The following is a 55420-nucleotide window of genomic DNA, read 5'->3' as shown; positions in this document are numbered from 1 at the left end:
TCGTCGCGCTGATCCTCGGCACGGACCAGCTCGCCGAGGCCGACGCCGCGGCGGCGCGCACGATCCGTGCCGACCGGTGGGTTCGCCGCTCGCACCGCTGGGCGGGCGTTCCTGCCGGCCGCGTGCTCAGCGTTGTGCCGCGGGCCGTCGCCCGGGGCCACGTCGAGCGCGTCATCAAGCACGAGCCGGACCTCCTCGCCGGAGCGAAGGCCCGGATCGCCACGTTCGCCGCGCTGGACTGCGGTACCGCGAACATCCCGGACGCCCCGGCCGGGCAGCGGCCCGCCGAGGAGGAAGCGGAGGAGCTCGCCGGACCGGCCGAGACGGTCACCGTCGAGCGCGCCGACCAGGCGCCGCCGGCCGCGACCCTTGAGCAGCACGCCGCCGACGCCCTCGCTCTGGTTGCCCCGGAATACGCTGCCCTGCCGGCGGCACCGGAGCAGCCCGCCAAGAGCCTGCCGGGGTACACCGCGGACGGTTTCAACGTGCCGTACGAGGAACCGGTCGGGCAGAACGCCGACGGCGACCAGGCCGGACAGGACGGGCAGGACGACCAGCTCGACCCGGCCGACGCCGAGGGCGACGAGCCCAACCCGGACGGGCAGGACGACCAGCTCGACCAGGACGGCGACGAGCCCGACCCGGCCCAGCAGGATGCGCAGGACGACGTCGAGGGCGAGCAGCCCGAGGCCGAGGAGAGCGACGCCGCGCCGATCGAAACGGAGCAGGGGAGCGCGCCGGCGTCCGCCGCGTTCGTTCCTGCCCAGGCGGCCCGGCAGGTCGTGACCGCCCAGGTCCCGCAGACCAGCACCACCGAGACCGGCAACCCCGACGGCGAGGCGGACGAGCCCGAGGTCGTCGAACAGGAATCGCCCGAGGCCAGTGAGATTCAGGCTGGAACGGGCAGTCAGGCCGCGTTCGACGCGCTGACGGCAGGCCGCGAGGCGGCCAACCGGGAGCGTGCCGAGGCTGCGAAGGCTGACCGGCGGGCCCTGGCCCTGAGCTGGTACATCGCCGAGCGGACGGGTCGGGCTGGAACGAAGGTCAAGTTCGCGCTGGACCACGGGACCTCCGAGAAGCGCCTCCGTGCTGCCATCGCCGAGCACCCCATCAGGTCGTTCACCGCCGAGGAGCTCCAGCTCAACCCGGACGGTGATGCCGCTCCGCCTGCCCAGGCGGGTCGGCCGTAACGGTCGGCCCGCTACCTCCCACGCGGCGGCCGGTCACCCCCTCGAATCACTCGGGGGTGGCCGGCCGCCGTCGTTCCCGCGCGCGAACAGCGCGGTTTGCACGACAAGCCAAAGGCCCCGCCCCATCACCTCTCACAGATCCCGGGCGGGGCCGTGACCAGCAGAAACCTCCCTGGAAGGGGTGCCAGTCATGGCCCACGCTACCCCCCCTGTCCCGCCGATCACCTCCAAGGACCGCACCCAGGCCGCCGCTGCGGCTGACCGCCGGCTGACCGTGCAGACCGGCAAGAGCGGCGGTGCGCGGTGAGCCTGTTCGACCGCAGCCCCAAGCCCGTCCAGTCCGGCCAGCAGCGCCGAGCCAAGGCCAACCGCCGGGCCAGCCGAGACGGCGAGCAGGCGTTCACCCGCCGCGAGCAGGCCCGTGACCGCGCCGTCTACGGCACCACCCCCGCTCCCCGCGCCTGGTGGCGCTCCTCCTGACCGACCTCGGGCCCGGCCTCTGGCCGGGCCCACTACCTGATTGGGAAGCACATGCACATGTCTCCCCTGCTTGGCTGGCTGATCAGTCTCGGATACCCGGCTTCGGCCTGCGGTGCGGCACTGGCTCTGCGGCGTCTGCGCCGTGGGGAGGGTGAGCGCTGATGGCCCCGCAGACCGCCCCGACGTCGCCGCAGCCCTACCCGCCGAACGCGGGAAACGCGCAGGTCAGCCCTGATGGCCCGGGTTACTGGATGGCCCCGGTCGGCCTGCGCGCCCCGGCCGCCGACCCGTACGCCGCGCCGTGGGACACCCCGGCGCCGCCGTACCCGATGTACGACCCGTACGCCGCCCCGGAGATCAAGGACCGTCGGCCGCTCATCGACTGGGAGCGCGTCCGCCGTGCCCGCCGGGCGATCCGGCCCGGGTACGTCGCCACCGTCGCCGGCCTCGCTTCGTTCTCCGGCGCGAGCGTCGGATGGCGTCACGTGCTGGCGAAGTGCACCACCGAGGAGGGCGCGCACCTCGCCGCCGTCCACATCGCCGACAGCGGCCCCGGCCTGGGCCTGTCGTTCATGGCCGCCCTGGTCCTGGGCGCTGCCGTGGCCGGCGGTCGCCTGCGCCGGGCCGTCCGGCTCGCCGCCGCGGTCGGCCTCGCCGCCGTCGTCACCGGAACTCTCACCTACGGACCCACGTTCGCGCAGGTCACCGCCCTGATTGCTGGAGGTAAGTAACCATGTCCGCCCCCATCTTCGAGCCCTCCCACACCGTCACCATCGCCGGGTCCGGCGCCGGTCTCGCCCTCCTGGTGGCGTCGCTGGCCTGGGTCGGCCTGCGTGAGGAGGGCGCCCCGCTCCTCGGTTTCGGCGGCGGCAAGTACCACTTCCACGCCGGTGTGCGGAAGGTCTGGGGTGCCACCCGGCACCACCGCGTCTTCCCGCTCTGGTACGCGCTGGCCGCCGGTCTCCTCGCCTCCGGCTCCGCCGGCGGCCTGTTGGGCTGGCTGACCAGCTACACCACCGGGTCCGGCAACTGGCTCGGCTCCTACGCCAGCGACGCCGCCACCGGCCTGTCCGGGACCGCCAAGATCCACAGCGCCGGGCACCTCAGCCCGCAGGGCGCATGGATCGCGATCATCCTGATCGGCCTCATGCTCCTGATCGCCTGGTTCGGCGCGACCTGGGAGGTTCGCGCGTTCGTCGCCATCGGCGTCATCGCCGGAACCACCTGGGGCCTGGCCACCGTCGGCGGGTTCCTCAGCGACCACACCCTCACCCCGCTGGCGAACTGGGTCGGTTCCGTCCTGATCGGCTGATCCGTCCGGCCCCGGTCGTCCATCTCCGGTGTGATCACCGCCTCTGCTGGCGGAAGGTCACCGGAGTTGGGCCTCCGAGGCCGAACGGCCCCAGCATGACCGGCCCTGACCAGCGACAACACCGAGGAGGACACTGTGGCGACCGACACCACGACCCCCGCCGACATCACCGCCGGCGCCGCCGACGACCCGGCGCAGCGCGGCGCAGTCGCCCGGCACGCCGCCCGGCTGCGCCTGGGCGCCCGTTACACCCGCCAGGGCCTCGCCCACTGGGCGGGAGCGCACGGCATCAGCGAGGAGGAGATCCGGCGCATTCTCGTGAACGCCCAGCTCACGCGGTACAGGGAGGCGCGCACCACCGCCCGGAACGCATTGGAGGCGACCACCCGCCACATGGTCCGCATTGAGCGGCGCGGCTCTACCGAGGGCCTGACGCTGGGCCAGCGTGCCCACTTCTCCCAGGTGCGTGCCAAGCGGGCCACCCACGAGGCGACCCACCGCGCCCTTGAGTCCGCCGAGTTCTCCCCGATCCAGCCGACCATGGGCACGATCGCCCGGCGCCGCGTGCGGGTCGCCACGTGGCGCGTCGGGGTGCTGGTTGCCGGGGGCGCCGGCTCGGTCGTCCTCTCCGTGCAGGCGGGCGCCCAGGGCCTCGGATGGGCCGCCGTCGGCCTGCTCGCCGCCGCCGTCCGGTGCTGGGTGCGAGGCGCGCACCCGGCGCCGGCGCTGGAGGAGCGCCCCGTCCCGGCCGAGCTGATGATCCCGGAGCTCGACCTCCCGCCCGTCGTCCCGGCGGCATCGCCGCAGGTCGCGCCTGGCCAACCGGTCGCGCAGGGCGAGCCCGCCGGCCCGGGTGAGCCGTTCCCGATCGTCTACGCCGCCAGTGAGGCCGACGCCCAGCGGTGCATCCATGCCGCGCTGCTCGCCGAGGGCGTCCCCGTCGCCGACGTGTCCGAAGTGGAGCGCCGCCCGTACGGCTGGGCCGCCACTGTGCGCGTCTCCAACGGGACTCCCGAGGCCGTGGTCAAGGCCGCGGACAACCTGGAGACGAAGTTCGACGTAGCCCAGGGCGCTGTGATCGTCCGTCCGATGAAGAAGCGCCGGGCTTCCGCCCGCGTGTCGATTCTCCAGTCCGACCCGTTCGCCAGCATGCCGCCCGCGCCGCCGCGCGCCCCGCTCTCGCTGTCCATCACCGACCTTCACCACCTGGGCGCGGCGATGGAGGGCGGCGCCCTTGAGCTGGCCATTTACGGCGTGATGGGCGAGATCATCGCGCGCAGCCGGGGCGGCAAGTCCACGATCATGCGCGCCATGGTGGACGTGACGACGGCCTGTTTCGACGCCGTGACGATCTTCCTGGACGGCTCCTCGAACGGGGCCGGCAAGCAGCGCGAGGCCATCGCGCTGCACTCCACCGACCCGGCCACCGTGGAGGCCGCCCTCCTGTGGCTGTACCTCGCGGCCAAGGCGCGCGGCCTGATCCGCCGGGCGCTGGGCATGGGCGACGTGTGGCAGGTCAGTGCGGAGTACCCGGCCATCGTCGCGTTCGTGGACGAGTTCCCCCAACTTTCGCCCATCTCAAAGGAGTTGGTCCGCCTTCTCCAGCTGATCGGCATCAAGGAAGCCGTGTATGTGGTCTTTGCTGCGCAGGGTGCGACCAGCGAATACCTGGGCGCGGCCATCGCCGAACAGCCGGCGCTCAAGATCCTGGGGCCGTGCCAGGGCAAGGACACGACCGCTGCGCTTGGCGGCGGCGCCATCGCGGACGGATGGCTCCCGCACCGGCTCAACCCCAAGACCGGCCCGGACCTGCTCCAGTGCGCGCAGGCGTACATCGAGGGCATCGGCGACGGCGAGCCGATGATCTACAAGTTCCACCACATCGAGGACGACGAGGCCGGACGGCGCAGCGCCGAGCGGCGCGCCGCCGGGCTGGTGGAGGTGGACGCCGCCACCGTCGCCGCCATGGCCCGCGTGAGCGTCCCCGTCGCCGTCTACGGCGAGAACCCCGAGAAGTGGCCCGCCCGCCCCGGCTGGGACAAGCTCCGCGCCGTGGCGGAGGCCGAGGACCCGATGGCGCCGATTCCGGCCGAGGACGCCGACCCGCGCGAGCGGGCCGCGCTGGTGTCCTGCCTGCGGTGGATGGACGCCGAAGGGGAGACCGCCGCCCAGCTTCCCGCCCTCGCCCAGGCCCTCGCCGAGGCCGATCCCGAGGCATGGGCCGGCCTCACGGCGGACGCCCTCGGCGCCCTCCTGCGGGCCGCCGGAGCCGGGACCACCCGTGACGTTCCGTATATCAAGGCGGACGGCTCGCGCAGCACCCGCAAGGCGTACCGGCGTGATCAGATCGCCGACGCCCTCGCCGTTCTCGCCCCCTGAGAGCCCGCTACCGAGGGCGCTACACCCCCCGCTACCGCCGCCCGGCGGTAGCGGGGGGCCTCCTGGGCGTAGCGCCCTGGTTGCGGCCACCCTTTCGCCCCCTTTGACCTGCGAAGTTGCGGGGGTAGCGGCCCGGCGCCAACCCCCCTCCCCGGATTCCGGATACGCCCGGGCCGAGGGCCTGTATCGAGGAGCTCGCCGTCACGGCCGCCGCGGCGGGCGGCGCCCCGTCCGCCGGCCGCCGCGCCCGCTTCGTCGGTGCCGTCGGCGGCCCGCTGATTGTCACGCTCCGCAGTCGTTTCGCCGAGCTGTGCGGGGCCGACGGACCTGCCGGAAAGCCCGGCAACCTCACCCACTAGCGCAAGTTATATAACTTCCACTATGGTGTTTCCGGGCCTTCGCCGGGCCCGCCCGCCAGCGGCCCGCCCCCTGCGCCGTTTCCCGCAGGAAACACCCGCCACCACCAGGAAGGCCCCCGCCGTGTCCGACCTCCCCGACTTCCTCCGCTTCCTCATCCACTCCCAGGACCGCCCCAAGGACGAAGCGCTCCGGCTCTTCCTGGTCGCCGGATTCGCCCTGCTCGCGCTCATCGCCGCGGCCATCACCGCCGCCGCCCTCGCCTGACCAGCCCCCACGAACGGAGCACCCGCCCATGGACCCGACCCTCACCCAGACCGACGAGCAGCTCGACGCGCTGCGCACCCCGCAGCCCCGGCCGACCGCCGAGCAGCTCCTCGACCCCGCCGCCGGCACGGTCGCCATCGGCCGAAGTGCCGACGGCACCCCGGCCGCGGTGCCGCTGTGGACCGAGCACGGCGCCGTCCCGCTCGGCATCATCGGCGCCGAAGGCGCCGGCGCCTCCGTGATCCTCAGCCACCTGTGGGCGGCCGAGTCTGCCTCGCCGCTCGTCCGCTGCTGGGTCGCCGGCCTCGACCAGGACCTCGACCACCACCTCGGCCCCACCTTCGACCGCCACGTCTGCGACCCCGACGAGACCCGCGACCTCCTCGCCGAAGCCGCCAGGATCGCCAGCCTCCGGGCCGCAGCCCTGTCGAACTGGCCCCGGCCCTACCAGCCCACCCCGGCCGAACCGCTGGTGACCCTCTCCCTCACCCTGTGGGACCTGGTCCGCCTCGACGCCGCCAGCCTGCACCACGTTGAGGAGCTCGCCACCCACGGCCGCCGCGGCGGCGTCGCCCTGCGCATCACCTACCGCCGGCACCTCCTCGGCGACCTCGGTTACCGGCTGCACAAGGCGCTCAGCGCCGGCGCGCTCATCGCGCTGCGCGGAGCCGAAACCGGCCGTGCCCTCGGCCCCGCGAACGCCACCATCCCCGCGGACATGCCCGGCACCGGCTACCTGATCACCCGCCGCAGTGCCCCCGCCCTGTTCCGCTCCTGGGCGCCGCACCGCACCGCCGCGTGACCGCCGTCCTGATCGCGCTCATCCGCTGCGACGGCCCCGACTGCGGAGCCGAGACGCACACCCCCTTCGAGACCTCCCGGGCCTCCGTGGTCCGCCGCTTCCGCCGTCCCGGCGGCTGGCGGACCCGCCCCGGCGGCCGGGACCTCTGCCCCGCCTGCTGGAAGACCGGGCACCGCTGACGCACAACCAGGCCCGCCGCACACCGCCGCCGGGCCCCGCCCCGCACACCCGAAAGGGACACACATGGACTTCACCGGAGAGAACCGGTTCCCGGCCGTTGCCTCGGCTCCGATGCTCGACGACCCGGCCGCCCGGGTGCACCGCTTCCTCGGAGCCGACCCCCGCGCGACCGTCTGCGGCCGGACCAACGGCCCGGACAGCCCGATGGAGCTCACCGTCGCCGACCTGTACGCCGTGCTCAACGGCAACGCCACCAAGGCCCAGGAGAGCCGGGTGCGCGCCTTCGTGGACGAGTTCGACGCGCTCCGCGACACCGACCACCCGGAGGACACCGATCACATCTGGACCGCCCACGGCGGCGCGGTGCTGCACAGCGATGACGTCCGCGCGCTCCTGGACGGCCTCAACCCCCACCGCGAGGACCCGACCGACGCCCTCCCGGTGCTGCTCGCCTGGCCCGGCAGCTCGGGCGAGTACCGCATCCGCCGCGACCTGATCGGCCCGCTCCTCGCGCACGTCGAGGCCCTGGCCGCCGAGGACGAGCCGATCGAGAGCATCCGCTACACCGCCGACGTGGTGTGTGTCCGCGGCGGCGAGGTGCTGCTGATCGAGCGCGGGTGGCCGCCGCACAAGGGCGAACTGGCGGTGCCGGGCGGGCACGTGGACCGCAAGGAGCGGGCCCAGAAGGCCGGCGCGCGCGAGCTGCGCGAGGAGACGGGAATCCGCGTCGCCGAGGCGGACCTGACCCTGATCGGGCTGTTCGACGCACCCGACCGGGACACCCGCGGCCGGTACGTAAGCGCCGCCTACCTGGTCGAGGTACCGGCGGGCACGGAGGCCCAGGCCGGGGACGACGCCGCCGCCGTGCACTGGGTGCCGCTCACCGACCTGCCCGAGCACCTCGCGTTCGACCACGCCGAGATCCTGGCCGCCGCCCGACAGATGCTCACAGCCGCCGAGACCAACTGACCTTCACCAACCCGGCCGGGGCAGCCCGCCCCGGCCCCACCGCCGCACACCACCAGGGAGAAACCCATGTCCGTCGAATCCGCCCCGCTGACCAGCACCGCCAGCGACCACCTCGCCCGCCACCACCACCCGAACTTCATCGCGCTGGAGGTCGTCGAGGGGGCGTTCAGCCGGCAGACGAAGTTGCAGTTCCGGCTGTTTACCGGCACCGAGACGGAGCCCGAGCGCCCGCAGGCGAGCTACCGCGACGCCGAGCTCTCCCACGAGGACCGGTGCCTCCTCAACTACGAGTACGACGCGCTGCGCTCGGCCTGGGCGACCGCCCGCCTCAAGCACCAGGCCCCGGCCGTGCTCGCCCAGGCTGCTCCGGTCTGGAAGGACTACCTCCGGGCCCGGGAGGCGATGGACTCGGTGTTCGCCCACTTCTGGGAGACCTCCGACGTCCAGTGGAAGGCCCAGGGACTCAAGCTCACCGACGCCCACACCGCCACCCTGACCGCCGCCCGCGCCTGGGACACCGTCGCGGAGAAGATCGCCCAGCTGCTCGACGACCACCGACGCACCGCCGGTGAGGAGAACTATGTCCTCCTCACCGACCTCGGGACCGGGGCCGGCATCGACACCAGCGGCTGGAGCGTCGATCCCCTCGACGAGTACCGGACCAACGAGTACCGGACCGAGACGCCGCTCGCCGGCGAGGTGGCGCAGGCGATCGAGGAGCAGAAGACGCGCTTGCGCGAGAACGCCGAACTGGTCGGCGAGCGCTGACCCCGACGCACAGCTCTGCGTGCGCCCCGCACCCACGGCACGACGGGTGCGGGGCGCACGTCTGTCCGGTCCCTGGCGAACCCGCCATCCACCGACCGGACACGGGCTGCAACGCCTCGCCGCCCCGGTCCGCCGCCGCGTGCCTGGCTGGGCGCGGCGTGCTCCGCCCCCGCACCCGTGGCCAGCTGTGCTCAGCTGGACCAGCAACCGCGCTGCGCCTGCCCTGCGCCGGCGGACCGCTTCGCGGCCACCAGCGCACCGGCCGGGCCGTGGACGGCCCGGCCTGGGCAGTTGCCATCCGATCGGAACGTTGCTGACGGTGCATGCCTGGCCCGCCTGCCGCTCCACCTGCACGCCTGCTGCTCCTGCCGGCCTCCGCGTGCTGGCTGCTGTCGCGAGCCCACCTGATCAGAACCATGTGCACGATCGGGACGGCGACCACCGAGCCCGGGTTCGGCTGGGCTGCATGCGCAAGCGGGCGAACCCCCGCAGCAGGATGCTCGACGGTGGCCGGCCTCCGGGAATGGATGAGCGCGGAAAGGGCCCCCTGGGGCCCGGGTCCGGCGGCAGCCGGACTTTCGCGATCGGCGCCGTAAGGCCAGTCGGCACCGGCGGCGCGGGCCCTGAACGCCGCCCACCCGGGCGGCGGGAGCGGCACGGCGGCCAGCCCGCCGGAGGCTGCTGGCGACCGGCGCGGCACCGGCGCAGCGGCCCGGCCCGGCCGGCTGCCGGATCGGGCGGAGCCCGATGGGTCGGCTCGCCGCAGGCGGTCGCTCTAGATTGTTAGAGGCGCGAGGCTCTGACCTGCGGAAATGCTGAGCGAGTGTGGGGTTATAACCCCCGTTACTGGTGGGTAACGAGGGTTAAGACCCCACACTCGACTGTCCGGCGCGCCGAGTGCGGGTCCTAACCCCACAAAAGTTATCTCCTGGGATAACCTTTGGCGGTGATCAGTTCTCCGACGGGCGGCAAAGTGGTCCGCCTACCCTCGACCCGGCCGGGCAGCAAGCCCGCCCAGCCGCCGCCCGCCGAGATCGCGGGTCAACAGAACGTCGTCGCCATCCGGTTGCATCCGGGCGAGTCCGTGACGGTGAATCCGCCCCCGGTGCCCGAACCGGCGTCCGGGCGCCGGGAAGACTTCGAGTTCCTCGGGCACACCTTCTATATGGCGTCAAAGGAGCTGTCCGCCAAGCTGCCGTTCCTCGGGATCACCGCGACCGAGTACGACGTGTGGCACACCATGCTCGGCGAGCAGCTCAAGGGCGGGATCGTCCCGATCACCGTCACCAAACTCGGCGAGCGTCTGGGAATCGGCCGCAAGGAAGCCGGCGAGGCTCTGACGAAGTTCCTCGACATGGGGTTCATGTGGCTGGAGCGGCGCGGCCGGTACCGGATCAACCCCCGGATTGCTTTCTGGGGCACCAGCTACGACCAGCAGCGCGCCTTGGCGCTCATGCCGGACAGCATTCCGGAGATCCGGTTGCCCGAGGGCAATGTCCGCCCGCCCCGTCGTACCCGCCGACCTAAGTTGGAGTCGCTGTGAGTGACCACGACCACGACCTTGACCGGGACCAGGAGCGGGACGCCGAGACCTTCCTGACGGCGGAGGGCTCCGTCTTCACAGCACAGGAGCTCTCCCGTGCGTTGCCTCTGTTCCGGCTCACGACGTTGCAGTACGACGTGTGGCACACCGTGCTCGGCGAGATGGCCGATGGTGGCTGGGTCATGCTGACGCTGGACGAGATCGCCGAGCGGCTCGGCACCAGTAAGAGCAACATCTCGCCGGCGCTGTCGCGGCTGGCGGAGCTCGGGCTCCTGTGGCGGGTCTCCAACGGGCTGCATCGGATCAACCCGCGGATCGCGTTCAAGGGGACGCGCGAGGAGTGGATCGAGGCGCTCGGCGAGGTTCCGGCCGAGGTGCCCGAGGTGGTATTGCCGAACTACCGGCGGCGGCCCCCGCGCGGTCACCGCGGCGGCCTGGCGGAAGCCGGCTGATCGGCGCCGAGTGGGGGTTGTAACCCCCCAAAAGTTATCGCTACGCATAACCATGAGGTGTCGCAGCCTGATCGCCGACGGCCCCCGCTCCTTTGCGGGGGCCGACTCGTTGCCCGGCTCGGGGCCCTCCTGGCCCCCGGCCGGGGGCCAAAGCGGTAAGGCCAGTGCTACCGCTCGGGCGGGCGTGATGGCGGTCTGGCTACCTGGACCCGTCCAGGCTGGGAGACTGGTGATCATGATCGACCGCCGCCCCCTCCCGTCGCCCGCCTTCTCCGCGTCCGCCACCGACGAGCCCCTGCCTGCCCAGTCCGGCGGGCGCCGGCTGCTGCCGGTTGAGCAGGGCGCCGACTTCCGCCAGCCGCCAGGCGAGACCGTGGCCGTACCCGCCCCGGCCCGTCGGCGCCCGCTCGCGGCCGGCGGCCTGACCTTCTCCGATCCGGACCGGCAGATCTGACCGGCCTGATCCGTCCCGCTGCACGGGGCGGCGGCGGTTTGGCCCCCGCCCGGGGGCCAAACCGGTTCGGCCGGTGCGACCGCCGCTGCGCGTTCCCCTGAACCGTTGCCGCCAATGAGCCGGTTTTGTCCCCGCTTGTCGTACCCGGCCGCTACCGTCCGGCCATGACGAAACGCACCGCCGCGGCTACTCAGGGCGACTCGCTGTTCGACGCCGTGAACGCCGAGCCCGAGCCCGCGTCGAAGCCGGCCGCCAAGCCCCGGCCGAAGCCGCTCAAGCCGGCCGACCTCCCACTCCACGCGCCGCTGATCCACGGCGAGACCACGGCCTCGCTGCTGGTCCGCACCGGCGCGGCGAACGCCGTCGCGCCCGACCTGCTCCTCAAGGCCCTGCACGCCGGCCGCCTCACCGTCCCGGCCGCCGGTGTCCAGCCCCAGCAGCACGAAGTGCGCATGAGCGCCGAGGCGCTGGAGCGACTCGCGAAGCTGCTCGACCGGCCGGCCGAGCAACTGCAACGCGCGCTGCCCGGCCTGCGGGCCGAGCAGCTGCTCGACGAGCCGGGCGCCGTCGTCCGACTGGTGCCCTGGCCCGAGGAGCTCGGCGCCGGGCCGCTCCGGGCCTGCCCGCTGTGCATGGAAGACGGCGCCTGGCTGACCGCCGACGGCCACCGCTGGCGCCCCTGCCCCTGCGGCCGGCGATGGATGGGCGGCGACGACGGCGGATTCCTGCTGGAGACCTCCCTCCTCCCGGACCTCGGCCGCGCCCTGGTCCGCCACCGCGCCATGGACCACCACCTCGGCCCGGCCGGTGACGCCCTGGTCGCGGACGCTCACCAAGTCGCGCTGTGGTGGTGGGTCAACAAGCAGGTGGCAGCGGATCGTTGGAAGGAACGCGCGGACGCCCTCGGCTGCGGACGCCACCTCAAGCGCGCGGCACCCGCGGTCGTCTACCCCGAGGTCATGACCCTGGCCGAGGCCATGGGCCGATGGGAGCAACAGCGCCGGAAGACCGATGCCTCGGCGGCCGAGTGGCTGGCCGAGGTCGCCGAAGCGTTCGAGGTGCCCGGCATCGAGCGCGGCCGGGAGCGCGAGCCGTTGCGCTACTGGCTCCAACTGCACCCGGCCGGCGCCGAACCGGCCGGCGACACCTCGGCGGAACGCCGGTGGAGTCAACTGCCCCGGCTCCACCACCGGCCCGCCGAGCACGGGCCGTGGCGGGCGACGAGCTGCCTGCGGTGGACGTTCGGCCAGCCGCTCACCTCGACGACGGCGATCTGTCCGTACTGCCAGGGCCGCGCCCTCAGCTGCGCGTGGTCGCCGGCGCCGGACTGCCCGGAGAAGCCGGGTAGCTCGGACGGGTGACCGGGCTCGGAACTGGGTGACGGCACCCGGGCCCGGGCCCGTCCGCGGCCCGGGCTCAAGCCGTATTTCCCCAGTTAGAAGACCCAACAAGGTGGTTCACTGTGCACATGATTCCGTGGCTTCTCACCGTCATCGGCAACCTTGTTGCCATCCTCGGTGCCGGTTCCGCCCTCCGGGGCTTCATGCGCCGGGAGTACAACCGGGTGGTAGCGGGCGGCATCATCGCCCTGTTGGGGCTCGCCGTCACGGCCGGCTGGACGGGCACGGCGTTCCAGTGGGTGTGGGACAACGTCGCAGGTGGCACCGGGGCGCCGACGACGGAGGCCCCCAAGCCGGAGACGGGCAGCGGCAGCGGCTTCCCCGTCGAAGCCCTGTGGTGGCTCCTCGGCAGCATCGGAGCCGTGGCCGCGGTGTCGGGGGTGGTCGCGTTCGTCACGGGCCGCCGGCGGAACGCCGCCGAACGGCGCGACAGCGAGGTTCGCAGCCGGGCCCGTTGGGAGGCGATCGTCGCCGAACACGACGAGGTCCGCGAGGCGTACGGCGCGTTCGTCCTGGACGTCCTCGCCGTCCTCGACCGGCCCGCGCTGGCCGACGTCAACATGCCGCAGACGGTCGCCTTCCTGCACGCGATGGACTACGCCGGCGACGTCGCCCGCGGAGCGGACCCGATCCTCTACCGGGAGGCGGTCAGCAACCTCAAGACCGCATGGGCCGCCGCCGACGGGCACGCCCGCAAGACCGGCCTGCGCCACCTGCCCGAGCGCGAGCGCACCACGGTAAGCCGGGCCCGCGCCCTGCTGGTGAAGGCCCTCAGCGACAGCGGCAGCGAGCACGAGCGACAGGCCGCCTACGCGAAGGCCCGCGAGCTCCTCGCCGACGTCGTCACGCTCCCGCAGCAGACCGCCGCCGCGCTGACGAGCCGCAGGTGGCTCAGCCTGACCAAGGGCGAACCCACCACCCGCTGAGCAGCACCCCAGCCACGAATCCGGCAGCGCCCGCACCCCACCCCGGGGGCGGGCGCTCGCCGTTCCCCGCCCCGGCCCGGATCGTTGTCCGGGTGACGTCGCCGCCGGCCCGGCCGGCGCCCAGCAGTGAGGACACCAGCAGTGAACTACGCCCCGGATGCCCCGGCCGACCCCCGCGAGCGGCTCGTCTACCTCGCCGAGCGCGCCGACCTCCTCGCCGAGATTGAGGAGAAGGTCGAGCGCCTCGCCCACGCCCAGGAGCGGCAGCCCTACCCCGGCCCGTCCGAGACGGTGCTCACCGCGCGGGAAGGCGCCGAGACGCTGCGCCAACTCGCCGACCAGTACGCCGAGGACGACCTCAGCAACCCGGAGGCGCTCGCCGACCTGCACGACTCGCTGCGCACCGCCGAGGCCCTGGTCGAGCAGCTCCAGCGGCTTGCCGGTCCGGAGGAGGCGCCGGCGGTCGTGGACGCCTGACCGGCGGGGGTGGGCCTGCGCGGGCCCACCGCCCCCACTTGTGCAAGTTATATAACTTGCGCTAGAGTCGAGTCTGTTCCACTTCGCGGCCGACAGGCCGCCCCAACCGCGAGAATCATCGACACCACTAGGAGGGGAACCCATGGCCACCGCACCGACCGACCCCCGCGACGCCTTCGCCGCCAACGTCGCCAGCATCGCGAAGAAGAACAAGGACAGGGGCAGGGCCGAGACCACCACGAAGGACGGGCACACCGTTCTCCTCACCGGCCTGTGGAACGACCAGGTCGGCGCCATCGCCATCACCGCCCCGGACGGCACCGAGACCCGCCGTGCCGACGGCTGGAAGGTCGGCGACACGGCCGAGATCGCCGCCTTCCTGTGGGACGTGATGGAGAAGGACCGGGAGCGGGCCGCCAAGCGCCAGCGCCTCGCCGGCCTCAAGTCCGTCATCATCACCGCGGCGGACGCCGACGGCTCGACGTCCCGCGAGCAGGCCGGCCGCTACCACCTCACCCCCGAGCAGCTCGCCGAGCTGCTCGCGACGGCTGCGCAGATGGCGTCGCAGAACGAGGAGTGCTGACCGATGCTGGACTGCGTCTTCTGCTCGATCGTCGCCGGTTCGGCGCCCGCGGAGGTCGTCCGGGAGTGGCCCGACGCCATCGCGATCCGCCCGCGCAGCGGCGGCGTCCACCCGGGCCACGTGCTCGTGATCCCGCGTCAGCACGTCGCCGACGCCGGCGCCGACCCGGACACCGCCGCTGCCGCCATGCGTCGAGCCTCCGAGCTCCTCGCCGAGCTCCCGAACGCGAACATCATCACGTCCAAGGGCAGCGCCGCGACCCAGACCGTGTTCCACGCGCACTGGCACGTGCTGCCCCGCGCGGACGGCGACGGCCTGCCGCTGCCGTGGACCCCGCAGCACGCCGCCCGCACCGCCGGCCAGAACGGAGCCGCCGCGTGAACAGCAGCAGGATTCAGCTGGTCATGGCCCGCGAACCCCTGGCCACCACGGGCGGCCCGTCCGTGTTCCTGGCCGGACCGACCCCGCGTCTCGGCGGCCCGGTCGAGTCGTGGCGGCCGGCCGCGATCGACGAGCTCGCCGCCCAGTGGACCGGCGAGGAGTCGCTGACCATCTACTCGCCGGAGTCCCGCGGCGGCCGGCGTGCCGCCCACTACGACGACCAGGTCGGATGGGAGACCGAGGCCCGCGCGAGTGCCGACGCGGTCCTCTTCTGGATTCCCCGGGACCTCGACGCGCTGCCCGGCTTCACCACGAACGTCGAGTTCGGGCTCGACATCGGCACCGGCCGGGCGGTGCTCGGGTGCCCGCCCGACTGCCCCAACCCGGAGCGCAACCGGTACCTGATCTGGGTTGCGCACCAGTACGGCGCGCCCGTCTGCGAGACCCTGCGCGACACCGTCCGCGCCGCGCTGGTTCTCGCCGGCGCCGGACGGTCCGACAGCGAGACGAAGCTCTCCGCCACCACCGGCAACCACTGAGACCGCCAACCGGGCGCCGGGCACTGCCCACGCCCCGGACGCAAGGGAGATCAAGAGATGCCCCACCACGACGAACCCGCGGTGTACGTCGCCCTGCTCGGCAGCACCACCGCATCCGCGGCCGAGAAAGTGCCCTTCGCGCACCGGGAGCACGCGGAGGCCGTCGTCACCCAGTGGGCCCAGGACCACCACGACCGGCCGGCCGTGGTCGAGGAGTGGCCCGGGCAGCGCTGGCAGCAGTTCGGCCCCGGCGGACTGTCGGCCGTCCGGCGGACGGTCCCCGCCCGAGTGCGGGTGTTCAGCATGGGCCCGAAGTCGTGGGCGCCGGACGGTCGAGAGCTGGTCACCTGGATCAGCGACCTCGAAGGCTGGCGGTGGGTCTGGGACTTCGAGACCGACAGCTATACCGACCGCCCGGCCCTCGCCCGGGTCGAACACCGGCCCGGCCCCAGCGCGCTGACCCAAGCCTCCGCCCGCGGCACCGACGAGACCGCCGTCCGGGAAGCGTTCGCCCGGGCCTGCGCCGAGGCGCAGCGCACCTGCGGCGAGTCCCCGGACCGGGACCTGTGGGAGACGGCCCGGGGCGGCAGGCAGAGCACTCCCTCCGCCACTCCCCGGACGCCGGCCGAGCTCGTCGCCGCCCACGGTCCGATCATCGGCCGGATTCTCCGCAGGCCCGTGCCCGCGGACACCGCCCCCTCCGACTTCGCCGACCTGATCCGGAACGCCGCCGAAGCCACCGACCGGCGCAGCGCCGCCGCCGCGGACCCCTTCCCGAACACCGCCGGCCGCGACCTGGCCGACGCCGAGGGGTACCTCCGCGAGGCCCTCGACCTGGCCGACGGCGACCGCGAGAAGGACGTCCTTCTGACGTACGTGCACAACCACTTGGGCCGGGTCGAACGCTCCGGCGAGTAGCAGCCACCGACCGCACCGGGGCCGGCGGGTCTGGGCCACTGGCCCGGCCCCGCCGGCCCCAGCACGAAGGAGAGAGCAGCCGATGAACCGCTGTCCCGCGCACCAGCGCCAGGACCCGCCCGCGCCCGCCGATCCGTTCCGGCCCGGACCGCAGCCCTCCAGCTGCAAGGGCTGCGGCGCCCAGGTCGGCACCGAGGCCGAGCGCCTGACGCACTACTGCCCGTGCTGCGGCACCCGGCTGGCCCGGTGCCGCGCCCTCAACGACTCCACCTGCCCGCAGTGCGGGCCGATCTCCCGCGACGGCGAGTTCCGGCCCCCGACCGACTACATGGCCGAGCTGCTCGCCGGCCGCCAGCAGCCCACCGAGGAGGAGCGCGCCGCCGCCCTGCTCCGCGCCCGCCTCGGCGAGCAGATCGCGCACTACGTCACGGTGAACTACCCGCGCGACGGGTACATGCGGGCCACTCTCGCCCGCGGCTCCGCCCGCATCCCGCTGCGCGTCTCCATCGAGGCCGGGTGGGTCGAGGGCGGCGCTCCGTGCGGGCGCGGGTCCTGCCGCGGTGTCGTCTGGGTGCCGGTGGACGCCCGCAGCCTGCTGCGCCTGTACCAGCACGGTGCCGGCGGTGCGACGACCTGCGATCGGTGCGGCGGCCAGGGCTGACCGCAGTGTCGGGGACGCCCGGCAAGCCAAGTTGCGGAAGTTATATAACTTGCACTAGGGTGGGGTCATCGACCACGGAAGCAAAGGCCACCATGACCCCGACTCAGATCATCAGCGAGCAGCCGCAGCAGCTCGCCGAGAACGTCCACTACGCCGGCGCGCTCTACCTCGCCGACGGAATCCGCGTCACCCGCCAGTACCCGGCGGAGAGCTACGACCCGCCGGCGCCGTACCAGGACACCTGCCCCTGCTGCGGCGACACCTGCGGCGGCGTCACGTCCGGCATCATCACGCCGCCCGACGAGACGGCCCCGCTCCAGCGCGTGACCTGGGACGACGGCGGCGTGAGCGCCATGCCGCCGCACCTGCTCAAGCGCGCCTGACCCGCACCACCCGCAGCCCGGGGGCGAGGAACCTCGCCCCCGGGAACCGCCACCGACCACCACACCAGGAGCACCAACCCGTGACCATGACCACCACCGACCGGCGCCAGAGCGCCGGCTGGCTCGTCGTCACCGACGCCGAGACCCGCGCCGCCACCGCCGAGGAGACCACCACCGCGCGCACCGCCCGCACCCTCGGCACCGCGCAGCGGCGCGCCCTGCTCACCGCCGCCGATCACCCCTTGGGCTACTTCCCCGAGGCGGTCAACTACCGCACGCTCTGCGCCCTCGAAGAGCGCGACCTCGCCGGGCTCGCCGGCCGGACCGGCATCCTGGCCGGCTACCGCATCCGCGACCTGGTGAAGTCCCGGTGCAGCATCACCACCGCCGGCCGCGCCCTGGCCGCCGAGCTGCCCCGCGAGCGCGTGATCATCGTCCCGTGCGGCGGCGCCAAGCTCGACGACGTTGCCCCCGCCGGCGAGATGTACACCGGCACCTATCACCGCGCCGCCCGCCGGGCCGCCGAGCAGCTCGCCGGCCCCGGCGGACGGGTCATCATCCTGAGCGCGAAGTACGGCCTGCTGCCGCTGGACCAGTGGATCAGGCCGTACGACCTCAAGGCCGGCGACCCCGGCACCGTCACCCCGGCCACCCTGCGGCACCAGGCGTTCGCCCTGCTGCTCGGCGGCGCCGAGGTCACCGTCCTGGGCGGCTCCGCGTACGTCGCCCTCGCCCGCTCGGTGTGGCCGCACGCCGCCGCGCCGCTGCACGGCACCCGCGGCATCGGCGAGCAGATGCAGCGCCTCGCCTCGATCGCCGTCGGCCGCCAGACCGACCAGGCCGACGCCCAGCAGGCCCCCGAGCCCGCAGCGCCCGGCACCGAGACGGCCGCCGAGCTGCCGTTCGACGTCAAGGTCAGCGAGGACACCGCCGAGGCCGCCGCGTACAACCTGCCGGCGCAGTGGGCCAACCCCTACACCCCGCGGCGCGGCGAGGCCGCCGTCCGGCTGGTGAACGGCTTCACCGCCTACCGCAACAACGCGGGCGCCCGCCTGGAGTTCGCCGACACCTCCCGGCGCGGCCCCGAGCGGCGCGAGCTCGCCGCGACCCTCGGCCTGTACTTCGGGGTCCACTTCGAGAAGATCGTCAACTTCCGCACCGTCTACGTGGACACCGGCCACGAGATCACCCCCAGCGGCCACTGGCGCGGCACCAGCGAGCGCCGCGAGATTCGCGAGAGCCGCCTCGGCCGCGGACGGACCGACGCCCGCGCGAGCGCCGCCCCCGCCGACCTCGCCCGCTTCTGCGCGGTCCTGCCGATCGTCCTCGACGAGCTCGACCGGCTCTCGGGCATCTGGGGCCGCCGCTGCGCCGCCTGGCTCACCGGGGAGGGCGAGCACTGGTGCACTCCGGCGGAACGCCGTACCGCCGTACGGCACTTCCGCCGCGAGTTCAGCGCCGCCCTGGCCCACGCCCTGGCCATGCCCGCGCAGGCCGGGACCGAGGAGGACCTCGACCCGGGCAAGCCGTACCCCCACCAGGCCCGCGCAGCCGCCCGGGCGGCCCTGCGCGAGCTCGGCGACGACTGGCTCGACCGGGTCACCCGGCCCGGCACCGAGGCCGCGTACCGGCTCGCCGCCACCACCGCCGAACAGCTCGCCGCCGGCGTCGCCGACCGCCACGCCGCCGAGCACGCCCGCGCCGCCCGCCAGCGCTTGGAGACCGAGCTCGCCGAGCGGCGCGCAGCCGAGCAGCAGCGGGCCGCCGAACTCGACGCCGACCGCGTCGAGCTGACCGCCGAGCAGCTCGCCGAACTGGACCGCGTCCTCCACCCGCAGGACTACCCGGCCGACGACGAGCCCGGGTACGTCGAGGCCCCCATCACCGCCACCGGGGCGCCGGTCCAGCTGGAGCCCGAGCCCGACGCCGCCGAACTGCGCGAGCGGGCCGAGCTGCTGCGCGGGATCGGCGCCCACGTCGCGGCCGAGGCCCTCCTCGACCGCGCGGCAGAGCTCGACGCCGAGCAGCACCAGGAGGAGCCGGCGGCCGTCGAGGACCTCCTCGCCGACGTCGGCGGACGGCCGCACCGGGCACCGCACCGCGGGCCCCGGCGCGTCACCGGCCCGCAGGGCAACCGCTCGCGGCGACGCCCGCAGACCATGCCCGCCGCCAGCAGGCTCCGCCCGCCGACCGCCTCGGGCGGGCGCAACCGCCGCAGCCCGGTCCGCGGCACCGGCGGCGCCCTGCACGCTCCCCGGAAGCCCACCCGCGAAGCTTCGTGAAGTTATATAACTGCCGGTAGCGTGCGTGCGGAGCGTGCCGACACGAAAGCGGCGAGCCCGGGAATCCGGGCTCGCCGCCGCCGACCGATCCGCCACCGACCAAGGAAGCAGAACGCGGTGCGCACCACCCTACCGAGCCCGACAGGAGACCTCCCGATGCCCGCCCCCGCCAGCAACCCGACCAACGCCATCTCCGCAGTCCTGCGCAAGCTCGGCCTTCGCCAGCGCGGCGAGGACCGAGACGTCATGATCGAGGGCAGATCCGAAGGTGGCCGCGTCGTCGAGACCTACGTCGTCCCGCTGACCGACCGCGCCGAGGAGGTCATCGCCCAGGCCGCCGCCGAGATCACGGCGACCACGTCCACGACAGGGTTCCCGTTCGCCCTCGGGCAGGTCCCCGGCCCCGACGACAAGCCGGTGACGCGCCTGGTCTGCCGAGTGCCGGTCGAGCGCAAGAAGATGAAGCCGCGCACCACGCCGAAGAACTACGACGTCGGCACCGGCGCACCGTCCGTCGAGGACCTGCCCGAGGGCAAGGTCGCCCGGCTGATCAACGTCCTCGGCCCGGTCTGGGGAGCCGCCAAGGAGCGCGCCCGCATCGACGACGGTCTGTCCGTCAGCCACGTGACCGAGCAGCTCCTCGCCGCGTACACCGAGGGCGAGTTCCAGTTCGACGCGAACGGCGCACTGATCCCGCCCCGCCCGACCACCGAGCACGCCCGCGCGGTCCTGCTCGAAGCCCTACAGGACTACTTCACCGGCACCAGCACCGGCACGGACGTAGACCCGAACGCCATCGCCGAGGCCCTGGCCACCACGCTCCAGAACGCCGGCTACGCCCGGGCCGAGTAGGAAGCCGTCGCACTTCCCCATCCATTCGTCAGACAGCACCCACCAACAGAAAGGCAGACAACCATGTCCCACACCCCCGACGAGATCGCCGAACTGGTCTCGAACGCCCTCACGGCGCACGGCTCGCTCACCTCGCACGCCTTCCTCTCCAGCGGGGAGGGTGCGCCCGAGGGCACGCCGTTCGTCCTGATCAAGCCCGAGGGCACCGGGCAGATGTGGTGCCTGCGGATCGAGGGGCCCATGGACCCGATCACCCCCGAGGGGATCGCCGCGGCATCCGTCGCCCTCGGCTTCGCCACCGAGAACCCCGAGTAGGAAGCACAGCCGGCCCCCCGCCGACCACCAAACCCGCCACCGACCAGGAGAACCACCATGACCAGCACGCCGCTCATGCCGTACGCCGGCCGCAGGGTCGAGGACCTGCTCCCCGTCCTGCACCGCCACCTCGCCGCCGCCACCGAGCGCCACGACCTCGGCCCGGTCCCGCCGAGCCTCGACCTCGCCCAAGCGGTCACCCTGCTCGACGCCTACGCCGGGCAGAGCGTCGCCGCCCACGTCGCCGGCGCGCACCGTCAGATCGGCTACGCCGCGCGCGAGCTGGGCCGCGCCGCCACCTTCTACGCCAACGGGAACCCCGACCTCGCCGACGAGTTCGCCCGCGCCGCCGCGGTCTACCTCGACCAGGCCGAGACGACGCGCTCCTACGTCGAGCAGCACGCCGCCGACCCGCTCGACGTGATCGACACCGACGTCAACGCGATCAGCCGACTGATCGAGCAGACCCTCGCCCCCGCGCTCGGCGTCAGCGACCCGATCGACCCGGCCGCCAAGTTCGACACCGACGAGCACCTCGCCACCATCCGCCGCGCCCTCACCCAGCTCCGCAAGGCGTGCACCGTGAACCGCGCCGACGTCCGCGAGCAGCTCGCCGAGGCGATCGAGCTGCTCAACAGCGCCCACCGCGACGCCCCCGCCGGCCTGGCCGAGGCGTCCGGCCGGATCGTCCACCGCATCCACGCCGCCGCCGACCACGTCGCCCAGGCCGCCGCCGCACTGCCGCAGGCCACCCGGTGACCGCCGCCGGCCCCAAGCCCGACGCCCTCGGCGCCGATCTCGTCGCCCTCGGCCTGATCCGCGCCACCGCCGACGCCATGCTCCCCAACCCCACCGCCACCGACGAGCAGCAGTTCCGCCGCTGCGCCGAGCTCGTCGAGGGCTGGGTCGGCGGCCCCGACGCCGGTGTGCGCGGCGAGCTGCGCGAGCCGCTGCTCGCCCTCCTCGACGTGCTCGCCCGCCGCGCCGCGCTCTACCTGGTGGTGGCGCTGGACGACGACCCCGAGAACGCGGCTACGTGGCTCGCCGAGCAGTCCGTCAAGGCACGGCAAGCCGCCCGCGAAGACGGGGACAGCTACCCGTCGGCCCCCGCCGCCCTCGCTCTCGTTGGGCTGCACGTCGAGAGCCTGGCCCAGGGCGGGATGCAGCTCACCAAGGAGGAGCTCGACAACTTCGCCCGGGACCGTGCCGAGCGGCACAGGGCCTACTGCGACAGGTACGTGCGCGAGGACCACGTCGCCCAAGACGCCTACGGGCTCGTCCTCAGCACGGGCAGGGTTGCCGCGACCGTGCTCGTCCACCTCGCCGGCAGCGACCGGGCCGCCGTCGAGAAGGAACTCGACGAGCAGGCCGCCGCGCTGCTGGACGAGCACGACGCCGAGGTGCCGGCCTGGGTGCCCGCAACCGCTGCCGGCCTGACCGTGCAGTACCGCGCGACGTTCAGCGACGCCTACTCGTACGAGGGACTCGAACCGGTCTACGCCACGGTCGCCGAGGCGCAGCGCCGGTGCGAGGAGGAGCTCCGCGGGCAGAGGGAGGACGGCGACCGGCTCGTCATCACCTGGCGATCGAACGATGAGACGGCCCCGATCCTGTGGGACATGTACGTCCAGACTCCGCGCCTGCCGGAGCCGGCGCGCCTGGGCTACGCCATCACGGTTGTGGGCTGTGAGTTCGACGGCGGGCCGGGCAGCAGGGAGTGACCCGGCCCACGTTCCGCCTGCACATTCCTGGGCAGCCCGGAACAGGCTGACGGCACATCATCGACGCGGGGCGGCCGGAAAGCCTGGCCGGACCACCGGCCGCCCCGCACACCCGTCTGCGAGAGAGGGCACGACCATGATGCACACCTCCATCGACAGCGCCGCGGGCCGGGCGGCCCGGTACGCGGCCCTCCTCGGCCTGATGCGCGCCGGGGCGAACTTCGGTGACCACATCACACAGAGCGGCAGGGATGCCGTCCTCAAGGCCGCCACCGACGCCGCCCCGGTCACGTACAAGGGCGAGCAGTACGGCACCCGCGCCGGCCGGGCCGCCTGCCTCCGGCACTCGCTGACCTACACCGCCACCCAAGCTGCGGTGATCGGAGTCGGCGCCCGCGCGCTCGGGGTGCGCCTGCCCGCCGGCCGCCTCCTCGCCGCCCTGGCGGTGACCGGAGCCAGCCACTACCTGATTGATCGACGCGAGCCACTGCGCCGCGCTTGCGACGCCATCGGCAAGGGCGAGTTCTATCGACACAACTCCGGTGGAATTAACGGCAGTTACCTAATGGATCAAGCTGTCCACCACCTGATCGAGGCAGTCGCCTGCCTGATCCCGGCCGCCGACTGAACCAGGCCCACGCCGCTGGCCTGAACGACGAATCACCGGAAACCGCCCGGACCGTCAGGCCCGGGCCCTACCGTGGAGACGGCAGAGCGCCTGCCCGCGCCACCGTCCGCCCTCCCGGGCCGGGGTGGCTGCAAAGGTTCACCGAATCGCGTGAGAGACCACCCCTTACCCCTGGCCGCGCTGTGCCCTGCCGCGGCCTGTCGGAAAGAGCTGACCATGGTGAAGAACCGCGCCAAGAAGATGGACACCCGCGAGTACGCCGAGGACCACGACCTCACGCACGCCCAGGCCGCCCAGGAGCTCGCCCGCAAGGTGCTGCCCGAGCTGCCCGACGGCGGGTTCCCGCTGGAGCTGTGGCGAGAGCCGGACTGGGACGCGGGCGAGACCGACATTCCGCGCTGCTTCGAATGCGCCAACGAGCTGCCGGTCGGCGAGGTGAACATCCGTTTCCCGCAGCTCACCCCGGGGCGCGACGGCCTGTGCCGCCTCTGCCTGCCCCTGCTGCGCGAGAAGCTCGACCAGGCCGCCGCCCTCCTCGGCGAGCGCTGACCCCGCACACCCGACGCCACCGGACCGGTAGCGTCGTCACAACGAGAGAGGGAGGGGCGGACACATGACCGCACAACCGCTCGGGATGGGCCCCGTGCCGATCCCCAGGACCTACAACTCCATCAGCGCGGCCCTGCCGGACGACGACGGCGGCGGCCTGATCGGTGACTTCACCGATCAGCATCACGCCGCCGACGTTTTCAGCGCCCCCCGGACCCTGGAGTACTGGGGGCGGATCGCCGACGAGCTCGCCGACCCGGCCACCTACGCCGCGCTCGACCGCGCCCGCCCCACCCTCGACGGGATCAGCCTGTTCGACGTCCTCGACCAGGCCGAGGCCGATCGGTGACCGCCGGCCCCTGGTGGGAGCGGGTCGGCTCCGAGGTGCGGTGGTACGTGCTCCTCGGCACCGGCGCCCCCACCGACGCGCCTGCCGACGCCAAGCTCGCCGCGGAGATCGCGGCCCTGCCCTTCAGCTACCGGCATGCCCTGCGCGCCATCGGCACCCGGCTGGCCCTCGATCCCGTCACCGACCGGCCCGCCGAACCGTCCGACCCCGAGCGCGTCCGGATCACCCGGCTCAGCGCCGACGGCGACAGCATGTCGATCATCGCGAGGGGCGCGAGCGTCTCCGTCGTGGCCCGCGTCCACCGCCCGACCGGGGCGGCCGGCGTCGTGCGCATCGTCCGCGTGATCCCCGGCCCCTGATCTCCCCGGAACCGCAGAACCCCCGAAAGGTGCTGACGTGACCAGCAACCCTGAGAACGCGGAGAGCTCCGCCGCGACCTCACCCGTCCCGGCCGCCGCCGAGCCGACCCTGACCTACCGCCACCCCGCCGGATCGGTGGTCACTGAGCCGGCCCGCTTTCACGGCGGGAAGTCGATCGTCCTCAAGCCGGTAACCGACCACGACCCCGCCGGCTCGCTGGACCGCTGGGCGATGGTCCCCTCCCGCCGCGGCGGTGAAGGGAAGACGACTGCCGAGCTTCCGCTCGCCGTGATGCTCGACGAAGCCAGCTCCCTGCTCGCCGCCACGGCCCCGCACGACGACGAGGTCCGGGCCCTGCTCAGCCAGATCATGCGGGAGGGCCGCAAGACCACCAGCCCCGAGGACTGGGACAGGCTGATCGGCCTCGACCACCGGCCGACCTTCGGCCGGCAGTACGCCACCGTCGAGGAGCTCGACGCGGCGGCCCGGGCCGAGCTCGGCCTCGGCCGCGAGACGCCCGAGTCGAACTGACCACACGCGAAGCGCCCGGCCCCGAGACGGGAGCCGGGCGCTTCGCGTATCCGGGGTCAGGACGAGTAGGGGCCGCCCGTGTGCACTTCCTGACAGGCCCACACGCCGTTTGTGCCGGTGAAAGAGCCGCACACCTTGCCCCACGCGAGCCGGATTCCAGTCCACTCGGCCGTGATCTTGCCGTCTTGGCGGTGGCCCTCCTGCCGGATGTGAACCTCCCGCTGCTCGCCGCCCTCATGAAGCATCGCCGTGGACCGGTCAACGCCGCGCCCGGGGTCGGTCCACGTCACGGTGACGCGGTCGGCCCAATCGTCGTGACCGTCGATCTGGATACAGACCTGGGGCCCGTTCCAGTTATGGGTGCAGGCTTCCCCACTGTTGCGGCGACTCGACGCGGCGGCCGGCGCCGCAGTGACGAACAGACAGGCCGTGAGCGCGGTCGCGAGCGCCGCGGCCCTGGTGATGAACGGGTGCATCCGATGCCCCTCTCCGAGCGGTACGCCCAACGGGCTACTCCCGGCGGGCACCGGATGAACGACGCCCGGACGGGGCCGTTGCGGGTGATCACCCGATTAGCCCACCCCTCCGCGTCCGTCCCGCCGTCGCGGGAGCCGCAGGCGGCCGTATGGTGAGAGCTCATCAGCCCCGAGGGGATGCGCGTCCGCGCTGGTCCACGAACCCACACCCAAGGGAGCCCGTCATGTCGCTACCTGTTGGAACCGCCGTCGTTGTGCCCGAGTACGCCGTTCCCGAAGACTGGCCGCGCGAGGGCGAGATCGTCGAGAGCAACGCCGAGACCGTGGTCGTCGAGCTCGTGAACGGCCACCGCCAGGAGTTGCCCGGCGATGAGGTCGCCGCAGTCAACGACTGACACGGCCAGCACCCCGGCCCGCCGCGCGGCCCGGGAAACGCGAAGCGCCCGCCCCCTCGACACCGGGGGCGGGCGCTTCGGTCTGCGATCGGCTACATGGGACCGGGGCCCTTGGCGTAGGCGTCGCCCGGGTAGAGCTCGGGCTCCGTCGGGTCGATGCCCCACCGTGCGCACCGATCGACCGGCAGGATTATGAACGCGAGATTGGGGTCGTTGTGGAAGGCGAACCACTGGTGCCCCCAGCGGGCCGCGCTCCGTTGCGTTCGTTCACGCCGTACGATGCCGCGCTCCACGTCGTGCACCAGCCAATCGCGGTGACCCGCCGCCGACCGGAACAGCCGGCGAAGTCGGATGAGCATCTGGCCCCCTCTCGGTGTGCACACGGTACGGGGCCAATCCTAGGCTGACCTGCGGCTTTCCTGTTCGGAAATGCCGAAGCGCCCGCCCCCTGGGATGCCATGGGGGCCGGGCGCTTTCGAGTCGGATCGCGGAGACCTCACGGGGCGGCGTCGGCCGCCGTGCTGTCCGGGCGCTACGGGCCCCGTTCGGGTTTGCTCCGCACCTGGTGATGGGGATGGAACGCCAGTACGGCAAAGAGCCGGCTCCCCCTGCTTCGGACGGGGGGAGCCGGCTCTTCGTAGGGCAGTCAGAGTAGGCCCTGACGGATGCCTTCCTTGAAGGCGTGCCACTCGGCCTTGGTGAATCGAAGGTCGGTCCGGTCGGGTCGCTTGGAGTCGAAGACGGCGACGCCGCCGCCCGGGAGGTCTTCGATCTCTACGCAGTCGCCGTTGTCGGTGCTGAGCGGCGACTTGCGCCGGGTGGCGCCCGTCAGTTCCAGCGCGTACAGGTCTGCCTTGGGGTCGGGGGTGGTGCTCACCGGGTCATTCCTTCCATGTGGGTGCGGATGGCGTCTCGGGACCGGTCGGCGGGGAGTGCCGAGGCCACGATGCGATCGAAGTCCTTTTGGAAGCGCTCGGCGGCTTCCGGACCTTCGATGTAGTGGCTCACTCCCGCGCTCTCGGTGGAGACGAGGGAGGGCCACGGCTTCGGGAAGTGGAAGATCGACAGGTTGCCCCGGGCGCCCGGGTGCGGCCCTGAATCCAGCGGCATCACCTGGAGGTTCACGTTCGGGAGTTCACTCACGTCGAGCAGCCGCATCAGCTGTTCGCGCATCAGTGAGGGATGCGGGGTGAACTTCTGGAACAGCAGTGCCTCATGGATGACGAACCAGCACTCGGCCGGGTCGTCCGGCCGTGTGAGGGTGGCCTGTCGGCCCATCCTGACATCCACGATCCCGGGGTGTTGCTCCTTCGGGATGTGGAAGGCGGTCGCGGCCGTGATCTCCCGTGCGTACGCCCCCGTCTGGAGCAGGCCGGGGATCACCGTGCCGTAGTAGGCGCGGATCACCTTCGCTTCGGTCTCCGCGTCGATGCGGTCTTCGAGGTGCGGAGGGACGATTCCGCCGTAGGTGCTCCACCACCCGGGCTTGCCAGCGGTGCGGGCCAGATCTTCCAGCGCGGTGACGGTCTCCGTGTCGGTCACGCCGTAGTGGCCGAGCAGGGTGACGACTTCCGGAGCGCTGATCTTCGCGTTCGCGTTCTCGATCCGCGAGGTCTTCGGGCCGTCCCACTTCGCGCCCGGCTTCGTGTTCATCAGCTCGGCGACCTGGTCGAGGCTCAGCCCCGCTCCGGTGCGGAACTTGCGCAGCGCTCGGCCGAGGCGCCGGCGTCGGACAGTCGGGATGGCGCGCACGTTGGGCATCGGGGGTGCACTCCTCTCATCGTTGGGTGCGGTACGTGCGATCTCGGGTGCAGTTTCGCAGCCCTTGGGTGCGCAACGCGATAGAACACCTGTTTTTCACCGCGTCAGTTCGGGTCGCAAGGTTGTCATAGCGAGATCCAAGGAGCACTCTAAGTTCTGAGCCGGTGACGTCTCGTCATCTTGCGGCAATCGCTGGTGCGTTGGAGCATCCCCATGTCCGAAAGAGCTTTCGATCGCGACCAGATCGCGCACTTCACGCCGGAGTACCACCCGAAGGCGCCCGGCGACATGCGGCGCCAGACCATTGCCGCCCTCAGTGAACACGGCGTCGGACTCGACGCCGGCGCCGAGCTCGCGATCGAGCTCACCGTCACCGAGCTCGTCACGAACGGGATGCGGTACGGCGGGATCGTCGGCCGGCTCGACGTCTTCCTGTATCTGGAGACTGGCGGCTTCCTCACGGTCGAGGTGTGGGACGGCGAGGGGGCTGTCGAGCCCGTCATCAAACAGGCCGCGGACGACGACGACAGCGGGCGCGGCCTGGCGCTGGTCGCCGGGCTCGCCGAACGCCTGTGGTGGGAGCGCGCAAGCTTCGCGAAGAAGGTCTGTGCCCGGATCTCGCTGCGTACCCCGGCCGAGTCGGCACTCGACCCGCGCCGCGACCCGCAGCCTGCCGCCGTATAGCGGCCCCCAAGACTGCGCCCGACACCTGGTCAAGGCACACCGGCCGGGCGCACCCGGCGCCGGCCGCTCACGTCCCCCGCGGCGCGGCCGGCGCCACCCCGAAGGCCGGGCGCGCACCCCCGGACCATGATCCACGGCGTACGCCAGCACACCGTGCACGCCACCGAACGCGCCCCCGGGTGCGCGGATAGCCTGTCCCACCCGTGCTGACCGGGCGTCAGAAACCGGTCGGCGGACGAATCCCAGAGAGCGAAGGAGCACCCCGTGCCGGAGAAGGTCGTCAGGGAGAAGGTTCTCGCCTACGTCGTGCGAGACGGCAGGCTGCTGGTGTTCAGGCACGCCGATAACACCTATGAGGAGGTGGGGATTCAGGTCCCCGCCGGCAGCGTGCGCCCCGGTGAGTCGCCGGAGGATGCGGTCCTGCGTGAGGCGCGGGAGGAGACCGGCCTCACCGATTTCAAGATCGTGTCCAAGCTCGGCGAGACCGAGTACGACATGACCCCCTACCGCCGCGAGCTCCAGCAGCGGCACATCTTCCACCTCGAACTCGCCGAGGACACCCCGGAGCGGTGGATGAGCCAGGAGGAACACGACGGCGAGCAGCCGCCGACCCGCTTCGAGTGCTTCTGGATGCCGCTGGAAGCGGCGCACATCCTTCAGTCCGGTCAGGGCGCGCTGCTGGGGCAGCTGCCCGAGTAGTCGGCCCGGCCCGTAGCAGCAGCAGGGAGGCAAGCGATGTACGGCACCACTGGCCAGCACTTCGAGATCCATGAGCTCTACCGCAGCCTGGACACCGAGGACCGCACCGAAGCGGCGTCTGTGATCTTGAAGCTGCGCGGTGAAACGTGCGACGTCGATTGCCTGTACTGCTTCGAGAAGCGCAAGGAAGCCCCCGGAGGGGCCGTGATCACCGCCGAGCAGGTCCGGGACCTGGGCAGGCTCTTCCGGGGGCGTCCCGTGGCGATCGAGCTGCACGGCGGCGAGCCGCTGACGGTCGGCCGCGAGCAGATGGCGGCTGTGCTGCGCGAGCTCGCCGCACAGCCGAACGTGGTCCGCGTCTCGCTCCAGACGAACGGCGTGCTGCTCGACGCCGCGTGGCTCGACCTGTTCGACGAGCTGTGCCCCGGGCTTCGGATCGGGATCTCGATGGACGGCGACGCGAAGGGCAACGCATGGCGCGTCGGCTACGACGGGCTCCCGATCTATCCGCGCGTCGCCGCGGCCCTTGAGCTGCTGGCCGCACGCGGCAAGAAGGCCGGGGTGGTCTGCGCGGTGACGCCGGCGGTGCTGGGGCGCGCGGGCGCGGTGCTCGACCACCTCGCCGGTTTCGGGTCGGTGAAGGCGGTGAACTTCGTCCCGTGCTTCGACTCCACCGTCCGCCGGCCCACCGCGAGCACCGGGCGTCGGCCCCGCGTCCCGAAGAGCCGCGAGCTACAGGCGGCGGCCGTCAGCGGCGCGGCAGCGCCGGCGTGGGCGATCCACCCGGACGAGTACGCCGAGTTCGTCCTCGCCGCAACGATCCGGTGGATCGAAGGCGGGCACTTCCGGCAGATGAAGATGGACCCGGCGGTGGCCACCATCCGCGCCCTGAAAAACTTGGACACCGGGCACTGCCACTTCTCGAACCTCAAGTGCGACCACGTTTTCACGCTGTACCCGGACGGCCGGCTCGGGAGCTGCGACGAGCTCCCGTGGCCGCAGGCCCGGCTGACGCTCTTGCAGGACGCCACCGACCAGCGCCAGCTCCTCGCCCAACAGCAGAGCTCGAACCTGCTCGCCCAGGGCAAGGCGCTGATGGGCAAGTGCACGACGTGCGACTACGCCAGCGCATGCGGCGGCGGCTGCGTGGCGAGCAGGTGGCGGATGAGCCTCGCCGGCAACGGCGGCAGTGACGACGCTTACTGCGACTACCGGATGCGCATGATCGACGGGGTCGCCGCGCTGCTCGCCGACCCCGGCCACAGCGCCGGCGCCTGGTGCCGCACCCTGCGGTGGCGCCCGCGCGCCACCAACTCCATGCGGGACGTCGCCGCGTTCATCGCCCGGTGGGACAGCCCGGAAGCGCACCGGCCGGCGGCGCGGCTGCTCACCAGCGACCACGGCAACATCAACACCGCCGGACTGCCCGGCATCCACGAGGCCGACGACCTCGACCCGCGTCACCCGCAGTGGCAAGAGGGCATCGAACCCGGCGTGTGGCCGCTGGTCGATGCGATCACCGGCCGGTGGGGGCTGATCACCTACGACAGTTGCCAGGGCCACCCCTACACGGGGCTGGAGCTCGCACCCAGAGCGCGCCAGGTCGGCATCCTGGCCCGCGACCGGGACGAGTACGCCCGCGCCGGCGCCGCACTGTGCCGCGCGGTCGCCGCGGCACTCCCGCACCTGCCCGACGCGGTCACGGTCACCGTCGGACGCTCCGAACTCACCTGCGAGACCAGCGGCACCACGGCGCCCGGCCTCGACCTTGAGCTCCTGCCCGTCCCCGGGCACGACTGGGCCACCTACTTCGAGCACCTCGACGCCGCGACCGCCGCCGTCGCCCGCGCCCTCGAAAGCGAGCAGCCGACCGGCGCCGACTGTCACTGCCCGATCCCCGCGCCCGCCGCGAACACCGAGGGAGCCGCACCGTGCCCGACCCTGACGTGACGCTTCACCAGCTCATCGGCCGCATCGTCTACTTCCACGCCCTCTTCGTCGAGCCCGCCGCCGTCCCGGCCGGGGAGTCGATCGACGGTGAACGGTGCTGCAACCACCTTCCCGAGCGCCCCGGGCCGACGTCGGCCGTCGTCCTGGTGGAAACCGCGTGGACCGCCCTCGACGAGCTGTCCGCCACCCTGCCCGGCCGCGCCCGGCGCTGCCCGGTCAACGACGCTTCGTGCTGTGCCACGTGCCGTGTCGCCGACGCCGGCGCGGCAATCGCCGACGTTTGGTTCGACACCGAACACCGCACCTACCACGGCGGCCCGGCCGGCGAAGCGGATCGACTCGCGTGCCGCAGGGCGTTCAGCGCCTCCCTGTCGCGGGCCTTCGCCGAGCAGCACGCGGCGCCGTGCCCGTCCACCCTGACGGCCGCCGGCGGACCGCTGCCCCGCGCCGACGACTTCCCGCTGACCGGTGAACTCCTCACCGTGTGGGACGACCCGCTGTCCACCACGGGCGCCCCCGTCGTCAGCTGGCTCAACCACTGCACCGGCCTGGACGACGTGCTCCGTGTCCTCGAAACCCGGAAGGGAACCGCATGATCCACATCGCCGAAACCGTCGGCGTCGCGAGCGTCGAGCACTTCCTCGCCCCCGCCGAGCGGACGCGCCTGGCCGAGCTCATGGCCGACATGCTCAAGACCGACGACGGGGCCCGCTTCGGCCCGGAGCGGCGCACCAGCATCCACGAGATCCCCGGCCACACCCACGAACAGGCCATGGCCGTCTACGAACCCGCCGGCCGGATCGAGATCGGGACGATCCCCGACGACGCCGAGAAGCTGCTCCAAGCGGCGTTCGACCGCGCCCGGCCGGCCCTGTCCCGTGCGATGCCGTCCATCACGACGTGCCGCCCGTGGACGTACGTCGAGTACGGCCCCGGCCAGCACATCACCGCCCATCTCGACGGCATCGCCCCCGACCCGCTCGCGTGGCCGCGCCAGATCGCCGGGATCAGCGTCGTCATCGCCGAAGCCGAGGACGGCGGCGCCTTCTACGTCGAGACCGCCAGCAGCGAGCACCTGTGGAACGGGCAGCCGACCAACCCGGCCGCGTACGGCTACGCGCCCGGGATGTGGCTCGCCCACGACGGCGCCGACAACTCCGCCACCTGGTTCCAGAAGATGCCCCGAACCCGGTGGAGCGTCACCCCGGCCCCGGGCACGGCGCTGCTGTACGGCTCGCAGCTCGCGCACGGAACGCTGCCCGTCGTGAGCGGGCGCGTCGCGAAGTTCATCAGCTGGCTCACCGCCGACAGCGCGCCCACGCCGACCGGCGGGCGGTGACCCGGTGCTGTTGGCCCTCGAAGGCATCGCCGGAGCCGGGAAGAGCAGCCTGCGGGACCGGCTCCTCGCGGACGCCGCCGCGATGCGCCTGCCGGTCAGCCACGTAGGACAGTTCTCCTGGCTCTCCGCTCCCGCGGCCCGGACCCTGATCGCCCTGCGCGCCGGGCGGCCCGGAGCCGATCCACACGACGCGCCAGAGGCAGCGTGCTGGGACCTGACGCTCCACGCCCGCTTCGTCATCGCGCCTGCCCGGCGGGCCGGCCCGGTGATCGCGGACCGGCTCAGCCTGTCCACCGCCGTCCTGCTCGCCCTGGTCCACCGCCGACCCGTCGCCGACTACGTGCACCAGCTTGCCGAGCAGAGCGGCGCCCGACCCGACCTGACGATTCTGCTCACCACCCTGCCGAGCACCTGCCAGACCCGGATCAGCGACCGACCCACCGCGCGCCGCTTCACCGAAGACCCCGACACCGCCGCGCGGCTCGCCGACCTGTACGACGAAGGCGCCCGTGCGTGGACCGCCGCCACCGGGCTGCCCGTCCTGCGCCACCCCAGCACCACCCCGGGCGACCTCGACGCCCTGGCAACCACCTGCCTCGACCGGCTGCGCGAGCACGCACAGCCGGCCCCGACCACGGGAGGGCACCACCATGGAGCTTCACCCGCTGCACCCGGCCGCGTGGGTTCTTGACCACGTCCGAGAGGCCGGGTTCCACGTATCCGACCTGCTCGCGTTCACCCGAGCGAGCACCCTGATCAAGGCCAGCCAGCCCGGACACGAGCCCGTCGTCCTCAAGGCCGGATTCGGCAGCAACCACGTGCTCGCCGAGATGGACGACGACCAGCGGCCGGCCGCGTACGGCTTCTACTGGTACGCGCAGATGACCGCGCCCGAACGGGCACTGACCCGCGAAGACTTCCGGTACGAGCGAGCCACCACCCTGCACGCGGCCGGAACCCCGAACGTCGCCGGCCTGATCGACCACGGCGACGGCGACCGCTTCGACTGGTACACGATGCGCCTCGCCGACGGCGGCAACTTCCGGACCTTCATGCAGTCCCCGCAGGGAGCGGACCAGCCCCGGGGCCTCGCGATCCTCGCCGACGTCGCCGCCGGCCTGCACTCCCTTCACCAGCTCGGGATCGTCCACCGCGACGTCTACCAGGAGAACATCCTGATCCACGACGGCGAAGGCATGATCACCGACCTCGGCGCCGCGCGCCGCGGCGACACCCCGCGCGGGCCCGTCAGCCGCAGCCCGGAAGTCCACTGGCCCCCGGAGTACGCCACCGCCTACGACCGGGCGACGCCGGCCGCCGACGTGTTCAGCCTCGCCGTCCTGGTCCACCGCTACCTGTGCGCCGACATCCCCCGTTTCGCAACCACGCCGGCCGCCATCCCGGCCCAGCTGCGCCCCGTGATCGTCGCCGCGCTCGCCACCGACCCGGCCGACCGGCCCGACATGGCCGAGCTGCGCGACGCCCTCCAGGCCACTGCCAAGCAGTAAAGGGGGCGCACGGTGCCGAAGGAGAGATCACCGCCGCCGCCGCGAACACACCCGAACACCCCCAACCCTCAACCAGTGGAAGGCAGAACACCATGGACGAGAACCGCATCGACGAGTTCCTGGCCGACGTCGAGGAGCTGCGCGGCGACGACGAGACGGTGCGCACCACCGCCCACACGTCGAGCGTGTCCGCCGACGGCTGGCCGACGGCCGAGACCGAGACCGTCTGACCAACCCGAGCCGCCCGGCGCTGCGAGCGCCGACGGTGAACGATCCCGGCTCCGGCCCCACGCGGGCCGGAGCCGGCCCCACCCCGGAGGAAGCAGCCATGACCACCACCGCCGCCGCCCCGTTCGCGTACGCGCCCATCCGCCGCCTGCACGAAGACCGCACCCGCCAGATCCGCACGATCACCCACCCCGACGCCCCACAGCGCCCCGACAGCAGCGCCGGTACGGCGTTCGGCTACGCGGTGGCCCATCACGTCCTCGAAGGCGCCGAGAGCGCCGCCCGCGCCCGCGACGTCGCCCGCTTCGACTGGTACGCGACCAACCCCGACGCGGGCGCCGGCGTCCTCGCGTCCCCCACCGCCGCCGGCCCGCGCGTCATCGTCGCCCCCGACCTGAGCCGGCTCCCCACCTCGCCGATCTCAGACACCCCGTACTACGTGCTGGGGCCCGACAGCTGCGCCGCGCCGCGCACACTCCAAGACCTCGCCGCCGCCGCGTACTCCACCGCCGACGCGGCCGGCTTCGGTGACCTGCTCGCCGCTCACGCCGTCGTCGTGTGCCTGCTGCGCACCAAGACGCTCGGCCAGACGCTCGACAGCTGGACCATCACCCGACTGCCCGGAACCGTATTCACCGACCACATCGGCGACCCGGTCGTTCTCGCCCGAGACCTGATCCACGAAGGCGGCCACAACTGGCTCAACGACGCGCTCACCGCGACCCGATCCAAGGTCAGCGACACGGAACGCTTCTTCTCGCCGTGGAAGGACACCGTCCGGCCCGCGTTCGGGTTCCTGCACGCCTGCTGGTCGTTCCCCCTCACCATGATCTACACCGCCCGCATCATCGACCAGACCACCGGCGACCTGCGGAAGTTCCTCGCCGCCTATCTCGACAAGCAGCGCCCGCTACTCGCCGCCACCGCCGCGGATCACGCTCGCGCGCTCGACCTGGTCGCCGACGACGACCTTCGCACCCGGCTGCGCGACGTCCACCAGCAGGCGGCCGGCCTGTGACCGGGGCGCCCGGTCTGTCCCTGCTCGTCCACCGCCCCGGCGAGCCCCCCGTCCACCGCTGCGCCGGCGTCGCGCACATCGAGACGGGCACGCCGATCGGCCCCGACACCGCGTTCAACGTCGGCTCCGTCGCCAAGCAGATCACCGCCCATCTCGCCGTGCTCGCCGACCGCGACGCCCTGCTCGGCCTTTCGCGGGCGGCTGCCGACGTGCTGCCACAGCTCAAGGTCCCCGGTGTGACGATCACCGACCTGATCACCCATCACGCGGGCGTCCGCGACGCTGAATCACTGCTGTCGCTGGCCGGCTTCCGCGACCTCGACCACTACACGGCCGCCGACCTGCTCGCCCTCGCCTACCGGCAGGATCAGCGCGCCGTACCGGCAGGCCGGTTCCTGTACAGCAACACCGGATATCTGCTGCTCGCCCGAATCCTCGAAACCGCCCACGGCACCGACCTGCGCACCATCGCCGACGACCGACTGTTCGCCCCGCTCGGCATGACCGGCACCGTCTTCAAGGACGACCCGCGCCGCGTCATCCCCGGGGCGGCCAGCAGCTACCGGCCGGCCGCCGGCGCCGGGTGGGAGCACACCGAGCAGCCCGTCGCACTCCCGGGCCCCGGCTCGCTCTGGTCCACCGCCGGCGATCTCGACCGCTGGCTCGGACACCTTCACCACCAGTGGCTGACCTGCGGTACATCGCTCCCCGGCACGCAGGTCCCCTACCGGGCGAGCGACCACCCGCCGGACGTCTATGGCCCCGGCCTGTACGCCGACCACCAGGGCGCCACCGCCGCGGTCTTCCACTTCGGCCACGAGCACGGATTCTCGGCCGCGACCTACCTCAACCGGGCGGGCCTGCGGGTCGTGACCCTGTCCAACCATGCCGGCACCGGCGCCGAACACATCGCCGCCGCCATCGTCTCGCAGCTGCGCCGCGACCCGGCCGCCGATCTCGGCGCCGTGCTCGCACGCCTGGCCACCGCGAGCAGCACGCCGACGGCGCTCCCCGCGGCCGAGCCGGACAACGGCGGCGGCGACCAGCCGCACACCATGATCGGCGTGTTCGCCTGTGACCAGGTGCCCGGATCGCTGCGCCTGTCCCGCAGCAACGGGGAGCTGTACCTCTGGCGTCGCGGCACCCGCGACCGGCTCACCCGCACGGAGCCAACGCTGTACACCAGTGACAGCTACGTCCTCACCGTGCCCACAGCTGACGATCCGATCGACCGCTTCGTTCTCGATCTCGCGAGGGCCCCCGGGCTGCTCTACCGCATGCGGCCACACTGACGCCGGCATCCCGGACAGGCCGACGCCGAGGGGATGCCAGAACGAGCTTGATCGAGAGTCACAGTCCCGTGCCGTCCGGTAGCGGTTTTGCAAGCAGAACGCGGCTGATTCACCAATTCGTGCGGAGTCCGTCGTGTGACGGCCGCATGGTTGCGATCCTGTTCGACATGGCCACCAACCGCAGCCGCACGGCTGGCACCAGGCAGGAAACCCCGTTCGGTCTCACCCTCTCCCGCACACACATCGAGCCGGCGGGCTGGCTGCTGACCCTGAGCATGGAGCCGCGCACCCCCGCCGGAGAGCTCGACGACCTCTCTGGGCTGGGCTGGCCGCTCTGGACAGACACCTTGCAGCGTGACCCGCGATGGGTGGTCTCCTTCGACGCCCGCACCCGGCGTCTCGTCAGGATCGTTCGCCTCAACGACGCACAGACCGCCGTGCAGAACAACCTGTTCGCCCTGGGCGACGGCATCCCCCTGGACGAGCGCCTGTGGCCGACGGTCGAGGGTGAGCGCCCGGTCATCCTCTGCGGACCGCTGCGCGGCGAGCCCACCACCGAGGCCATGGACGCCGCGAAGGCCGCCGGCACGCTGCGCGGCATCGCCGCCCGCTGCCTGATCTCATGACCGTGCGCTGAGCTCCGCCCGCCCCGGCACGACGAAGCGCCCGCCCCCTGGGGTCGGGCGCTTTCGAGTCGAGGGCGCAGACCTCACGGGACGTCGGGCTCCGCGAGATCCTCGGCCCGGACAGCGCGCAGTGCCGCCCTCGCACCCGCCGCCTGGCCGAGGACCTCCGGCTCCTGGGCGTCGGCACCACGACCAGCCGTCTGAACTCCCTCTCCGAACGCTGCGGCCTCAGCTGATGATCTGAGTACCTCGGCAGCGCCCGGGGCGCCCGGCGGCAGCGCCTAGGATGCCGGGCATGCCCTGGGACTTCCCTGTGATCGAAGCCGAAGCGTTCCCCTTCTCCCTCACGACCGATCGCGCCGTGATGCTCATGCAACCGGTCGCCCGCACCGCCACTGACGAACTGGAACAGGCGTACTCCGAGGCCGTGTTCGACGACGAGTCCGCGCTCCAATCCGCGAGTGGCGTACACGTCGATGCTCACTGGCGGGTCGAGCCCGACCACCGTCACGTCGTGCTGGTCCTGACCGGCCGCACACCCCGCGCTTTCACACTCGGGCTGCGGTACGCGATCGACAACGACCGCGAACGCGAGTTCTTCCTCGGCCTGGCCCACTACCCCGGCCCAGTGCTCCTGAGCATCTATCCCGACAAGGAAGATCTCACCCGGGCCGCCATCGCACTCAAGCAGGGCGACCCGTTGTTCATGAACCTCGGCATCGGCGTCGCCGAACCCCTCTACTGCCGCCCCCTGCTGCGGCTGGCCAAGACCCCGGCCGCCTAGTCCGCGACCACTCGCGGCCCCGGCCGGCCAGGCGCCGACCGGGGCCGCTTGCACACCCGGGGCCCTGGCTGCGGCAGGCCGGGCGCGCTGCCTGGCCCCGGTCAGTAGCCGGAGGGTTCCCGGCGCCCGGCTGCGGCGAGCCGCTTCGCGTCGGCGGTGAGCTCGCCCCGGCGGTCGTCGATCAGTCCCCGCCACGCCTTCGCCCGCAGGCGGAAGCGGTCGCGGCGGTCCTGCTCGGTAGGGCCGTTGAACACCGAGGCCTCTGGTCCCTCGGCGTCCAAGTGGTCCCGGCACACGGACAGGTAGCGGCTTCCGCCGATCGCGTCCCCCATGCACCCAGCCGCCGTGCACAGTTGCCGGCTGTTGCCGAGCAGGACCAGCGCGAACCGCAGCTCGCTCACCCCGACGCGTACGACCAGGGCCTCGCCGTCGGCGCTCTCGACCCGGATTTTGTCCATGGTGTTCGCGTCGCCGGCCAGCACCGCCACGTGCAGGTGCCAGAGCAGCGCGAGGTGCGCGCGGGTGAACCGGGCCACCGTCCCGGCCGGGGCGAGCTCGACGGGCAGCTCGACGAACGGGCGCGGGATGTGTGCCTCCGTCAACTCGTACTCGATCGAGGTGAAGTCGTGCCGCCAGACCTTGGCGGTGAATGAGTCGAGGGGCTGTTCGCCGCTCGCGACGGCGGCCGGCGGCGTGCCTGGTTGGGTGGTCACCCGCGCCAGCGTAGGCGAGCAGGCCCGCGCTACCCGCGTCGATCGCCGCGGGTGCGCGTTGTGCTGGGAAAACGATCGCCCACCTGCCCCACTGGTGAGCGAGGATCGCCCTGTGCGCCCGATCGAGGGCGTGCTCACCAGCACGAAGGGGGACGGGTGAAGCTGCCCGGATTTCTCAACCATCTACCAGGCGGGGCCGGCGGCGCGGGCGGCGGCCTGGCCGTCGGGGCGCTGGTCGTCCTCGCCTTCTTTGCCCAGCAGGCGAAGACCGCAGCCGAGAAGGAGGCGCTCAACCGCGCCATTGAACGGTTCTTCGGCAACGTCGCCGCCGGCGTCGGCCGGTACTTCTCCGGCCGCGAGCTGGACGGCGTCCAGCGCAGCGAGGCAACGTGGTGGCACTCCGGCGCCCCGGCGCCGGACGACGAGCGTAACGAGACCCCGCTCGCCGACCTCGGCCGCAGGGCGGCCCCCGCGCCGGGCGTCGTGCTCACCAAGGCGCCGCAGCCGGGCCTGCTGACCCGTGCCGGTCGCGCCGTCGCCTTCCCGTTCCGCCTCCTCGGCAACTCCCTCGCCGGCATGGTCCGCGTCCTGCGCGCCTGGTCCCGCTGGCCGCTGTCGGCGCGCTCGGCCGTGCGCATCGCCCCCTTGCTGATCGGCTGGGGGTGGTGGCGCTTCCCCGGCGAGACCCAACTCGCCCTGACCGCCGCGGCGGGGGCCCTCCTGGTCGCCGCCGCCACCAGCCCGGCCGGCCTCGGGTGGTGGCGCGTCACCCCGGCGTGGACCGACGGGCAGGTCTACGGGCCCGGCCTGTGGGTGCCGATCCGTCAGGTCCTCCGACTTGAAGACACCGAGCGCCGAAAGCGCTGGCTCGAAGTGCCGGACGATTTCCGCGCCGACGACGCACGCATTCTGCTGCGCCTTCCCGTCAGTTGGGTGGGAAGCCCGGAAGCGCGGGCGCAGATCGAGCGGCTCGTCGAGGAGCGCACCCCGGGTGAATGGATTCCGCGATGGGAGCGGACCGAGAAAGAGCATTACGTCGAGTGGACGTTGAAGCCGAAGCCGAAGCCTCGCGTCAAGCTGCCGGACTACGTCCAGTGGAAGCCGACTGGAGACCCCCGGAAGGTGTTCATCGGGCTGTCGATCGAGGACAACGAGCTCGTTGACGCGATCATCCAGACGCAGACCGAAACGCCGCACTGGGGCGTGGGCGGTGACACCGGAGCGGGCAAGTCCACCATTCTCTACCTGGCCGTCGTGAACGCGCGTATGAACGGCGAACTCGTCGATATCCTCGACACCAAGCGCAACTCAATGATCGAGGCCGAGGGGCATTCGGGCGTCCGGGTCCACAAGACGGTGCGCGCCTGCATGGCCGCCTTCGCCGAATTCCTCACGTCGATGATGGCCGCCGAAGCGGCGGGCGAAAAGGGCGGAGACCCCGCCATGCGGCAGCAGCTCGTCGGCCGCACGCTCGTCGTGGACGAGCTCCCGACGCTGATCAAACTTGCGTACATCTGGTGGCGCCACGGCATCAAGGGAAAGGGCCAGCCACCTTTTCAGGACTGGCTCGCGATCATCCTCCTGCAAGGCCGCTCCTCGAATCACCGCGTGGTCGTCGGAACCCAGCAATTTGCGAATGCGTATTTCGGCGGAACCATGGAGCGGGCCCAGATCGGAACCCGAATCGTGGTCGGCCAGCAGGAACGAACCTCCTGGGGCGTGGCTTTCGGTCAGTCCACCCCGGTAATCGCGTTCGACACCACAGTGAAGGGGCGCGGAGCATTCTCGGACAAGCGCCGCGATGCCGAGGGCGAGCACCTGTTCGTCCGGGAGATCCAAGCGTCCTTCATCACGCCGGAGGTGGGGCGGTACCTCGCGGCCTGCCCGCAGGCGCCGGACTGGTTCGACGCCGGCGCGATGGCGCCATGGATCACGGAGGAGGCCCTCAAGGAGGCCGCATCGACTGCGGCCGTCGCCGACTTCCTCCCCGGCGGCAAGTACGGCCCTGCGTCGCTGCCCCCTGTCGCGGTGCGAACCACGGGGGTGATCGCGGGGAGTTCGCCCACGTCACAGGGCGTAGCAGCTCCGATCGCGACAGTGGACGCGACAGGGATCGCGACAGCACCGCCGGCCGACGCGACGCCGGAGGAGGACCCCGACGCCGGGCCGGAGACCTACACCCTCACCCAGGCGTACGAGCGAGAGCCCAAGATCCTTCCGTGGAAGGCGGCGACGGTCCGCACCTACCGCACGCGCGGCGAGAAGCGCGGCATCCCGTTCCCGGAGGGCGTGACCGACGGGCACACCTGGTTCTACACCGAGGAGGAGTTGACGACCTGGCTCGCCGCCTGGGAGGACTGGCAGAAGAACAACAACGCCAAGCCGGTCAACAGCCCTCGGCCGGCCGCCGACGATTCCGCAAAGGAAGAAACGCCGAGTGCCTGAGTGGTGACATGGCGCAATCGGGGGAGCGGGGCCTCGGCGGCGAATCGCCGACCGGGGCCGAGGCCCTGCTCGTCGCCCTCGACCTGTACGCCGGTGAACTCCGCGCATATGCCACGGGCGATTTTGCCCAGCAGGCGCCGGCACTCGTCGGTGCCTGCTGGGGCATGCGCTGGCCGATTCCGAACATGGAACCCGCGGGGATCAGTTCACTGCTGCATTCCATCGTCCCTCACGCGGAGAATCTCATCCGGCGTAGTCGGATTCGCGAGAAAGACCTCGGCGTGATCCTCGAAGACGGGGCTTAGGAGTTTCGATCGACGCTATCCAGAGAGCGTGTGTGCAAGCCCGGCGAGAAGCGGCCGTAATTTCTGGCTGAGCACTGTCGGTGAACGGGGCGGGGAGTTTACGACTCCTCGCCCCGTTCTAATGTCCGCCGCACCTGCTGTGGGCATGACTCGGCCGCCTCGGCGATTGCTTTGCGCGACACGTTGAACGCCGATGCCAGCACGGGAATCCATCGCGGCGGCATCATCTGCCGCCCGCGCTCCACATCGCAATACGCTGGAACGCCGATCTCCAGTGCTCTTGCCGCGTCGCTTTGTCGCAGGCCAGCAGACATGCGCAACTGCTTGAGGGTGGGGGCGCCTTCCGGTTCGAGCAGATCGGCCACCGCTACGCCGAGCAGATCGGCCAGACGTCTAAGCCGAGGGGGGAGAGGAACAGTTCCTTGCACCCGCCAAGTCCTCACCGCCGACGCGGAACAATCGCAGTGCTCGGCGACTCTTTTCGGCGTCAGTTTCCGGGCTTTCATCAATTCGCGTAGAACGTTGCCCCGCATCCGCATCCGGCGGCCCCTCCGACTCGTTGTGTACGGATGGGGTCGAACTCTAGCGGCCACGATCGGCCCCGATGTCCATGTCACGACCCCTGCCAGGCAGTCACCCAACCGGGTTACGAATTTCTTTGACGGTTGTCGGATACGGGCATATGGTCGATCACTCGCACCCCATGTGGCTCCTGGGGTGCACGGGGACGGGGAGGTACAGGGTTGCCCAGCGCAACGAACATCCTGCGGAAGGTCATGGGCCTGCCGGAGCCCACAGAGCCGGTGCACAACCAGGGGGGACGGCCGCAGAAGCGACGGGGGGAGCCGGCGCCGCCGGTGCCCCAGCAGAGCGTGCCCACGGGGCCGGTGAGCCTGTGGGAGGAAGCCGGCCGCGAACTCGCCCGGTCTCAGCAGCAGGGCACGCCGCCCGCGGCGGCGCCAACTGCGCCGCCGCCGAGCGCGGCTGACACACCGTGGACACCGCAGGCCGAGAAGTCGGGCGTTCGCTTCGCGCAGCGTCTCGGCCGCGGCCTGCTGTGGGGCGTCGTCGTCCTGGCGTGCGTCACCGGCCTGCGGAGCTGGTTCTTCCCGCCGAAGGTCCACATCCCGCCGCCGGCGCCCGCGAGCACCGGCCCCACGTACCCGACGGCCGACGCCCAGGCCGCCGCCGCGCTGTTCACCCGGGCCTACCTCGGGTGGGACGAGGCGGCGCCGCAGGCCCGCGCCGCGGCTCTCGCCTCGCTGCTGCCGTCCGGCTCGGACACCACGATGGGGTGGGACAGCCACGGCCACCAGGACGTGCTTGCCGTGCAGGCCGCCGCCGTGACGGTCGGTCAGCAGGGGCAGGCCCGGGTGCGCGTCCTGGCACTGATCCGCTCGGCCGTCACCCCGGCGCAGGGAGCTCCGGCCCCGCCCGCGCAGTGGGTCGCCCTTGAGGTGCCCGTCGCGCAGAGCGCCGGCCGCGTCGTGGTGACGGGCGAGCCCGGACTCGTCGGGGTGCCCGCCCAGGGCCCGGCGGCGCCGCACGTCACCGCCGCGCCGTCCGACTCGGCGATGACGACCGCGACTCAGCCGATCGTTGACCAGTTCCTCAAGGCGTACGCCGCCGCCCAGACCACTTCGACCACCACCTCGGCCACCGCGCCGGGGGCGAACATCCCGCCCCTGCCGGCCGGGTTCACGTACGGCGGGCTCACGTCCTGGACCGTGGACGTCGGCCAGGGCAACACCCGCACCGGCACTGCCCGCGTCTCCTGGACCGTCGCCGGCGCCGTGATCGAGCAGACGTACCGCGTCGAGCTGACCCAGGTCTCCAGCGCCTCCGCCCAGACCTGGCAGGTCGCCGACGTCCACGGCGGAACGCTCTAACACCCGCTCCTACCCCAGGGCTCCGCCCGCCGTGTGGACCCGCCCAAGGTCCCGAACGACCGATCACCACCACCGAGGGGTACCCGTGCAACCGATTCAGCAGCTCGCCGCCATCACCGACGGTTCCAGCCTCAAGGGTTGGATTCTCGCGTTCGCCGGCAACATTTTCGCCGCCTTCCTCGCCCTGCGCGCCCTCGGGCACTTCCTGAAGAAGGAGTGGGGGGAAATGATCACCCTGTTTGTTGCTGCCGTCTTCGTGGCCGCGATCATCTGGTTCCCGGACGGCGTGAAGACGGTGCTCACCGACGTGTGGGGCAAGGTCTCGGGTACCGCATGAGCCGGACCGGGCGTACCTACACGCGACACTTCGACCTCGACCCGAGGCAGCACGAGCTGCTTGGCGTTGACCTCGGCGAGGGGCTGGTCCGCAGGGCCCTGATCCTCGGGATTTCCCTGCTCGTCCTGTGGAACGGGGCCCTGTTCCTGGTCCTCGGCCTGCCGACCATCCCCACGCTGACTCTCTACATCACGCCGCCGCTGGGCGTCACGTTCTTCGGCGCGCAGCGCAGCATCCGCCTCGACCGTCGATACAACTTCACCATCTGGGCCCTGACCGCCCGATACCTGAGCGTCGGTCACCGGCCGATCATCTGCGGCGGCCGGCGCGCCGCGCACCGCTCCGAATGGCTGGGCCGCCGCGCCCGCTGGGGCCGCCAACTGGAGTGGTTCGCCGACACCCCGCTCGGCCCGCTGGTCGAGCGCTGGCTCGGACCCGAGTCCGCCATCCCGACCGGCTCCGGCACCGCGCTGCGCCTGGACACCCGCACCCGCCTGTACGGGCCCGATGCGGTGGTCCGGGCCTACGGCCGCAAGGCCCTGACTACGAACGAGGAGACCCGCCCGTGAAGATCGCGAAGAAGATCGCGCAGCTCGTCGGCCTCGGCGGAGACCGGTCCGCAGGGGCCCCGCACTACCTCGCCATCTCGGACGGCCTGATCGTCACCGGCACCCACGCCGAAGCCTGGTACGTCCTCGACAGCTCGAACACCGACCTCATGTCGGAGGGCGCCCGCGACGCCGAACTCGACCACGCGACCAGCGCCCTCGCCCGCACCCTCGCCGGCCAGGAGTGCCACCTCAAGATCCTGTGGAGCCCGCTGTACGCCGAGGACTACCGGGACGAAGCCGCGCGGATGTTCAGCGCCGGCGACTGGCAGCGATGGGCAGACCTGCGCGTCGCGCGCCTGGAACAAATGGGGCTCCCCACGCGGCACCTGCTGCTCGGCGTCCGCCTCACCGAGCGCACCGGCCAGGCCCAGAGCAACAGCCGGCGTAGCGTGCAAGAGGGCTTCGGCATCGCCCAGGCCGGCATCCCGCACAAGGACCTCGCCCGACTCGACGCGCTGATGCGGCGCATGGGCAGGCGCCTTGAGGCGTCGCCGTGGAAGGCGCAGCCGGCCCCCGTCGAGACGCTGGCATGGATGATCTCGCGCGAGACCCACCGCGACGGCCCTCTCCCGGCCGCCAGCCGCGGCGTGATCTCCGGCGCCAAGCTCGCCACCCTCACCCGCGGCCGGGCGCTCCCCTTCCCTGACCACGTGCAGGTGACCGACGGGACCGGCGCCGTCGTGGCCTGGAAGTCGGTGCTCACCATGTCCGGGTTCCCCGAGGAGATGGTCACCCCCGGGTCCGGCGAGTGGCTGCGGGTGCTCGCCGAAATCGACTACGTACCGGAGCTCGACGACGAGCAGCTCGCCGAGCTGGAGCAGCTCGGCATGATCGACCTGCCCGAACTCGCCGTCCCGGTCAGCCCCGAGGCATCCGTCCGCTTCACGGTGCAGCACAAGCGGGACGCCCTCAAGCGCGTGGACGAAGCCCGCCGGCTCGCCAAGGAGCAGCGCACCAGCGCGGCCAGGCACAGCGCGGAGGACCCGGGCCTCGACATCGAGGAGACCGAGGCCACCATGGGCGGGCTCACCCGTGACATGCGCCGCGACGACCTGACGCTCGTCGAGGACCACCCCCGACTGATCGTCACCAGTACGACCGGCCTGGCGGACCTGCGCGACAGGGTCGATGCGGTGATCACCCACTTCGGCGGCATGGGGATCTTCATCGAGGTCGGAGAGCAGGAGCAGCGCGAGCTGTACCTCGAAGCGATGGCCGGCGACCAGCTCCGCGTGCCCGACCTCGGGCACGTCCGGGACGTCACCGCGCTGGCCGGCTCCTGGTGGTGGGGCGGCGCCAAGCTCGGCGACGACCACGGCCCGATCATCGGCTATCTCACCGGCACCACCCAGGGCGCTTTCAGGTACGACGCGACCGCCGGTTCGGACCGCGGCGACGCCACGACCACGGCGTTCATCGGCAGGTCGGGACGCGGCAAGTCCACGGCGATGATGCTCGCGATCTTGGACGCGGCGTTCCGCGGTAGCTTCGCGCTCACCTTGGATTTCAAGGGCGACCTCGGCGGCCTGGTCACCGCGGCGCAGGACTTCGGCCTCAACGCGCACTTGATCGAGATCAGCCCGAAGTTCTCCGGCGTGCTCGACATGTTCCGGCTCCTGGACCGCGAGGGCAGCGAGCGCGCGCAGGTCGAGGTGCCCGCACAGCTGAGCATCGCCGCGCCCCCGCACCTGCGGGCCGCCGGCGCCGAGACGCCCATCCAACGCGCCGTCAACGCCGTGATCGAACAGAACGCGGAGCCCGCCACGTGGCAGGTGATCGAGTACCTGCGCGGCATGGACGACAAACTCGCCAAGGAGACCGGCGACGCGCTGTTCGAGCTCGCCCAGACCCCCCTTGGCGCGCCATTCATGGGCAAGTTGACCGGCGACGCCGTCCCGCTGCGCCCCGAGCCGGGCGTCTGGGTCGTGCAGATGCCGGGCATCCTGCTGCCCGAGGCCGAGATCGCCCGCGAGGACTGGAACCCGCTGCACCGCATGTCGGTCGCGCTCATGCACTCGATGCTCGCCTACGGCGTGACCACCGCCGGCCGCCGCGACCTGCGCGGCCTGCGCAAGCTCGTCTGCGTTCCCGAGGTGCACGTCCTCACCGCGACCAGGGAAGGCGCCGCGTTCCTCGGCTACATCGCCCGCGTGGGCCGTGCGCTCGCAACCGCCCTGCTGCTGGACACCCAGGACCCGGAGAGCCTCATCAAGCTCACGGGCGTGATCGAGCAGCTCGCGACCGTCTTCGGGTTCCAGCTCACGACGAAAGATCAACAGAACGCGCTTGCCGAGCTGCTCAACCTGCCGAAGGAAGACCTCACCCGGCAGCTCATTCAGTCCGTCGGCGTCAACCCGAACCGGTCGATCCGACACGGCCACTGCATCGCCCGGGATCACCAATTCAACTCCGCTACCGTGCAGTTCGACATTCCGTCGGCCGAACTCGCGGCTCTCCTCGACACCTCGCCCAAGGCTCAGGGCCAAGGCCAGGAGCCGGACACCGAGGACGAGTTCGACGACGACGACCAGGGCGCCGCCGGCGAGGGCGGCGTGCGGATGGAAAAGGTGACCACATGAAGAACACCGTCGTGACCGTGGCGCTCGCCGCCGGCCTCCTTGCCGTGGCCGGCTGCTCCTCGACCGGCACGGACACGGGCAAGGACAGCAAGCCCGCCCCCAACCCCACAGCCGCGGTCCTCAAGGCAGCCCAGGACTACCAGTCGGCCGCCAACCGCCAGGATTGGCAAACCGTGTGCACCCTCAGCTCGGCCCGCCTGCGCGGCGGCACCGTCGCCGATTGCGTCAGCACCAACACCGTCACGCCGGCGGCGAGCACCTCGGCGAGCCCCAGCTCCACCGTGAAGCCGCCCACCTACGCCGACGGTTCGACGCCGGCGCCGATCGCCACCTCGACACCGTCCGGGCCGGACCGGGCCAGCGATGGCCCCCTCACCCCCGGCGACGTCCTCGCTGTTCCCGCCTCCGGCGACCACCCCGCCGGCTACGGGGTGTTCCTCTCCTTCACGGTCACCTGGCCCGGCCAGAGCGCCACCACCGACTACCGTGCGCTGCGCCTGGTCCAAGAGGCCGGCGGGTGGGTGGTGGACCAGCACGAGAGCAACATCCAACGCGCGGACCAGCTCCGCTCCGCACTACTCGGGGGGTAACCGATGATCTGGGCGCTGTACTACCGCCGCCCGCTGCTGTGGCGCAATGTGTTGGTCCCGGCGCTGTTCCTGTTCTTCCTCTACGCCCTGATCCTCTGGACCGCCGGCGTCGCCCACGCCGAGAACATCCAGCCGACCGGGATCGGCGACCTGATGCCCTCCCCGGACTCCGGCGTGCCCGCGGGGCAGGGCAACATGTACGAGACGTACCGCAACCCCGGGATCTGGCAGCTCGACACCAATTACGGCATGTCGGACGTCATCGACCCCATGCTCAACGGCCTGGCCGAGATTTGCATGGCCCTGATCAGCGTCATCGGCACGGCCTGCGTCGTCGTCGTGCAATGGCTGTTCGAGCTGACGTCGATCCCCGCTCTTGAGGACGCGATCAGCAAGAGCATCGCCGGCGCCGCCAAGGGACTGATGGAGACTCTCCTCCCCAGCGCCCTCGCGGTCGGCGCCCTGATCGCCTTCGTGCAGCACAAGAAGGGCAGCGGCCTCTCTCAGCTCGCCTGGGTGTTCCTCTCGGGTGTCGTCTCGGTCTCGCTGCTCACCAGCCCGGGCACATGGGTGGGCGGCGTGGACACCGCCCGCACCGTCGGCGCGAACATCACCCTCAACGCCACGGCGGCCGGCCTCGGCGACGGCACGAGCGACTTCCCGTTCAAGCTCGGCCACGACCCGGCGCAGACCGGCAACCAGCGCAACGACATGCTCCGCAAGGCGGGAGACTCCATCTGGCGGACGTACGTGGCGACCCCCTGGTGCGTGGCGGAGTTCGGCAGCATCAAGGTCTGCCAGAAGTACGGCAAGAACGTGCTCGACATGGGCGCCGACTACGGAAAGCGCAAGGACTGGCTCGACGACCACGGCAGCGACGACAACATCGGTCACGATTCCCGGCAATGGTGGGAGGGACACAACACGGCCGGCCGCCTCGGGGTCACGATCCCCGCTCTGATCGCGGTCGTCATCTTCGCCGCGCTCGTGCTGCTCCTGTGTTTCGCCGGCATCGCGAGTCTCCTCGGGGCCCTGATGCTGCTGTTGACTGGCGTGATTTTCGCGTGCCTGTGGGTGATCCCCGGCCGGCCTCGACAGTGGGGCATCGCGTGGTTCGACAAGCTCCTCGGATACACCCTTGAGTCGCTGATCGCGACGCTCACCCTCGGCGCGGTGCTGTGTCTCCAGACCGCCACGACGCAGATGTTCGGCACGTACGGATGGCTGCCGTGCACGGGCCTGGCGATCTCCGGCGCGGTCGTCGGCGTCAAGTTCCGCAGCACCGTCGCCCAGATCTTCGGCGTCTCCGGCGGCTCCAAAGGCATGCTCGGCGGCCTGCTCGCCTCACAACTCATCGGCAAGGCCGCCGGCAAGCTGCTCAGCCGCGGCAAGGGCGGCAAGAGCAAGCCCCACGACTACCAGCCCGTCAGCGGACCCGGCGGCGACAACCAGCGGGGCCCGGCTTCCTCCGGGCCTGGCAGGGGAGGATCAGGCGGCAATCCCGGACAGCAGGTACCCAAGCAGCGCCCGCCGGCGCCGCCGCCACTGCCGTCCGCGCCCACACCGCCAGGCGAGCCCCTCGCCCCGGCAGAGGCCCGCGTCCCGGCAGGCCAGGCCCGCGCCAACCGGCGCACCGTCCTGTCCAGCTCCAACCGCCCCAGCCCGAAGCCGAGTCGGCGCCCCGGGGCACCCGGAGCCCCGGCTCCTCGCCCCTCCACACCGGGCAGCCCGCGACGCACCGACGCCCCGGGAGTCAGCCCCGGCCGCACCGGCGCCGAGACCGCCGCTCGCGCATCCGATGGCACCACCGCGCCCGCCGCCACCCGGGCACCGCGCCCCGCCGCTGCGCCCGACCGTCCGGCCACCACTCCAAGCCCGGCGCTGCGGCCCGAGTCCGGCGCGCCGAACTTCGCCTTCCGGCAAGCCCCGCCACCGCCGGCCCCAGGGGTGCGGAACATCCGCCGCGGGACGGTCATCCGCGGCAACAGCCGGCCGCCAGTGCGAGTGACCTCCGGCAGCCGGCCGGGCCGGGCGAGCTCGGCCCCGACCACCCCGCGGCCGACAGTGCCGACCCCACGACCCAACACAAAGGGGTGAGTAAGGCATGGCCAACAACGACGACGAGCGCACCCCGGAAGAGTGGCGGGAGATCCTCCGCCACGGCCTGCGGACACCGGAGGAGAACCTCGACGGCAACCGGCGCCAGCGCCGCCGGGCCCGGGCCGCGCACCACCACCAGGCCCGCAAGGACACCGCGGAGTGGATCAGCGACCAGCGCCGACGCGAGCCGATCCGGCCCATCGGCGCCGCCCTGGTCGTCGCGCTGATCCTCGCTCTCGGCGCCGGGGCCCGGTGGCTGTGGCCCGACCTCAACGGGACCACCCACCACCCCGGCGCCGCCCCGGCCTCGACCGCGCCGAGCGCCGTCTCGCAGGCGAGCGCCCCGGCGGACACGACCAGTCCCACCGCCTCGCCGAGCGGCTCCCCGTCGCCGGCGAACCTCGCGGACCACGACCAGGTTGTGCAATCCGCGCTGCGCCTCTACCTGACCCGCGACCCGATGGCCGACCGCAACCACCGTGCCTCGGTGGAGCGGGCCGCGGCCTACCTCGAACCCGCGCTCGCGGCCAACCTGGTCGGCAACAACGACCCAGGGTTCGACAAGCTCAACTCACAGTCCGCCAACGCCCGGGTGACCGCCGTTCAGGTGGGGCCGGCCGACCCCAACCTCCCCGTGGACAACCCGCTCCGGGTCTGGCGCAAGGCCGTCGTCAGCCTCGACGTCAAGGGCTACACCGAGACCACGCAGACGACGACTGTGCAGGTCGAGGTGACCAACGACGGTGCGGGCGAGTGGCGCGTCTCCCGAATCCTGGGGCTGTAGCCCATGGACCAACGAGACGCGGCCCGGGCGGTCTCCCTCGCGACGAAGGTCGCCGGACGCGGGCTCATGCTCAAGTTCGGTGTGGCCGGCGCCGGGATCTTCTTCGTGCTGCTGCTGGTCTTCGGCCTGGTCGCCGGCGGCATGTCCGGTAGCGCCGCTGCCGCCGCGCAGTCCTGCGGAGACCTCGGCACGCCCAGTGCGCCGCTGCCCGGCGGCGGCGGCTCGACCCCCTCGGGCCCGCTGCACGACCAGGAGCTCGCCAACGCAAAGGTCATCGACCAAGCCGCCCAGCAGGGCGGCTTGTCCGGCCGCGCAACGCTGATCGGCCTCATGACGGCCCTACAGGAGAGCTCGCTGATCGACCTGCCCAACGGCGACAGGGACTCGATCGGCCTGTTCCAGCAGCGTCCGTCGGCCGGCTGGGGAACAGTCGATCAGATACTGCACCACCCGGACTTCCAGGCCCATTCCTTCTTCTACGGCGTTGGCCCCCAGCACGACCCGCACGGCCTGACGCAGATCGTCGCCTGGCAGACCATGAGCCTGGGCGGTGCCGCCCAGGCCGTACAGGGCAGCGCTTACCCCCTGTTGTATGCAGGTCAGGAAGCCCCGGCCCGCCAGATTGCCCAACAGGCCGGCATCAACCTCGACCGGCCGGGAACCGGCGACGGCAACGGCCACGTTCCCGACTCCAGCGGCAGCCCGACACCGACCAACAGCACGGGCGGGAACTGCTACTCCAGCACCCCGCCAGGCCAGACCGGAGGCCCCTTCCACGACGGCTCGTCACCCTGGCCCGACGTGGTGAAGAACCCCCGCTCCACCGAGCAGGCGATCCAGTGGGAACGGGACCAGGCCGCCACCGGCGAGGCGACGTGGCACCTCCGTTGCCTGGCGACCGTCGCCAGCGCCTACGGCTGGGGCGGCGCCGGCTATACCAACCCGCCGGCGAACAGCCACAGTTACGCGACCGAGCTGTACCGCAACCTGATACCCGCCTCAATGCACCACGACGGGGACAGAAATCCACCGCCGGGCGCGCTCATGTTCTGGGATACAGGATCGCTCGCTGGACACGTTGCGATGTATATCGGAAATGGCCAAGTGGCGAGCTCGGACATTCTCCGCCCTGGGTATATCGACATCGTCCCCGCCACCGAAATTGAAACCAAGTGGGGCGCGAAATACATAGGATGGGCACCGCCGTATTTCCCGGCCGCCGGGTGATTACGGCAGAAAGAAGAGTCACCATGAGCTTTGATCCTGACCAGGACCGCGAGGCCCCGATCGACCCCGACCAGGTTCCCGCGACGCCCGTCTACACCATCATCCTGACCACGCTGGGCACGGCCCAGGTGGACGGCGAAGAGGTGTACGTCCCGGCGGGCGGGAACCCACGCCTCGCCGCACTCGCCGAGGTCAGGATCAAGGCCGCGTTCCACGGCCGACCCGTCCGCGCCATCGCCAAGGACGTGGACGGGTCCGTCGTGCCGCTGATCGTCGCTGTAAACGGCAGCGTGGCCCTGCTGACCCGCCCTCACCCGCCGGGGCCCGCACCGGTGCCGGCTCCGGCTCCGGCCGTCCAAGCCCCCGCACCGGTACCCACGACGCCCGCCCCGGCCCCGGCCGCGGTGCTCGCTCCCGCCCCGGCCGCGGCACCCATGTACACCGCCCCCGCAGTGCCGATGCCGGCCCCCGCCGCACCCCTGCCCGCCTACGCCCAACTCCCGGCCCCCGGAACCCCATACGCCGGCCAACCGCTACCACCCTGGGCCCACACGCCGCCGCCCACCCGCCCGACCCTCCCCACACCCGCCCCGGCCCCCGCTGCGCCCCGCCCTGCGGCCCCGCCGCCGGCAGCCCCCCAGACCGCTGCACCGCTCCCGGTCCACCCGCAGGACGACGACCCGTTCACCACCCGCGTTATTGCCGTCCCCAGGAGCGCCGAGCCGGTCGTCGAGCCCCCCGTCGCCCCGGCCGCCCCTGCCATCCCCGCCGCCGCTGCTCCCGGACCGTGGGACGAGCCCATGCCCGCCGCGTACCGCCCGCTCCTCGACCGGATGCGGGCCCAGCAGAGCGCCGGCAACTACGACGCGGCCCTCACCACCGCCGAACTGATCGGGGAGGCCCTCGCCGAGCTGTACGGCGAGCTCCACCCCCACACCGTCAACCTGCTCAGCATCCGGGCGTGGCTGACCTACCAGCGCGGCGACGACTGGGCCGAGGCGGCGGAGACCTTCCTCGACGCAGTCGAACGCCGACGCAAGGCCAGCGCCCCCGCAGCCGATACCGAGCGCCTGGCCACCGACGCCTACCGGGTCTGGCGCAAGCTCGCCCAGGACGACCCGGAGTTCGCCCTTGAGCTCGCCAACCGGCTCGTCGAGGTCCTCGACCACGACGAGAAGCGCGCGAAGGCCGTGATCACCTGGGTCGAGAAGGGCCCAACCCGGTCAGCCTGACCCCCCGGCACCGAGTGCCCCCCTTGCCCTTGCCGGCAAGGGGGGCACTCGCGTCTCTGGGGCACAGCGACAGGCGACGGGGCGCAGCAGGGCGCAGCGTGCGGCGTCCAGGGCGGTTGCTGTCCTCCTTTGCCCGGGAGGTGGTCCCCAGGGTGCCGCACGGCCCCCCGAGGGCCGCCCTCGGGCCTGGCGGCCCTCGGGTGGATCGCCGGGCACCTCGCTTCGCTCGGCGCGTTCACCGGCGATCCAGTCCGCGCAAGCGCGGACCGCCCGGCCGGGCACCCTCCTTCGTCGGGTGCGTTCACCGGCCGGGTTGTCGGCCCTGCACCTCGCTAGCGCTCGGCGCGCACCGGGCCGCCAAGCCAGGGCCGCACGGCCTCCTGTGGCCCACCTCCCGGGCACCCCGCCCGGGGCCGGCCCAGGAGAACCGCCTTGAGCAACAAGACCGTTGCCACCCGCACCGAGACCTCGCCCGCTGCGCCCGAGCAGGCCGACGCCGAGCACCGCATCACCCCCCAGGACGACGACCTCCTCGCCCTCACTCGCGAGGAGTTCATGACCCTGGTGAACGGCGCGGCGGACCTGATCCTCGACGCCCTCGACCTCGGCGAGCGGGACTCGGACCTGATCAACCTGGTCGTCAACGCCACCGGAGCCATGATCGACAACCCGGACGTCACGTTCGACGAGATGGTCATCGAGCAGTACAGCGAGACCCCCGACGAGCTGCGCGGCTGGTGGGACTGGAGCTGACCCCATCCCCGGCCGGCCGCACACGCGGTCGGCCGGGGCCCCCCGTTCCAGCCCCGACCCACCACCAGGAGAACCAGCATGACCAGCGCAGCCATCACCGCCCAGCAGCTCGCCACCGCGAAGGAGCTCGTCACCGACCTGCACGCCGAGGGCATTGCCGCCCACATCGTCCGGTGCTGCGACACCGTGTCCGTGGCGATCAAGCACACCGTCATCCCCGAGACCGCCACCCTCTACATCGAGCAGCCCGCCGACGACCCCACCTGCGTCCTGTGGCTGGTCAAGAACGAGGCAGACGAACCGCTCGACTGGAGCGACTGGACCGTGCCGGCCGACGAGCACCGCCGGACCCGCACCGTCCAGCGCATCCGCGAGTGGTTCCGCCTGCACGAGTACGTTCCGGACCGCCCCGCCGACGCCAACCCGCAGAGCTACACCCGAGAGCACATCATCGACACCATCGAGGCCGCCGTCGCCCGCCTCGGCGTCGAGCTCGCCCTCGGCGAGCAGGACCAGGACCTCGCCGAGCTCGCCCTCGACACCCTGCTGTACCTCCTCGACCACCCCGACGCCGGCATGCGCGAAGTGGTCCGGGAGCAGCGCGGACTACACGACCCGGAGGATCTCCTCGGCTGCTGGACCGGCCGGAACAGGTAACCGGCACCAGGGCGCAGCAAGGGGCGCAGCGGGACGACTCCCGCTGCGCCCCTCCCTTTTCTCCGGGGGCGTGACCCAGGCTGCCACACGGCCCGCGTGCCGCCCTTGGGCCCTGGCGGGCCCTGCGGGTGGGGGCCGGGCGGCTTCGCCGCGTCCACCGGCCCCCAGTCCGCTACGCGGACCGCCCGGCCGGGCACCTCGCTGCGCTCGGCGCGTTCACCGGCCGGGTACATCGGCCCTGCGCCTCCTCCGTCGGCGCGCACCGGGCCGATAGCCCTCACGAGGCCGTGCGGCCTCCTGGGTCACGCCCCCGGAGAACTCCGAGGGAAAGCCTCAGAGAAAGGCGTGACCAATGGTCGTCGTCTACTGCAAGGAATGCTGCGCCATCGCCATTGCCGACAGCCCCGAAGAAGCGTCGTACTGCCCCCACTGCGGCAGCTCGAAGCACGCCACCATTACCGGGGCCGGAATCGCGGCCACGCTCGATCTGGTCGAGATGATGGGGGACGGGTACTGGCTCATGGATGTGAGCAACAGCTCGGCCGGAATGACGTGCACGGAGGCGGGAATCCTCTGTGACTTCCTTCGGGAATTCGGCCGCTACGGCATCGCTGACGACCTCTTGAAGGACCACGCGAGTCACGATGACGAAGGCGACTCGCACGGCCTCGACGAGCGCGGAGAGGTGTTCACGCGGGAGTAATTGAAAGCCCGTCACGAGAGGGGCCCGGCGGATTATCCGCCGGGCCCCTCTCGCTTTGTTCCGAAAGGCTCGGCCTGTGCTCCGAAAGGGTGAAAGTTTCGTGTTGATTGGGGGCCGTTTCAAGGTTACAAAAATGTGATCATTTGGGGCCCCTAATCGACAGCCCTTCGGGCTGGCACAGGCTGCCCCTGAAGTGGCCTTCGGCCACGGGCAGCCACGGCCCCGCTTCGCGGTTCCGAGCGGAAACCCGCCCCCCTTGAGTGGCCTTCGGCCACGGGGGCGGGAAAGACCCTGCCCTGACGGGCAGTCGCTTACGCGAATGGGCCCCCCTAAAAGTCGCTTCGCGACTTGGGGCCCAACCCTGCGGGGCTATTGAATAAAGACCGTCAGTTACCCTACAATCGAATTCAGAAAGGCACTTGATAAAGCCTCAAAAAGCTCCCTGATAAAGCCAGAGAATCAGGCGACGCGGGGTATCTGAGTGATCGTCAAGGCCGACTTTCAAGCCGAGCCAAAGAGGTCTAGACCATACAGAGGGTTGCCAAGGCAGCCCGAGGCCGCCACGCTCCTCCCAGTCAGCCAAGCACCTGAACGGCGTGAAACGCCGTCAGGTGCCAAGCCGCGAAGCGGCAAAACCCCAGGTCAGAGGCCGCGAAGCGGCCGACCTGACCACCCACCAGCCTCCGCGAAGCGGAGGCCCGCCCTGCGAAGCCGGGCCCGGCCGGGC

General features: G+C 72.0%; 64 protein-coding genes (1 of these 64 cut by a window edge). 59 read left to right on the top strand and 5 right to left on the bottom strand.

What is annotated here, in order from left to right; translation table 11 throughout:
* The 32 genes from ACFWA9_RS10275 to ACFWA9_RS10120 all read left to right on the top strand — a co-directional run.
* Nucleotides 1-1190, top strand: partial view of a hypothetical protein gene (locus ACFWA9_RS10275; RefSeq protein ID WP_380385290.1) — the 3' portion only. Its footprint begins 493 nt before the window's first position; the window shows 1190 of its 1683 coding nt (coding positions 494-1683); its start codon lies off the left edge, out of view; it ends in the stop codon at nucleotides 1188-1190.
* A gap of 303 nt (nucleotides 1191-1493) precedes the next feature.
* The gene (locus ACFWA9_RS10270) at nucleotides 1494-1670 is read left to right on the top strand and encodes a hypothetical protein (RefSeq protein ID WP_380385287.1); all 177 of its coding nucleotides are present in this window, start codon (nucleotides 1494-1496) and stop codon (nucleotides 1668-1670) included.
* Between the two features lie 161 nt (nucleotides 1671-1831).
* Nucleotides 1832-2401: a hypothetical protein gene (locus tag ACFWA9_RS10265; RefSeq protein WP_380385285.1), complete on the top strand. Its 570-nt coding sequence runs from the start codon at nucleotides 1832-1834 to the stop codon at nucleotides 2399-2401.
* 2 nt (nucleotides 2402-2403) lie between these two features.
* Nucleotides 2404-2982, top strand: a complete 579-nt coding sequence (locus ACFWA9_RS10260) for a hypothetical protein (protein WP_380385282.1) — start codon at nucleotides 2404-2406, stop codon at nucleotides 2980-2982.
* Nucleotides 2983-3117: 135 nt separating this feature from the next.
* Nucleotides 3118-5361, top strand: coding sequence for a hypothetical protein (locus tag ACFWA9_RS10255; RefSeq protein ID WP_380385279.1), 2244 nt, complete (start codon nucleotides 3118-3120; stop codon nucleotides 5359-5361).
* A 480-nt stretch (nucleotides 5362-5841) separates the two neighbouring features.
* Nucleotides 5842-5985 (top strand): hypothetical protein, encoded by a 144-nt coding sequence (locus ACFWA9_RS10250; protein ID WP_380385276.1) that lies wholly within the window; start codon nucleotides 5842-5844, stop codon nucleotides 5983-5985.
* A 28-nt stretch (nucleotides 5986-6013) separates the two neighbouring features.
* The gene (locus ACFWA9_RS10245; protein ID WP_380385274.1) at nucleotides 6014-6787 is read left to right on the top strand and encodes a hypothetical protein; all 774 of its coding nucleotides are present in this window, start codon (nucleotides 6014-6016) and stop codon (nucleotides 6785-6787) included.
* Nucleotides 6784-6966 carry a hypothetical protein gene (locus ACFWA9_RS10240; protein ID WP_380385272.1) on the top strand — a complete coding sequence of 61 codons (183 nt, stop codon included), beginning with the start codon at nucleotides 6784-6786 and terminating at the stop codon, nucleotides 6964-6966. The genes ACFWA9_RS10245 and ACFWA9_RS10240 overlap by 4 nt, the downstream gene beginning before the upstream one ends.
* Nucleotides 6967-7030: 64 nt before the next feature.
* Nucleotides 7031-7936, top strand: coding sequence for an NUDIX domain-containing protein (locus ACFWA9_RS10235; RefSeq protein ID WP_380385269.1), 906 nt, complete (start codon nucleotides 7031-7033; stop codon nucleotides 7934-7936).
* Nucleotides 7937-8002: 66 nt separating this feature from the next.
* Nucleotides 8003-8704: a hypothetical protein gene (locus ACFWA9_RS10230; protein ID WP_380385266.1), complete on the top strand. Its 702-nt coding sequence runs from the start codon at nucleotides 8003-8005 to the stop codon at nucleotides 8702-8704.
* Nucleotides 8705-9650: 946 nt separating this feature from the next.
* A complete protein-coding gene (locus ACFWA9_RS10225; protein ID WP_380385264.1) occupies nucleotides 9651-10247 on the top strand; it encodes a hypothetical protein in 597 nt (198 codons plus the stop codon).
* Nucleotides 10244-10699 (top strand): MarR family transcriptional regulator, encoded by a 456-nt coding sequence (locus tag ACFWA9_RS10220; RefSeq protein WP_380385262.1) that lies wholly within the window; start codon nucleotides 10244-10246, stop codon nucleotides 10697-10699. Before ACFWA9_RS10225 ends, ACFWA9_RS10220 begins: the two co-directional genes overlap by 4 nt.
* A 235-nt stretch (nucleotides 10700-10934) precedes the next feature.
* Nucleotides 10935-11153, top strand: coding sequence for a hypothetical protein (locus ACFWA9_RS10215; RefSeq protein ID WP_380385259.1), 219 nt, complete (start codon nucleotides 10935-10937; stop codon nucleotides 11151-11153).
* Nucleotides 11154-11317: 164 nt separating this feature from the next.
* On the top strand, nucleotides 11318-12514 hold the full coding sequence (locus tag ACFWA9_RS10210; protein WP_380385256.1) for a hypothetical protein: 1197 nt from the start codon (nucleotides 11318-11320) through the stop codon (nucleotides 12512-12514).
* Between the two features lie 107 nt (nucleotides 12515-12621).
* Nucleotides 12622-13479 carry a DUF2786 domain-containing protein gene (locus ACFWA9_RS10205; protein ID WP_380385253.1) on the top strand — a complete coding sequence of 286 codons (858 nt, stop codon included), beginning with the start codon at nucleotides 12622-12624 and terminating at the stop codon, nucleotides 13477-13479.
* Between the two features lie 141 nt (nucleotides 13480-13620).
* On the top strand, nucleotides 13621-13956 hold the full coding sequence (locus tag ACFWA9_RS10200) for a hypothetical protein (protein ID WP_380385250.1): 336 nt from the start codon (nucleotides 13621-13623) through the stop codon (nucleotides 13954-13956).
* Nucleotides 13957-14098: 142 nt separating this feature from the next.
* Nucleotides 14099-14539, top strand: a complete 441-nt coding sequence (locus tag ACFWA9_RS10195) for a hypothetical protein (protein ID WP_380385247.1) — start codon at nucleotides 14099-14101, stop codon at nucleotides 14537-14539.
* Between the two features lie 3 nt (nucleotides 14540-14542).
* A complete protein-coding gene (locus ACFWA9_RS10190) occupies nucleotides 14543-14920 on the top strand; it encodes an HIT family protein (RefSeq protein WP_380385244.1) in 378 nt (125 codons plus the stop codon).
* Nucleotides 14917-15459, top strand: coding sequence for a nucleoside 2-deoxyribosyltransferase domain-containing protein (locus tag ACFWA9_RS10185; protein WP_380385241.1), 543 nt, complete (start codon nucleotides 14917-14919; stop codon nucleotides 15457-15459). The genes ACFWA9_RS10190 and ACFWA9_RS10185 overlap by 4 nt, the downstream gene beginning before the upstream one ends.
* A 57-nt stretch (nucleotides 15460-15516) precedes the next feature.
* Nucleotides 15517-16377 (top strand): hypothetical protein, encoded by an 861-nt coding sequence (locus tag ACFWA9_RS10180; protein WP_380385238.1) that lies wholly within the window; start codon nucleotides 15517-15519, stop codon nucleotides 16375-16377.
* A gap of 82 nt (nucleotides 16378-16459) precedes the next feature.
* Complete coding sequence (locus ACFWA9_RS10175; RefSeq protein WP_380385235.1) at nucleotides 16460-17038, top strand: hypothetical protein; 579 nt, start codon at nucleotides 16460-16462, stop codon at nucleotides 17036-17038.
* A 92-nt stretch (nucleotides 17039-17130) separates the two neighbouring features.
* Nucleotides 17131-17421 (top strand): hypothetical protein, encoded by a 291-nt coding sequence (locus ACFWA9_RS10170; RefSeq protein ID WP_380385232.1) that lies wholly within the window; start codon nucleotides 17131-17133, stop codon nucleotides 17419-17421.
* A gap of 86 nt (nucleotides 17422-17507) precedes the next feature.
* Entirely contained in the window at nucleotides 17508-19703 is a 2196-nt protein-coding gene (locus tag ACFWA9_RS10165) for a DUF6884 domain-containing protein (RefSeq protein WP_380385341.1), read from the top strand.
* Between the two features lie 156 nt (nucleotides 19704-19859).
* Nucleotides 19860-20555 carry a hypothetical protein gene (locus tag ACFWA9_RS10160; RefSeq protein ID WP_380385229.1) on the top strand — a complete coding sequence of 232 codons (696 nt, stop codon included), beginning with the start codon at nucleotides 19860-19862 and terminating at the stop codon, nucleotides 20553-20555.
* Nucleotides 20556-20618: 63 nt separating this feature from the next.
* Nucleotides 20619-20870 (top strand): hypothetical protein, encoded by a 252-nt coding sequence (locus tag ACFWA9_RS10155; RefSeq protein WP_380385226.1) that lies wholly within the window; start codon nucleotides 20619-20621, stop codon nucleotides 20868-20870.
* Nucleotides 20871-20927: 57 nt separating this feature from the next.
* Complete coding sequence (locus ACFWA9_RS10150; protein WP_380385223.1) at nucleotides 20928-21629, top strand: hypothetical protein; 702 nt, start codon at nucleotides 20928-20930, stop codon at nucleotides 21627-21629.
* Complete coding sequence (locus ACFWA9_RS10145; RefSeq protein ID WP_380385220.1) at nucleotides 21626-22591, top strand: hypothetical protein; 966 nt, start codon at nucleotides 21626-21628, stop codon at nucleotides 22589-22591. Before ACFWA9_RS10150 ends, ACFWA9_RS10145 begins: the two co-directional genes overlap by 4 nt.
* Nucleotides 22592-22727: 136 nt before the next feature.
* Nucleotides 22728-23219: a hypothetical protein gene (locus tag ACFWA9_RS10140; RefSeq protein ID WP_380385216.1), complete on the top strand. Its 492-nt coding sequence runs from the start codon at nucleotides 22728-22730 to the stop codon at nucleotides 23217-23219.
* A 216-nt stretch (nucleotides 23220-23435) separates the two neighbouring features.
* Nucleotides 23436-23768 (top strand): hypothetical protein, encoded by a 333-nt coding sequence (locus tag ACFWA9_RS10135; protein ID WP_380385213.1) that lies wholly within the window; start codon nucleotides 23436-23438, stop codon nucleotides 23766-23768.
* Nucleotides 23769-23832: 64 nt separating this feature from the next.
* The gene (locus ACFWA9_RS10130; RefSeq protein WP_380385210.1) at nucleotides 23833-24117 is read left to right on the top strand and encodes a hypothetical protein; all 285 of its coding nucleotides are present in this window, start codon (nucleotides 23833-23835) and stop codon (nucleotides 24115-24117) included.
* The gene (locus ACFWA9_RS10125) at nucleotides 24114-24476 is read left to right on the top strand and encodes a hypothetical protein (protein ID WP_380385207.1); all 363 of its coding nucleotides are present in this window, start codon (nucleotides 24114-24116) and stop codon (nucleotides 24474-24476) included. Before ACFWA9_RS10130 ends, ACFWA9_RS10125 begins: the two co-directional genes overlap by 4 nt.
* A gap of 37 nt (nucleotides 24477-24513) precedes the next feature.
* Nucleotides 24514-25008 (top strand): hypothetical protein, encoded by a 495-nt coding sequence (locus ACFWA9_RS10120; RefSeq protein ID WP_380385204.1) that lies wholly within the window; start codon nucleotides 24514-24516, stop codon nucleotides 25006-25008.
* Between the two features lie 56 nt (nucleotides 25009-25064).
* Here ACFWA9_RS10120 and ACFWA9_RS10115 read toward each other — a convergent pair whose 3' ends face one another.
* Nucleotides 25065-25484, bottom strand: coding sequence for a hypothetical protein (locus ACFWA9_RS10115; protein WP_380385201.1), 420 nt, complete (start codon nucleotides 25482-25484; stop codon nucleotides 25065-25067).
* Between the two features lie 224 nt (nucleotides 25485-25708).
* Between ACFWA9_RS10115 and ACFWA9_RS10110 the strand changes: the two genes are divergently transcribed.
* On the top strand, nucleotides 25709-25879 hold the full coding sequence (locus tag ACFWA9_RS10110; protein ID WP_380385198.1) for a hypothetical protein: 171 nt from the start codon (nucleotides 25709-25711) through the stop codon (nucleotides 25877-25879).
* A 646-nt stretch (nucleotides 25880-26525) separates the two neighbouring features.
* On the opposite strand, the gene ACFWA9_RS10105 is transcribed toward ACFWA9_RS10110, so the two are convergent.
* Together ACFWA9_RS10105 and ACFWA9_RS10100 are read right to left on the bottom strand one after the other, a co-directional pair.
* Complete coding sequence (locus ACFWA9_RS10105) at nucleotides 26526-26756, bottom strand: DUF397 domain-containing protein (RefSeq protein WP_380385195.1); 231 nt, start codon at nucleotides 26754-26756, stop codon at nucleotides 26526-26528.
* Entirely contained in the window at nucleotides 26753-27640 is an 888-nt protein-coding gene (locus ACFWA9_RS10100; RefSeq protein WP_380385192.1) for a helix-turn-helix transcriptional regulator, read from the bottom strand. Before ACFWA9_RS10100 ends, ACFWA9_RS10105 begins: the two co-directional genes overlap by 4 nt.
* Nucleotides 27641-27835: 195 nt before the next feature.
* On the opposite strand from ACFWA9_RS10100, the gene ACFWA9_RS10095 reads away from it, so the two are divergent.
* From ACFWA9_RS10095 to ACFWA9_RS10040, 12 genes are all read left to right on the top strand, one after another.
* Nucleotides 27836-28324, top strand: a complete 489-nt coding sequence (locus ACFWA9_RS10095; RefSeq protein WP_380385189.1) for an ATP-binding protein — start codon at nucleotides 27836-27838, stop codon at nucleotides 28322-28324.
* A gap of 264 nt (nucleotides 28325-28588) precedes the next feature.
* Nucleotides 28589-29023: an NUDIX domain-containing protein gene (locus tag ACFWA9_RS10090; RefSeq protein WP_380385186.1), complete on the top strand. Its 435-nt coding sequence runs from the start codon at nucleotides 28589-28591 to the stop codon at nucleotides 29021-29023.
* Between the two features lie 36 nt (nucleotides 29024-29059).
* Nucleotides 29060-30973 carry a radical SAM protein gene (locus ACFWA9_RS10085; RefSeq protein ID WP_380385183.1) on the top strand — a complete coding sequence of 638 codons (1914 nt, stop codon included), beginning with the start codon at nucleotides 29060-29062 and terminating at the stop codon, nucleotides 30971-30973.
* On the top strand, nucleotides 30955-31569 hold the full coding sequence (locus tag ACFWA9_RS10080) for a hypothetical protein (RefSeq protein WP_380385180.1): 615 nt from the start codon (nucleotides 30955-30957) through the stop codon (nucleotides 31567-31569). Before ACFWA9_RS10085 ends, ACFWA9_RS10080 begins: the two co-directional genes overlap by 19 nt.
* Complete coding sequence (locus ACFWA9_RS10075) at nucleotides 31566-32312, top strand: hypothetical protein (protein WP_380385177.1); 747 nt, start codon at nucleotides 31566-31568, stop codon at nucleotides 32310-32312. The genes ACFWA9_RS10080 and ACFWA9_RS10075 overlap by 4 nt, the downstream gene beginning before the upstream one ends.
* Nucleotides 32313-32316: 4 nt before the next feature.
* A complete protein-coding gene (locus tag ACFWA9_RS10070; RefSeq protein ID WP_380385174.1) occupies nucleotides 32317-33003 on the top strand; it encodes a hypothetical protein in 687 nt (228 codons plus the stop codon).
* Nucleotides 32963-33820: a protein kinase gene (locus ACFWA9_RS10065; RefSeq protein ID WP_380385171.1), complete on the top strand. Its 858-nt coding sequence runs from the start codon at nucleotides 32963-32965 to the stop codon at nucleotides 33818-33820. Before ACFWA9_RS10070 ends, ACFWA9_RS10065 begins: the two co-directional genes overlap by 41 nt.
* Before the next feature lie 92 nt (nucleotides 33821-33912).
* Entirely contained in the window at nucleotides 33913-34050 is a 138-nt protein-coding gene (locus tag ACFWA9_RS10060; protein ID WP_380385168.1) for a hypothetical protein, read from the top strand.
* Between the two features lie 98 nt (nucleotides 34051-34148).
* Nucleotides 34149-35066: an aKG-HExxH-type peptide beta-hydroxylase gene (locus tag ACFWA9_RS10055; protein WP_380385165.1), complete on the top strand. Its 918-nt coding sequence runs from the start codon at nucleotides 34149-34151 to the stop codon at nucleotides 35064-35066.
* Nucleotides 35063-36358: a serine hydrolase domain-containing protein gene (locus tag ACFWA9_RS10050; protein ID WP_380385163.1), complete on the top strand. Its 1296-nt coding sequence runs from the start codon at nucleotides 35063-35065 to the stop codon at nucleotides 36356-36358. The genes ACFWA9_RS10055 and ACFWA9_RS10050 overlap by 4 nt, the downstream gene beginning before the upstream one ends.
* A 146-nt stretch (nucleotides 36359-36504) precedes the next feature.
* Nucleotides 36505-36984: a hypothetical protein gene (locus tag ACFWA9_RS10045; RefSeq protein WP_380385161.1), complete on the top strand. Its 480-nt coding sequence runs from the start codon at nucleotides 36505-36507 to the stop codon at nucleotides 36982-36984.
* A gap of 295 nt (nucleotides 36985-37279) precedes the next feature.
* Entirely contained in the window at nucleotides 37280-37768 is a 489-nt protein-coding gene (locus ACFWA9_RS10040) for a hypothetical protein (RefSeq protein ID WP_380385159.1), read from the top strand.
* Between the two features lie 101 nt (nucleotides 37769-37869).
* On the opposite strand, the gene ACFWA9_RS10035 is transcribed toward ACFWA9_RS10040, so the two are convergent.
* Nucleotides 37870-38481 (bottom strand): hypothetical protein, encoded by a 612-nt coding sequence (locus ACFWA9_RS10035; protein WP_380385157.1) that lies wholly within the window; start codon nucleotides 38479-38481, stop codon nucleotides 37870-37872.
* A gap of 156 nt (nucleotides 38482-38637) precedes the next feature.
* On the opposite strand from ACFWA9_RS10035, the gene ACFWA9_RS10030 reads away from it, so the two are divergent.
* Both ACFWA9_RS10030 and ACFWA9_RS10025 read left to right on the top strand, forming a co-directional pair.
* Nucleotides 38638-40926: a type IV secretory system conjugative DNA transfer family protein gene (locus tag ACFWA9_RS10030; protein WP_380385154.1), complete on the top strand. Its 2289-nt coding sequence runs from the start codon at nucleotides 38638-38640 to the stop codon at nucleotides 40924-40926.
* A gap of 8 nt (nucleotides 40927-40934) precedes the next feature.
* Complete coding sequence (locus tag ACFWA9_RS10025; protein WP_380385151.1) at nucleotides 40935-41231, top strand: hypothetical protein; 297 nt, start codon at nucleotides 40935-40937, stop codon at nucleotides 41229-41231.
* A gap of 98 nt (nucleotides 41232-41329) precedes the next feature.
* On the opposite strand, the gene ACFWA9_RS10020 is transcribed toward ACFWA9_RS10025, so the two are convergent.
* Entirely contained in the window at nucleotides 41330-41764 is a 435-nt protein-coding gene (locus ACFWA9_RS10020) for a helix-turn-helix domain-containing protein (RefSeq protein WP_380385338.1), read from the bottom strand.
* A 324-nt stretch (nucleotides 41765-42088) separates the two neighbouring features.
* Here ACFWA9_RS10020 and ACFWA9_RS10015 point away from each other — a divergent pair, with 324 nt between their 5' ends.
* The 12 genes from ACFWA9_RS10015 (at nucleotide 42089) to ACFWA9_RS09960 (ending at nucleotide 54693) form a co-directional block, all read left to right on the top strand.
* Nucleotides 42089-43120, top strand: a complete 1032-nt coding sequence (locus ACFWA9_RS10015; RefSeq protein ID WP_380385148.1) for a conjugal transfer protein — start codon at nucleotides 42089-42091, stop codon at nucleotides 43118-43120.
* A gap of 85 nt (nucleotides 43121-43205) precedes the next feature.
* Nucleotides 43206-43457: a hypothetical protein gene (locus tag ACFWA9_RS10010; RefSeq protein WP_380385145.1), complete on the top strand. Its 252-nt coding sequence runs from the start codon at nucleotides 43206-43208 to the stop codon at nucleotides 43455-43457.
* A complete protein-coding gene (locus tag ACFWA9_RS10005; RefSeq protein WP_380385143.1) occupies nucleotides 43454-44026 on the top strand; it encodes a hypothetical protein in 573 nt (190 codons plus the stop codon). Before ACFWA9_RS10010 ends, ACFWA9_RS10005 begins: the two co-directional genes overlap by 4 nt.
* Entirely contained in the window at nucleotides 44023-46647 is a 2625-nt protein-coding gene (locus tag ACFWA9_RS10000) for an ATP-binding protein (protein WP_380385140.1), read from the top strand. Before ACFWA9_RS10005 ends, ACFWA9_RS10000 begins: the two co-directional genes overlap by 4 nt.
* Entirely contained in the window at nucleotides 46644-47237 is a 594-nt protein-coding gene (locus ACFWA9_RS09995; RefSeq protein WP_380385137.1) for a hypothetical protein, read from the top strand. The genes ACFWA9_RS10000 and ACFWA9_RS09995 overlap by 4 nt, the downstream gene beginning before the upstream one ends.
* Before the next feature lie 3 nt (nucleotides 47238-47240).
* Nucleotides 47241-49334, top strand: a complete 2094-nt coding sequence (locus tag ACFWA9_RS09990) for a hypothetical protein (RefSeq protein WP_380385134.1) — start codon at nucleotides 47241-47243, stop codon at nucleotides 49332-49334.
* Nucleotides 49335-49341: 7 nt separating this feature from the next.
* Nucleotides 49342-50121 carry a hypothetical protein gene (locus tag ACFWA9_RS09985; RefSeq protein WP_380385131.1) on the top strand — a complete coding sequence of 260 codons (780 nt, stop codon included), beginning with the start codon at nucleotides 49342-49344 and terminating at the stop codon, nucleotides 50119-50121.
* A 3-nt stretch (nucleotides 50122-50124) separates the two neighbouring features.
* Complete coding sequence (locus ACFWA9_RS09980; protein WP_380385129.1) at nucleotides 50125-51348, top strand: peptidase M23; 1224 nt, start codon at nucleotides 50125-50127, stop codon at nucleotides 51346-51348.
* A 23-nt stretch (nucleotides 51349-51371) separates the two neighbouring features.
* On the top strand, nucleotides 51372-52580 hold the full coding sequence (locus ACFWA9_RS09975) for a tetratricopeptide repeat protein (protein WP_380385126.1): 1209 nt from the start codon (nucleotides 51372-51374) through the stop codon (nucleotides 52578-52580).
* A gap of 432 nt (nucleotides 52581-53012) precedes the next feature.
* Nucleotides 53013-53333, top strand: a complete 321-nt coding sequence (locus ACFWA9_RS09970; protein ID WP_380385123.1) for a hypothetical protein — start codon at nucleotides 53013-53015, stop codon at nucleotides 53331-53333.
* A gap of 78 nt (nucleotides 53334-53411) precedes the next feature.
* Complete coding sequence (locus ACFWA9_RS09965; RefSeq protein WP_380385120.1) at nucleotides 53412-53990, top strand: hypothetical protein; 579 nt, start codon at nucleotides 53412-53414, stop codon at nucleotides 53988-53990.
* 352 nt (nucleotides 53991-54342) lie between these two features.
* The gene (locus ACFWA9_RS09960) at nucleotides 54343-54693 is read left to right on the top strand and encodes a hypothetical protein (protein ID WP_380385117.1); all 351 of its coding nucleotides are present in this window, start codon (nucleotides 54343-54345) and stop codon (nucleotides 54691-54693) included.
* Nucleotides 54694-55420 lie beyond the last annotated feature (727 nt).

The organism is Kitasatospora sp. NPDC059973 (assembly GCF_042737525.1).
Taxonomy (GTDB): Bacteria; Actinomycetota; Actinomycetes; order Streptomycetales; family Streptomycetaceae; genus Kitasatospora.
The sequence above is the reverse complement of the archived record's forward strand: the minus strand, read 5'-3'. Positions and strand labels throughout refer to the sequence as shown.

What these genes read in the sequence shown, in the direction of transcription:
- ACFWA9_RS10265 (WP_380385285.1), top strand. Translation starts at nt 1,832, where the DNA reads ATGGCCCCGCAGACCGCCCCGACGTCGCCGCAGCCCTACCCGCCGAAC.
- ACFWA9_RS10260 (WP_380385282.1), top strand. Translation starts at nt 2,404, where the DNA reads ATGTCCGCCCCCATCTTCGAGCCCTCCCACACCGTCACCATCGCCGGG.
- ACFWA9_RS10245 (WP_380385274.1), top strand. Translation starts at nt 6,014, where the DNA reads ATGGACCCGACCCTCACCCAGACCGACGAGCAGCTCGACGCGCTGCGC.
- ACFWA9_RS10235 (WP_380385269.1), top strand. Translation starts at nt 7,031, where the DNA reads ATGGACTTCACCGGAGAGAACCGGTTCCCGGCCGTTGCCTCGGCTCCG.
- ACFWA9_RS10230 (WP_380385266.1), top strand. Translation starts at nt 8,003, where the DNA reads ATGTCCGTCGAATCCGCCCCGCTGACCAGCACCGCCAGCGACCACCTC.
- ACFWA9_RS10215 (WP_380385259.1), top strand. Translation starts at nt 10,935, where the DNA reads ATGATCGACCGCCGCCCCCTCCCGTCGCCCGCCTTCTCCGCGTCCGCC.
- ACFWA9_RS10210 (WP_380385256.1), top strand. Translation starts at nt 11,318, where the DNA reads ATGACGAAACGCACCGCCGCGGCTACTCAGGGCGACTCGCTGTTCGAC.
- ACFWA9_RS10205 (WP_380385253.1), top strand. Translation starts at nt 12,622, where the DNA reads ATGATTCCGTGGCTTCTCACCGTCATCGGCAACCTTGTTGCCATCCTC.
- ACFWA9_RS10195 (WP_380385247.1), top strand. Translation starts at nt 14,099, where the DNA reads ATGGCCACCGCACCGACCGACCCCCGCGACGCCTTCGCCGCCAACGTC.
- ACFWA9_RS10190 (WP_380385244.1), top strand. Translation starts at nt 14,543, where the DNA reads ATGCTGGACTGCGTCTTCTGCTCGATCGTCGCCGGTTCGGCGCCCGCG.
- ACFWA9_RS10180 (WP_380385238.1), top strand. Translation starts at nt 15,517, where the DNA reads ATGCCCCACCACGACGAACCCGCGGTGTACGTCGCCCTGCTCGGCAGC.
- ACFWA9_RS10175 (WP_380385235.1), top strand. Translation starts at nt 16,460, where the DNA reads ATGAACCGCTGTCCCGCGCACCAGCGCCAGGACCCGCCCGCGCCCGCC.
- ACFWA9_RS10170 (WP_380385232.1), top strand. Translation starts at nt 17,131, where the DNA reads ATGACCCCGACTCAGATCATCAGCGAGCAGCCGCAGCAGCTCGCCGAG.
- ACFWA9_RS10165 (WP_380385341.1), top strand. Translation starts at nt 17,508, where the DNA reads ATGACCACCACCGACCGGCGCCAGAGCGCCGGCTGGCTCGTCGTCACC.
- ACFWA9_RS10160 (WP_380385229.1), top strand. Translation starts at nt 19,860, where the DNA reads ATGCCCGCCCCCGCCAGCAACCCGACCAACGCCATCTCCGCAGTCCTG.
- ACFWA9_RS10155 (WP_380385226.1), top strand. Translation starts at nt 20,619, where the DNA reads ATGTCCCACACCCCCGACGAGATCGCCGAACTGGTCTCGAACGCCCTC.
- ACFWA9_RS10150 (WP_380385223.1), top strand. Translation starts at nt 20,928, where the DNA reads ATGACCAGCACGCCGCTCATGCCGTACGCCGGCCGCAGGGTCGAGGAC.
- ACFWA9_RS10140 (WP_380385216.1), top strand. Translation starts at nt 22,728, where the DNA reads ATGATGCACACCTCCATCGACAGCGCCGCGGGCCGGGCGGCCCGGTAC.
- ACFWA9_RS10135 (WP_380385213.1), top strand. Translation starts at nt 23,436, where the DNA reads ATGGTGAAGAACCGCGCCAAGAAGATGGACACCCGCGAGTACGCCGAG.
- ACFWA9_RS10130 (WP_380385210.1), top strand. Translation starts at nt 23,833, where the DNA reads ATGACCGCACAACCGCTCGGGATGGGCCCCGTGCCGATCCCCAGGACC.
- ACFWA9_RS10115 (WP_380385201.1), bottom strand. Translation starts at nt 25,484, where the DNA reads ATGCACCCGTTCATCACCAGGGCCGCGGCGCTCGCGACCGCGCTCACG.
- ACFWA9_RS10110 (WP_380385198.1), top strand. Translation starts at nt 25,709, where the DNA reads ATGTCGCTACCTGTTGGAACCGCCGTCGTTGTGCCCGAGTACGCCGTT.
- ACFWA9_RS10100 (WP_380385192.1), bottom strand. Translation starts at nt 27,640, where the DNA reads ATGCCCAACGTGCGCGCCATCCCGACTGTCCGACGCCGGCGCCTCGGC.
- ACFWA9_RS10085 (WP_380385183.1), top strand. Translation starts at nt 29,060, where the DNA reads ATGTACGGCACCACTGGCCAGCACTTCGAGATCCATGAGCTCTACCGC.
- ACFWA9_RS10075 (WP_380385177.1), top strand. Translation starts at nt 31,566, where the DNA reads ATGATCCACATCGCCGAAACCGTCGGCGTCGCGAGCGTCGAGCACTTC.
- ACFWA9_RS10065 (WP_380385171.1), top strand. Translation starts at nt 32,963, where the DNA reads ATGGAGCTTCACCCGCTGCACCCGGCCGCGTGGGTTCTTGACCACGTC.
- ACFWA9_RS10060 (WP_380385168.1), top strand. Translation starts at nt 33,913, where the DNA reads ATGGACGAGAACCGCATCGACGAGTTCCTGGCCGACGTCGAGGAGCTG.
- ACFWA9_RS10055 (WP_380385165.1), top strand. Translation starts at nt 34,149, where the DNA reads ATGACCACCACCGCCGCCGCCCCGTTCGCGTACGCGCCCATCCGCCGC.
- ACFWA9_RS10045 (WP_380385161.1), top strand. Translation starts at nt 36,505, where the DNA reads ATGGTTGCGATCCTGTTCGACATGGCCACCAACCGCAGCCGCACGGCT.
- ACFWA9_RS10040 (WP_380385159.1), top strand. Translation starts at nt 37,280, where the DNA reads ATGCCCTGGGACTTCCCTGTGATCGAAGCCGAAGCGTTCCCCTTCTCC.
- ACFWA9_RS10025 (WP_380385151.1), top strand. Translation starts at nt 40,935, where the DNA reads ATGGCGCAATCGGGGGAGCGGGGCCTCGGCGGCGAATCGCCGACCGGG.
- ACFWA9_RS10020 (WP_380385338.1), bottom strand. Translation starts at nt 41,764, where the DNA reads ATGCGGGGCAACGTTCTACGCGAATTGATGAAAGCCCGGAAACTGACG.
- ACFWA9_RS10005 (WP_380385143.1), top strand. Translation starts at nt 43,454, where the DNA reads ATGAGCCGGACCGGGCGTACCTACACGCGACACTTCGACCTCGACCCG.
- ACFWA9_RS09995 (WP_380385137.1), top strand. Translation starts at nt 46,644, where the DNA reads ATGAAGAACACCGTCGTGACCGTGGCGCTCGCCGCCGGCCTCCTTGCC.
- ACFWA9_RS09990 (WP_380385134.1), top strand. Translation starts at nt 47,241, where the DNA reads ATGATCTGGGCGCTGTACTACCGCCGCCCGCTGCTGTGGCGCAATGTG.
- ACFWA9_RS09985 (WP_380385131.1), top strand. Translation starts at nt 49,342, where the DNA reads ATGGCCAACAACGACGACGAGCGCACCCCGGAAGAGTGGCGGGAGATC.
- ACFWA9_RS09980 (WP_380385129.1), top strand. Translation starts at nt 50,125, where the DNA reads ATGGACCAACGAGACGCGGCCCGGGCGGTCTCCCTCGCGACGAAGGTC.
- ACFWA9_RS09975 (WP_380385126.1), top strand. Translation starts at nt 51,372, where the DNA reads ATGAGCTTTGATCCTGACCAGGACCGCGAGGCCCCGATCGACCCCGAC.
- ACFWA9_RS09965 (WP_380385120.1), top strand. Translation starts at nt 53,412, where the DNA reads ATGACCAGCGCAGCCATCACCGCCCAGCAGCTCGCCACCGCGAAGGAG.
- ACFWA9_RS09960 (WP_380385117.1), top strand. Translation starts at nt 54,343, where the DNA reads ATGGTCGTCGTCTACTGCAAGGAATGCTGCGCCATCGCCATTGCCGAC.